Annotated in this window: 47 protein-coding genes, 1 tRNA gene and 1 pseudogene (1 of these 49 only partly in view); 24 read left to right on the plus strand and 25 right to left on the minus strand. The window is 63.3% G+C overall.

The features are described 5' to 3' along the window. Positions 1 to 98: 98 nt before the first annotated feature. From JOH52_RS08555 to JOH52_RS08565, 3 genes are all read left to right on the plus strand, one after another. Entirely contained in the window at positions 99 to 602 is a 504-nt protein-coding gene (locus tag JOH52_RS08555) for a MarR family winged helix-turn-helix transcriptional regulator (RefSeq protein WP_003528917.1), read from the plus strand. Between the two features lie 108 nt (positions 603 to 710). Next, positions 711 to 1,733, plus strand: coding sequence for a LacI family DNA-binding transcriptional regulator (locus JOH52_RS08560; protein WP_003528919.1), 1,023 nt, complete (start codon positions 711 to 713; stop codon positions 1,731 to 1,733). Between the two features lie 73 nt (positions 1,734 to 1,806). After that, positions 1,807 to 2,775 (plus strand): 2-hydroxyacid dehydrogenase, encoded by a 969-nt coding sequence (locus JOH52_RS08565; protein WP_010970252.1) that lies wholly within the window; start codon positions 1,807 to 1,809, stop codon positions 2,773 to 2,775. Here the strand turns inward: JOH52_RS08565 and JOH52_RS08570 are convergent. Next, positions 2,772 to 3,527, minus strand: a complete 756-nt coding sequence (locus JOH52_RS08570; RefSeq protein ID WP_010970251.1) for a gamma-glutamyl-gamma-aminobutyrate hydrolase family protein — start codon at positions 3,525 to 3,527, stop codon at positions 2,772 to 2,774. The genes JOH52_RS08565 and JOH52_RS08570 overlap by 4 nt on opposite strands. A gap of 221 nt (positions 3,528 to 3,748) precedes the next feature. On the opposite strand from JOH52_RS08570, the gene JOH52_RS08575 reads away from it, so the two are divergent. The 5 genes from JOH52_RS08575 to JOH52_RS08595 all read left to right on the plus strand — a co-directional run bounded on the left by JOH52_RS08575 (position 3,749) and on the right by JOH52_RS08595 (position 9,785). Then, entirely contained in the window at positions 3,749 to 6,070 is a 2,322-nt protein-coding gene (locus tag JOH52_RS08575; RefSeq protein ID WP_010970250.1) for a putative bifunctional diguanylate cyclase/phosphodiesterase, read from the plus strand. A gap of 202 nt (positions 6,071 to 6,272) precedes the next feature. After that, positions 6,273 to 6,497, plus strand: coding sequence for an aa3-type cytochrome c oxidase subunit IV (locus JOH52_RS08580; RefSeq protein ID WP_003528928.1), 225 nt, complete (start codon positions 6,273 to 6,275; stop codon positions 6,495 to 6,497). A 317-nt stretch (positions 6,498 to 6,814) separates the two neighbouring features. Further along, positions 6,815 to 7,963, plus strand: a complete 1,149-nt coding sequence (locus JOH52_RS08585) for a Re/Si-specific NAD(P)(+) transhydrogenase subunit alpha (RefSeq protein WP_010970249.1) — start codon at positions 6,815 to 6,817, stop codon at positions 7,961 to 7,963. Between the two features lies 1 nt (position 7,964). Beyond that, positions 7,965 to 8,375, plus strand: a complete 411-nt coding sequence (locus tag JOH52_RS08590) for an NAD(P) transhydrogenase subunit alpha part 2 (protein ID WP_003528932.1) — start codon at positions 7,965 to 7,967, stop codon at positions 8,373 to 8,375. Between the two features lie 9 nt (positions 8,376 to 8,384). Continuing rightward, a complete protein-coding gene (locus JOH52_RS08595; RefSeq protein ID WP_003528935.1) occupies positions 8,385 to 9,785 on the plus strand; it encodes an NAD(P)(+) transhydrogenase (Re/Si-specific) subunit beta in 1,401 nt (466 codons plus the stop codon). A 207-nt stretch (positions 9,786 to 9,992) separates the two neighbouring features. Here the strand turns inward: JOH52_RS08595 and JOH52_RS08600 are convergent, their stop codons facing one another. The 4 genes from JOH52_RS08600 to rpsU form a co-directional block, all read right to left on the minus strand. Further along, positions 9,993 to 11,264: an adenylate/guanylate cyclase domain-containing protein gene (locus tag JOH52_RS08600; protein ID WP_010970248.1), complete on the minus strand. Its 1,272-nt coding sequence runs from the start codon at positions 11,262 to 11,264 to the stop codon at positions 9,993 to 9,995. Between the two features lie 107 nt (positions 11,265 to 11,371). Further along, positions 11,372 to 11,845, minus strand: coding sequence for a DUF992 domain-containing protein (locus tag JOH52_RS08605; protein ID WP_013844855.1), 474 nt, complete (start codon positions 11,843 to 11,845; stop codon positions 11,372 to 11,374). A 239-nt stretch (positions 11,846 to 12,084) separates the two neighbouring features. Continuing rightward, the gene (locus JOH52_RS08610) at positions 12,085 to 13,008 is read right to left on the minus strand and encodes a tetratricopeptide repeat protein (protein WP_013844854.1); all 924 of its coding nucleotides are present in this window, start codon (positions 13,006 to 13,008) and stop codon (positions 12,085 to 12,087) included. A gap of 151 nt (positions 13,009 to 13,159) precedes the next feature. Continuing rightward, on the minus strand, positions 13,160 to 13,372 hold the full coding sequence (gene rpsU / locus JOH52_RS08615) for a 30S ribosomal protein S21 (RefSeq protein WP_003533884.1): 213 nt from the start codon (positions 13,370 to 13,372) through the stop codon (positions 13,160 to 13,162). Between the two features lie 305 nt (positions 13,373 to 13,677). On the opposite strand from rpsU, the gene JOH52_RS08620 reads away from it, so the two are divergent. The 5 genes and pseudogenes from JOH52_RS08620 to JOH52_RS08640 all read left to right on the plus strand — a co-directional run bounded on the left by JOH52_RS08620 (position 13,678) and on the right by JOH52_RS08640 (position 20,294). Next, positions 13,678 to 14,931, plus strand: a complete 1,254-nt coding sequence (locus JOH52_RS08620; protein ID WP_010970244.1) for a sarcosine oxidase subunit beta family protein — start codon at positions 13,678 to 13,680, stop codon at positions 14,929 to 14,931. Between the two features lie 114 nt (positions 14,932 to 15,045). Beyond that, on the plus strand, positions 15,046 to 15,387 hold the full coding sequence (locus JOH52_RS08625; protein ID WP_010970243.1) for a sarcosine oxidase subunit delta: 342 nt from the start codon (positions 15,046 to 15,048) through the stop codon (positions 15,385 to 15,387). Next, positions 15,384 to 18,377, plus strand: a complete 2,994-nt coding sequence (locus JOH52_RS08630) for a sarcosine oxidase subunit alpha (RefSeq protein ID WP_010970242.1) — start codon at positions 15,384 to 15,386, stop codon at positions 18,375 to 18,377. The genes JOH52_RS08625 and JOH52_RS08630 overlap by 4 nt, the downstream gene beginning before the upstream one ends. Continuing rightward, entirely contained in the window at positions 18,370 to 18,924 is a 555-nt protein-coding gene (locus JOH52_RS08635; protein WP_010970241.1) for a sarcosine oxidase subunit gamma, read from the plus strand. The genes JOH52_RS08630 and JOH52_RS08635 overlap by 8 nt, the downstream gene beginning before the upstream one ends. A 246-nt stretch (positions 18,925 to 19,170) precedes the next feature. Beyond that, a pseudogene (locus JOH52_RS08640) lies at positions 19,171 to 20,294 on the plus strand (zinc-dependent alcohol dehydrogenase family protein). A 16-nt stretch (positions 20,295 to 20,310) separates the two neighbouring features. Here JOH52_RS08640 and JOH52_RS08645 read toward each other — a convergent pair. The 12 genes from JOH52_RS08645 to JOH52_RS08700 all read right to left on the minus strand — a co-directional run bounded on the left by JOH52_RS08645 (position 20,311) and on the right by JOH52_RS08700 (position 39,558). Then, positions 20,311 to 21,387, minus strand: a complete 1,077-nt coding sequence (locus JOH52_RS08645; protein ID WP_010970239.1) for a DUF2332 domain-containing protein — start codon at positions 21,385 to 21,387, stop codon at positions 20,311 to 20,313. Next, positions 21,380 to 21,868, minus strand: coding sequence for a MaoC family dehydratase (locus tag JOH52_RS08650; protein ID WP_003533898.1), 489 nt, complete (start codon positions 21,866 to 21,868; stop codon positions 21,380 to 21,382). Before JOH52_RS08650 ends, JOH52_RS08645 begins: the two co-directional genes overlap by 8 nt. 152 nt (positions 21,869 to 22,020) lie before the next feature. Continuing rightward, positions 22,021 to 24,009 (minus strand): glycogen debranching protein GlgX, encoded by a 1,989-nt coding sequence (glgX, locus tag JOH52_RS08655; RefSeq protein WP_107010534.1) that lies wholly within the window; start codon positions 24,007 to 24,009, stop codon positions 22,021 to 22,023. Between the two features lie 229 nt (positions 24,010 to 24,238). After that, positions 24,239 to 25,867 (minus strand): alpha-D-glucose phosphate-specific phosphoglucomutase, encoded by a 1,629-nt coding sequence (locus JOH52_RS08660; RefSeq protein WP_010970236.1) that lies wholly within the window; start codon positions 25,865 to 25,867, stop codon positions 24,239 to 24,241. 4 nt (positions 25,868 to 25,871) lie between these two features. Beyond that, positions 25,872 to 27,314, minus strand: a complete 1,443-nt coding sequence (gene glgA, locus JOH52_RS08665) for a glycogen synthase GlgA (RefSeq protein WP_010970235.1) — start codon at positions 27,312 to 27,314, stop codon at positions 25,872 to 25,874. A gap of 6 nt (positions 27,315 to 27,320) precedes the next feature. Then, positions 27,321 to 28,583, minus strand: a complete 1,263-nt coding sequence (glgC, locus tag JOH52_RS08670) for a glucose-1-phosphate adenylyltransferase (protein ID WP_003533906.1) — start codon at positions 28,581 to 28,583, stop codon at positions 27,321 to 27,323. Positions 28,584 to 28,696: 113 nt separating this feature from the next. Next, complete coding sequence (gene glgB, locus JOH52_RS08675; RefSeq protein ID WP_306769081.1) at positions 28,697 to 30,862, minus strand: 1,4-alpha-glucan branching protein GlgB; 2,166 nt, start codon at positions 30,860 to 30,862, stop codon at positions 28,697 to 28,699. A gap of 41 nt (positions 30,863 to 30,903) precedes the next feature. Continuing rightward, on the minus strand, positions 30,904 to 33,381 hold the full coding sequence (locus tag JOH52_RS08680; protein ID WP_017263123.1) for a glycogen/starch/alpha-glucan phosphorylase: 2,478 nt from the start codon (positions 33,379 to 33,381) through the stop codon (positions 30,904 to 30,906). A 221-nt stretch (positions 33,382 to 33,602) separates the two neighbouring features. Continuing rightward, the gene (locus JOH52_RS08685) at positions 33,603 to 34,835 is read right to left on the minus strand and encodes a vWA domain-containing protein (protein ID WP_010970233.1); all 1,233 of its coding nucleotides are present in this window, start codon (positions 34,833 to 34,835) and stop codon (positions 33,603 to 33,605) included. 210 nt (positions 34,836 to 35,045) lie between these two features. Next, entirely contained in the window at positions 35,046 to 35,933 is an 888-nt protein-coding gene (locus tag JOH52_RS08690) for a transglutaminase family protein (RefSeq protein WP_017263124.1), read from the minus strand. A gap of 5 nt (positions 35,934 to 35,938) precedes the next feature. Then, positions 35,939 to 38,347, minus strand: a complete 2,409-nt coding sequence (locus JOH52_RS08695) for a circularly permuted type 2 ATP-grasp protein (RefSeq protein WP_010970231.1) — start codon at positions 38,345 to 38,347, stop codon at positions 35,939 to 35,941. A gap of 176 nt (positions 38,348 to 38,523) precedes the next feature. Then, on the minus strand, positions 38,524 to 39,558 hold the full coding sequence (locus tag JOH52_RS08700; RefSeq protein WP_010970230.1) for an aldo/keto reductase: 1,035 nt from the start codon (positions 39,556 to 39,558) through the stop codon (positions 38,524 to 38,526). A gap of 105 nt (positions 39,559 to 39,663) precedes the next feature. Between JOH52_RS08700 and JOH52_RS08705 the strand changes: the two genes are divergently transcribed. Then, positions 39,664 to 40,620 carry a LysR family transcriptional regulator gene (locus JOH52_RS08705; protein ID WP_003533921.1) on the plus strand — a complete coding sequence of 319 codons (957 nt, stop codon included), beginning with the start codon at positions 39,664 to 39,666 and terminating at the stop codon, positions 40,618 to 40,620. Between the two features lie 66 nt (positions 40,621 to 40,686). Here the strand turns inward: JOH52_RS08705 and JOH52_RS08710 are convergent, their stop codons facing one another. Beyond that, positions 40,687 to 41,448: a VOC family protein gene (locus JOH52_RS08710; protein WP_010970229.1), complete on the minus strand. Its 762-nt coding sequence runs from the start codon at positions 41,446 to 41,448 to the stop codon at positions 40,687 to 40,689. A gap of 205 nt (positions 41,449 to 41,653) precedes the next feature. Next, complete coding sequence (locus JOH52_RS08715; protein ID WP_013844850.1) at positions 41,654 to 42,127, minus strand: DUF1579 domain-containing protein; 474 nt, start codon at positions 42,125 to 42,127, stop codon at positions 41,654 to 41,656. A gap of 152 nt (positions 42,128 to 42,279) precedes the next feature. On the opposite strand from JOH52_RS08715, the gene JOH52_RS08720 reads away from it, so the two are divergent. From JOH52_RS08720 to JOH52_RS08745, 6 genes are all read left to right on the plus strand, one after another. Continuing rightward, positions 42,280 to 42,726, plus strand: coding sequence for a MarR family winged helix-turn-helix transcriptional regulator (locus JOH52_RS08720; RefSeq protein WP_003533927.1), 447 nt, complete (start codon positions 42,280 to 42,282; stop codon positions 42,724 to 42,726). Positions 42,727 to 42,875: 149 nt separating this feature from the next. Further along, positions 42,876 to 43,412 (plus strand): RNA polymerase sigma factor, encoded by a 537-nt coding sequence (locus tag JOH52_RS08725; protein WP_010970227.1) that lies wholly within the window; start codon positions 42,876 to 42,878, stop codon positions 43,410 to 43,412. Further along, positions 43,409 to 44,182 (plus strand): anti-sigma factor family protein, encoded by a 774-nt coding sequence (locus tag JOH52_RS08730; RefSeq protein ID WP_010970226.1) that lies wholly within the window; start codon positions 43,409 to 43,411, stop codon positions 44,180 to 44,182. The genes JOH52_RS08725 and JOH52_RS08730 overlap by 4 nt, the downstream gene beginning before the upstream one ends. Positions 44,183 to 44,326: 144 nt before the next feature. Then, positions 44,327 to 45,526 (plus strand): SorT family sulfite dehydrogenase catalytic subunit, encoded by a 1,200-nt coding sequence (gene sorT, locus JOH52_RS08735; protein ID WP_010970225.1) that lies wholly within the window; start codon positions 44,327 to 44,329, stop codon positions 45,524 to 45,526. A 72-nt stretch (positions 45,527 to 45,598) separates the two neighbouring features. Next, a complete protein-coding gene (gene sorU, locus JOH52_RS08740; protein WP_010970224.1) occupies positions 45,599 to 45,940 on the plus strand; it encodes a SorU family sulfite dehydrogenase c-type cytochrome subunit in 342 nt (113 codons plus the stop codon). A 46-nt stretch (positions 45,941 to 45,986) separates the two neighbouring features. Further along, a complete protein-coding gene (locus tag JOH52_RS08745) occupies positions 45,987 to 46,430 on the plus strand; it encodes a pseudoazurin (protein ID WP_010970223.1) in 444 nt (147 codons plus the stop codon). Between the two features lie 361 nt (positions 46,431 to 46,791). On the opposite strand, the gene JOH52_RS08750 is transcribed toward JOH52_RS08745, so the two are convergent. Continuing rightward, on the minus strand, positions 46,792 to 47,868 hold the full coding sequence (locus JOH52_RS08750) for an ISAs1-like element ISRm21 family transposase (protein WP_010969728.1): 1,077 nt from the start codon (positions 47,866 to 47,868) through the stop codon (positions 46,792 to 46,794). Positions 47,869 to 48,317: 449 nt separating this feature from the next. On the opposite strand from JOH52_RS08750, the gene JOH52_RS08755 reads away from it, so the two are divergent. Continuing rightward, positions 48,318 to 48,722 (plus strand): GFA family protein, encoded by a 405-nt coding sequence (locus tag JOH52_RS08755; RefSeq protein ID WP_010970222.1) that lies wholly within the window; start codon positions 48,318 to 48,320, stop codon positions 48,720 to 48,722. 172 nt (positions 48,723 to 48,894) lie between these two features. On the opposite strand, the gene ilvD is transcribed toward JOH52_RS08755, so the two are convergent. The 3 genes from ilvD to cpdR1 all read right to left on the minus strand — a co-directional run bounded on the left by ilvD (position 48,895) and on the right by cpdR1 (position 51,887). After that, positions 48,895 to 50,733: a dihydroxy-acid dehydratase gene (ilvD, locus tag JOH52_RS08760; protein ID WP_010970221.1), complete on the minus strand. Its 1,839-nt coding sequence runs from the start codon at positions 50,731 to 50,733 to the stop codon at positions 48,895 to 48,897. Positions 50,734 to 51,165: 432 nt separating this feature from the next. Continuing rightward, positions 51,166 to 51,240, minus strand: a tRNA-Val gene (locus JOH52_RS08765). Positions 51,241 to 51,524: 284 nt separating this feature from the next. Further along, positions 51,525 to 51,887, minus strand: coding sequence for a response regulator CpdR1 (gene cpdR1, locus JOH52_RS08770; protein ID WP_003531148.1), 363 nt, complete (start codon positions 51,885 to 51,887; stop codon positions 51,525 to 51,527). Between the two features lie 190 nt (positions 51,888 to 52,077). Between cpdR1 and JOH52_RS08775 the strand changes: the two genes are divergently transcribed. Continuing rightward, positions 52,078 to 52,959 (plus strand): N-formylglutamate amidohydrolase, encoded by an 882-nt coding sequence (locus JOH52_RS08775; protein WP_010970220.1) that lies wholly within the window; start codon positions 52,078 to 52,080, stop codon positions 52,957 to 52,959. A gap of 301 nt (positions 52,960 to 53,260) precedes the next feature. After that, the gene (hisN, locus tag JOH52_RS08780; RefSeq protein WP_010970219.1) at positions 53,261 to 54,040 is read left to right on the plus strand and encodes a histidinol-phosphatase; all 780 of its coding nucleotides are present in this window, start codon (positions 53,261 to 53,263) and stop codon (positions 54,038 to 54,040) included. Here the strand turns inward: hisN and JOH52_RS08785 are convergent. Further along, complete coding sequence (locus JOH52_RS08785) at positions 54,037 to 55,020, minus strand: alpha/beta fold hydrolase (protein WP_003531142.1); 984 nt, start codon at positions 55,018 to 55,020, stop codon at positions 54,037 to 54,039. The two genes, hisN and JOH52_RS08785, sit on opposite strands and share 4 nt — an antisense overlap. Positions 55,021 to 55,391: 371 nt before the next feature. On the opposite strand from JOH52_RS08785, the gene JOH52_RS08790 reads away from it, so the two are divergent. After that, positions 55,392 to 55,853: an Hsp20 family protein gene (locus tag JOH52_RS08790; RefSeq protein WP_003531141.1), complete on the plus strand. Its 462-nt coding sequence runs from the start codon at positions 55,392 to 55,394 to the stop codon at positions 55,851 to 55,853. Positions 55,854 to 55,960: 107 nt separating this feature from the next. Here the strand turns inward: JOH52_RS08790 and JOH52_RS08795 are convergent, their stop codons facing one another. Beyond that, on the minus strand, positions 55,961 to 57,173 hold the 3' portion of the coding sequence (locus JOH52_RS08795; RefSeq protein ID WP_010970216.1) for an ABC transporter substrate-binding protein. 302 nt of this gene lie beyond the right edge of the window; the window shows 1,213 of its 1,515 coding nt (coding positions 303-1,515); the start codon falls outside the window, past its right edge; it ends in the stop codon at positions 55,961 to 55,963.

Below are 57,173 nucleotides of genomic sequence, written 5' to 3' on the forward strand. Positions count from 1 at the left end.
GGCGTGGTTTGTCGTAAAATCGTTATTTGAGTCATACAGTTCGTAAACTCAAGCCTTATTGCTATAAGTGTAGTGTAGGGGATTCGGCGGGAGGTCCAATGGGCAAGAAGAGCAAAGCCGAAAGGAAGGGCAAGAACGGCAAGAAGAAGGACGAGATCGTCGCCGAGGCGAACGATCACGATCTTGCTTCGGTTCTCGTCCAGGCGGCCCGCTCGATGCGCACGGTGCTCTCTCGCAATCTCGTCGCAAGCGGCCTTTATGCCGGGCAGGACGGCGTCATGCTCGCCCTTGCCGAAACCGACGGGCTCACGGCCGGCGCGCTGGCGGGCAAGCTCGGGGTTAAGGCACCGACGATGACGCGCACGATCGGCCGCATGGAAGCGCAGGGCTTCCTCGAACGCCGGCCGGACAGGGACGATGCCCGGCTGACCAAGGTCTATCTGACAGAGCTCGGCCGTGATCGTCTGCAGATCATCGCGGAAGCGGGCCAGCATTCCGAGAAGCTCGCAACACGCGGTCTGACCGACAAGCAGGTGCGCACCCTCATGAAGCTCCTGCGCGCCGTCGACAGCAATCTGCAGGCCGCCAGAGCTGCGGATTGAGCCGGGGTTTGAGAACCGGGCGGCTTGAACTTCCCGATTGCAGCGATAATTTAAACAGTTTAAAGGAATTTAAACTGGCTGACGGCAGCGACTGCAACGGGGGATATGGTGGCGCAAAAGGTCAAGCTTTCTACAATCGCGGAAACACTCGGCCTTTCGACGGCGACGGTATCCCTGGCATTGCGCGACAGCCCGCTGGTGGCGGCGGTCACACGCGACAAGATCAAGGAACAGGCGCGCGCACTCGGCTACATCTACAACCGCCGTGCCGCAAGTCTCAGGACGTCGCGCTCGGGCATCATCGGTGTCGTCGTGCACGACATCATGAACCCGTTCTACGGTGAGATCCTCAAGGCGATCGAGGCTGAGCTCGATCGCGACAAGCAGACCTTCATTCTGTCCAACCACTACGATTCCGTCGAGAAGCAGCGCGATTTCATCGAGACGCTGCTGCAGCTCGGTGGCGACGGCGTGATCATGTCGCCCGCTATCGGCACGCCGCCGCAGGACATTCAGCTTGCCGAGGACAACGGCATGCCGGCGATCCTGATCGCCCGCTCGATCGAGGGGCTCGACGTCCCCATCTTCCGCGGCGACGACGCCTATGGCATTTCGCTGGCGACCAATCATCTCATCGGGCTCGGCCATCGCTGCATCGCGATGGTCGGGGGAACGGACCAGACCTCGACCGGCCGCGACCGCTACCAGGGCTACGTCAACGCGCTGCGCAAGGCGAATATCGAGGTCGACCCGGACCTGCGCATCCCGGGGCCGCGCTCCAAGCAGGGCGGTTTCGAGGCCGCGGTGCATCTCCTTTCGCTGCCGCAGAAGCCCACCGCGGTCGTCTGCTGGAACGATCTCGTCGCCATCGGCATGATGAACGGCATTGCACGCGCAGGCCTCGTGCCGGGCGTCGACATCTCCGTCACCGGCTACGACGATCTCGAGGAAGCGTCGATCGCGACGCCGGCGCTGACGACCGTCTGGAACGGCCAGGCGGAGGTGGGGCGCAGTGCGGCGCGCGCGCTCCTGGACAAGCTTTCCGGCAGCCATGAACCCGACGGCATCCATCTGATCAAGCCGGAAATGCGCATCCGCCAGTCGACCGGCCCGCTGCGCGTAACGGCTTGATCGATCCCTCCGAGTCTGAACAGGATGCGTGAGTGTTCGTCCGCATTCCCGCCATGTCCGGAAAGGAAACCCGATGAGTCGTCCTAGAATTCTCGTGCCCGGGAAGATCAACCCGAGGGTCCTCGAACGATTGCCGGAAATGTTCGAGACCGTGCGCATCGAGCGCGCCGATGCGGCCCTCGTGACAGCCGACATGCGCGACGTTTCCGGCATTGCCGTTTCGGGCAAGCTGCCGGTGCCGCTGATGGATGCATTCCCCAGCCTCGAGATCGTTGCGAATTTCGGCGTCGGCTACGACGGCGTCGATGTCTCGCGTGCAGCAGCCCGAGGGATTGTCGTCACCAATACGCCTGATGTCCTGACCGAGGAAGTCGCCGACACGGCCATCGGCCTCCTCCTCAACACGCTGCGCCTCCTGCCGCAGGCCGAGCAATGGCTGCGCCAAGGCCGCTGGGTGCGCGAGGGGGCCTTCCCGCTATCCCCGCTTTCGCTCCGCGGCCGTACGGTCGGGCTGTTCGGCCTCGGCCGGATCGGCCTCGCGATCGCACGGCGGCTCGAAGCCTTCGGCGTCTCGATCGCCTACCACACGCGCACGCCGCGCGAAGGCCTCGGCTTCACCTATCATCCGACCCTCGTGGGTATGGCCGAGGCCGTCGACACGCTCATTGTCATCGTGCCCGGAACAGCGAGCACGCTGAAAGCGGTCAATGCCGATGTTCTTTCGGCGCTCGGCCCGAAGGGCGTGCTGATCAATGTGGGTCGCGGCTCGACGGTGGACGAGGCGGCGCTTGTCACCGCACTTCAGAACGGCACCATTGCCGGCGCCGGCCTCGACGTCTTCGAGAACGAGCCCAATGTTCCCGAGGCGCTGCTTTCGTTTCCGAACGTCTCTCTGCTGCCGCATGTGGCGTCGGCCTCTGTCGTCACCCGCAACGCCATGTCCGATCTCGTCGTCGACAACCTGAAGGCATGGTTCTCGACCGGTGAAGCTTTGACACCGGTGGCCGAGACGCCGTTCCGGCGTAGAGCGATCCAAAACTAACTGGCCTTGCTCTCACAATAGGCGCGCGCGGCATCGCCGAAGGCCTTGAAGAGCGCGGCCGACGGGGCGTCGGTCCGGACCCAGTATTCGGGATGCCACTGCACGCCGACGGCGAAGGCCTTGGCGCCGATGACCGAGACCGCCTCGATGGTCCCGTCGTCGGCCACGGCTTCGACCGCAAGGCGCGGAGCGGCGGCACCAATCGCCTGGCGATGCAGCGAATTGACCCTTACGCGGCCGGTGCCGAGGACCGGGGCCAGACAGCTTCCTTCCTTCACGACCACATCCTGGCGAATGCCATAGGCGACATCGAGATCCGGAACCTCCGGCTTGCGATGGTCCCAGATGCCGGGCTGCTCCTGGATCTCGCTCGCAAGCGTGCCGCCAAGCGCGACATTGAGCTCCTGTATGCCGCGGCAGATCGCGAACAGGGGGACGCCGCGGTCGAGTGCGCGGCGGATCAGCGGCAGGCTGGTCGCATCGCGGCCCGGGTCGAAAGGCCCGTCCGCTTCGCTCGCCTCCCTGCCATAGAGCGAAGGGTGGACGTTGGAGCGGGCGCCGCTGGCGAGCACGCCGTCGACGCGGTCGAGAATCTCGTCCACATCGTTCCCGGCCTCCAGAGCGGGAACGAGAAACACCATCAGCCCGGCGCCCTCGACCGCCGCGCGGACATATTGGTGGGCGGCAACATGCCAGACATTGCCGTCGAATTCGCGGAAATCGCAGGGGATGGCAACGACAGGTTTCGACATCGTCAGACTCCGGTTATTATCCGCTAAAGCCTTGCCGCCAGAACCCTCAAAAAGTCAACTGGGGGGAGCTCGGACACCGTCGCCAGTCGGCGACTGTAACGTCGCGCATAGCACGGGGACACATATCCGAAACGCTGATACCGACAGGGGCCAATATCTGCCGGGGCAATCTTTCGTTAAGTCCTCGACCCTAACAATCCGGCAAACCGGAGCTTAGGTTCATGACCCGCAATGAACGGGGCGCTCTTCCGGCAGACATCTATCTGTCGTTCGTAAGCTCGCTCTACCAGAATCGAGGGACGTTGGTGATCGGCATGCTATCGCATGTCGTGACCTTTCTGCTTGTCTTTCTGAAGACCTCCGACACGCTCTATCTCGGCTGCACCGTCGCGATCGTCGTCCTGTGGATCGTGCGCAATCTCGACATGATGCGCTTCGACCAGCTGGATCTGTCCGGGGCGGACTACGCGGCCATCAGAATGTGGGAGAACCGCTACATCGTCGGCGGCGTCGCCGTTACGCTGACCTGCGGCATCGCCTGCGGATATGCGATAGCGGTCACCCGGGACGTGTTTTCCCAGGTTGCATGCGTGTCGGTGACGCTTGCCTCGATGATCTCACTGGTGGGCCGCAACTACGGTTCCGAGCGGGCGGTACTGCTTCTGTCGTCTTCGGCCTGCCTGCCGATGATGATCGGCGCCCTGTCGCTGGGCGATCCCTTCATGGCCGTCCTCGCGGTTCTGATCGTGCCCTTCATCCTGACGACCTGGATGATGGCGAATAATGTGCGCGGCTATCTTTTCGAAAAAATCCTCGCAGCCCGGGACGAGAACGTCCTTGCGGCACTGGAAACGAAGACGATCGCGGGGCAGTTCGACGCGGCACTCAACAACATGACTCACGGTCTTTTCATGCTGGACGACCGGCATCGCATCGTGGTGGCGAACGAGCGTGCCTGCGAACTTCTGCACCTAGGCGACAAGGCGCAACTCAAAGGTTGGCTGCTCGGTGATGTCCTCGAGCGCGGGAGCGATGCGCTGGCGCTCGACCCGGAAAGAAGCGACAGCATAGCGCGGCAGCTGGACCTGCTGATCGAGGGAAAGCGTTCGCGCGCGCTCGTCACCATATCGGAGGAGCTTCTTCTCGAATTCTCGGCGAACCGCCGCGAGAACGGCGAAATCGTTCTTATATTCGAAGACGTGACGGCGCGCGTTCAGGCAGAAAGGCAGGTTCTGCAGATGGTGCGCTTCGACACGCTCACCGGTCTGCCGAGCCGGGACTATTTCGCCGAGCTCACCCACAATGCGGTTGCGGCCGGCACGGCGCATGATCGCGACATCGGCCTCCTGCTCGTAGACATCGCCGAATTCAAGCACGTCAATGACACGAGAGGCCACGTCGCCGGCGACAAGCTTCTTCAGGCCATCGCCGATCGTCTCAAGGGTCTCGCAGGCAGTGAGGCGATCGCCGCCCGGCTGATGGGCGACGAGTTCGTCGTGTTCTTTCATAACAGGGTGGGCCGTTCCGGTCTGGAGGAACGGATTCGCGCCGTCCATGCGAAGCTGCACGGCACCTATATGGCCGACGGTTTCACCTTCAACATGGCGATGAATGCCGGATTCGTCATTGTGAGGAAGAGCGAATTCCGGTTAGAGGAACTACAGATCAAGGCCGATCTGGCGCTATCCGAGGCCAAGGCCCGAAACAACGGCGGCTGCACCGCCTTCGAGGCCGAGATGGAAGGGCGCTACCTCGACCGCCAGAAGCTCAAGAGCGACCTGCGCGAAGCGATTGGGAGAGGCGATCTCAGCCTTGCCTACCAGCCGATGTTCACGCCGGATGGATCGCGTGTCGTAAGCTGCGAAGCGCTGGCGCGCTGGACTCATCCGGAGCGCGGCCCAGTCCCGCCCGACATTTTCATCCAGCTTGCCGAAGAGATGGGGCTTGTCACGGACATAACGCGCTTCGTTGTGCGGCATGCCTGCCGCGATTGTCTGACTTGGCCGGCCGAGGTGGCGGTTTCGGTCAATCTCTCCGTTCTCGACCTTCACGGGGACGAGATCGTCGCGATCGTGGCGGAAGCACTTGCAGAGAGCGGCCTCAACCCCGCCCGCTTGCATCTCGAAGTCACCGAAAGCTGCCTGATGGACGAGCCCGTCAAGGTCCAGGCCGTGCTTCGGGAGCTGCGCGAGCGCGGCATGGCGATCGCGATAGACGATTTCGGAACCGGTTATTCGAGCCTCAGCTACCTCGATGCGCTTCCGGTCAGCATCATCAAGGTCGACCGGTCCTTCGTGCGCGACATCCATGTGAATTCCCGGCGCTTCAAACTCCTGCTCGGCACGGTCAATCTTGCCCGCGCCCTGGAGCTCAAGGCGGTCGTCGAGGGGGTCGAGACGGCCGAACAGCTGCAGCTCATAAACGAGCACAATTGCGCCGATCTGATCCAGGGCTTTGTCTTCGCTGCCCCAATGCCCGCCTCTGCCGTGGCCGTCCTGTGCGGGCATGGCATGCCGGAACCGGTTGCGGAGCGGACCGCCTGACGCCTTTCGGCGCAATGTCGCCCCTGCGCCGGCCGCACTAACGATTATGCCGCAGGGCTCGCGGGGCGGTTTTCGTTGCGAAGGGGCGGCGCATTGTGTATGCGGAGCCAAAGGAACCGATTGCGCCCCGCGGGCAAGCGGTCATGGGTGGATAAGACAGGGCCGCCATCGGCGGTGCCGCAGAATTTTGGAGAATTGGACGATGGCAGAGCATCATTCGGGACCGGTCGAAACGGGCGCTCCGATGGACTATTCCGAGCATGAGAAGACATATGATTTCTTCATCAGCGCCACGAAATACGGCACTCTGTTTTGCGTCGCGCTGCTGATTGCGATGGCTGCTGCTTTCTTCACGACGATGGGCTTTTTCAGCTCGCTCGTTCTTTTCATTCTCATCAACGTTGCCGGTTACTTCTTTCTTCGCTGACCGGCGTCGCTGATCCGTCCCGCCGAAGATGGGGAGGGGGTCCCCATCTTTGTCGCGGGCCGATCGAGTTTTCCCGCACCACGTGGGAGTATCGTCTCGGCGGCGGATGTTTCCGCCCCGCAGGAGGAGTTCTGTCGCTACGACGATGCGCCCAGGGTGCACTAAGGTCGCTGTAGCGCATTGAGGTGCCGCATGGTTCTCTCCCGAAATCGGCTCGATTCGGGGACCGTGTGAGTGAAGAGGCGGCGTGCAATGCTGTCGCCTGGAGGACAACGTCCGCAACCCGGCCAGCCGGGGCGGACCGGGGAGGGGGATTTGTGAGCGAGATCGTCTTTATCGCCAAGGAATCGGATCCGAACGAGGGACGTGTTGCCGGTTCCGTCGAAAGCGTGAAAAAACTGAAGTCGCTTGGCTTCGACGTGGTTGTCGAAGCGGGTGCCGGCCTCGGTTCACGCATACCCGATCAGGAATACGAGAAGGCCGGTGCGCGTGTCGGTACGGCGGCGGATGCGAAAACCGCCGACGTGATCCTCAAGGTCCGTCGGCCGAGTGCGCAGGAGATTTCCGGCTACCGGTCCGGCGCTGTCGTCATCGCCATCATGGACCCTTACGGTAACGAGGAAGCGATATCGGCCATGGCCGGCGCGGGCCTCACAACCTTCGCCATGGAGCTGATGCCGCGCATCACCCGCGCCCAATCCATGGACGTGCTTTCCAGCCAGGCAAACCTTGCCGGTTATCAGGCGGTGATCGACGCCGCCTACGAATATGACCGCGCGCTGCCGATGATGATGACCGCTGCCGGCACCGTGCCGGCGGCCAAGATCTTCGTCATGGGCGCGGGCGTTGCCGGCCTGCAGGCGATCGCTACCGCCCGCCGCCTGGGCGCGGTCGTCTCGGCGACGGACGTTCGCCCCGCCGCAAAGGAGCAGGTAGCCTCTCTCGGCGCCAAGTTCATCGCCGTCGAGGACGAGGAGTTCAAGGCGGCCGAGACCGCCGGCGGCTATGCCAAGGAAATGTCCGGGGAGTATCAGGTCAAGCAGGCGGCGCTCGTCGCCGAGCACATTGCCAAGCAGGACATCGTCATCACCACGGCGCTGATCCCCGGCCGTCCGGCGCCGCGGCTCGTGACCCGCGAAATGCTCGATTCCATGAAGCCCGGATCGGTCGTCGTCGACCTCGCGGTCGAGCGCGGCGGCAATATCGAGGGGGCCGAAGCCGGCAAGGTGACGGAGGTCGGGGGCGTCAGGATCGTCGGCCATCTGAACGTGGCGGGCCGCATCGCCGCTTCCGCCTCGCTGCTCTACGCCAAGAACCTCGTGACCTTCCTGGAGACGATGGTCTCGAAGGAGACGAAGGCGCTGGCATTGAACATGGAGGATGAACTCGTCAAGGCCACGGCGCTGACCCATGGCGGGGCAGTCGTGCACCCGGCCTTCGGTGGTGCCATGAGGGGGGAGAAGTAAGATGGCAAACGAACTTCTGGACAAGGCACTGACCGATCTCGAGCGGGCGGTCGAGGCGGTGAAGACCGCCGCCGAATACGTGCCCGATGCGGCCGGAGCGGTGGCGCATGGCGCGACCGGCGGCGCGATCGATCCCTTCGTCTTCCGCCTCGCGATCTTCGTGCTGGCCATCTTCGTCGGCTACTACGTCGTCTGGTCGGTGACGCCGGCGCTGCATACGCCCCTGATGGCGGTGACCAATGCGATCTCGTCGGTGATCGTCGTCGGCGCCTTGCTCGCGGTCGGGATCTCCGCCTCGGGGCTTGCCACCGGCTTCGGCTTCGTCGCACTGGTACTTGCTTCGGTGAACATCTTCGGCGGTTTCCTGGTCACCCAGCGCATGCTCGCCATGTACAAGAAAAAAGAAAAGTGAGGCGGGCCGATGAACGCTAATTTCGCTGCCTTCCTCTATCTCGTCTCGGGCGTGCTCTTCATCATGGCACTGCGCGGCCTGTCGCATCCGACCACCAGCCGCAAGGGCAATACCTACGGCATGGTCGGCATGGGCATCGCGATCGTTACGACGCTGTTCCTGGCACAGCCGTCGATCGGCGGGTTTCTCCTGATCGTCGCCGGTCTTGCGGTCGGCGGCGGTGCCGGCGCCTATATCGCAAAGCGCATCCCGATGACGGCGATGCCGCAGCTCGTGGCAGGCTTTCACTCGCTCGTCGGTCTCGCAGCCGTTCTGGTGGCGGCCGCCGCACTCTATGCCCCGTCCTCCTTCGGCATCGGCGAGGTCGGCTCGATCCCCGCGCAGGCGCTGGTCGAAATGGCGCTCGGCGTGGCGATCGGCGCCATCACCTTCACGGGCTCGATCATCGCCTTCCTGAAGCTGGACGGTCGCATGTCCGGGAAGCCTATCCTTCTGCCCTACCGCCACGCGATCAATCTCGCGCTTGCCGCGCTCGTCGTCTTCTTCATCATCGGGCTGGCGCTCAGCGAAAGCCATTTCGACTTCTGGGCGATCGTCGCGCTGTCGCTGGCGCTCGGCGTGCTGATCATCGTTCCGATCGGCGGCGCGGACATGCCGGTCGTCGTGTCGATGCTGAACTCCTATTCCGGCTGGGCGGCGGCCGGCATCGGCTTCACGCTCGGCAACCTGGCGCTCATCATAACCGGGGCGCTCGTCGGCTCGTCGGGTGCGATCCTCTCCTACATCATGTGCAAGGGCATGAACCGGTCCTTCATCTCGGTGATCCTGGGCGGCTTCGGCGGCGAGACGGCGGCTGCCGGCGGCGACGACGGAGTCCAGAGGACGGTGAAACAGGGCTCGGCCGACGACGCCGCCTTCCTGATGCAGAACGCCTCGAAAGTGATCATCGTGCCGGGCTACGGCATGGCGGTCGCCCAGGCACAGCACGCGCTCCGGGAGCTTGCCGACAAGCTCAAGGAGAACGGCGTCGAGGTGAAATACGCGATCCACCCGGTCGCCGGCCGCATGCCCGGTCATATGAACGTGCTGCTCGCCGAAGCGAACGTCCCCTATGACGAGGTGTTCGAACTGGAGGACATCAATTCGGAATTCGCCCAGGCCGACGTCGCCTATGTCATAGGCGCCAACGACGTCACCAATCCGGCGGCCCGCGACGACAAGTCCTCGCCGATCTACGGCATGCCGATCCTCGACGTCGACAAGGCCAAGACCTGCCTCTTCGTCAAACGTTCGCTCGGCTCCGGCTATGCCGGCATCGACAACACGCTGTTCTACAAGGACGGCACGATGATGCTGCTCGGCGACGCCAAGAAGATGACCGAAGAGATCGTCAAGGCGATCAATCACTGAGGGGAGCGAGGCCGGCCCCTCATCCGGCTGCCGCCACCTTCTCCCCGCAGGCGGGGAGAAGGGATATGCCGCGCCCGCTGGGCATTCCCGTCCCGGATGGGAACCGAAACACCCAATGGCGTCCCCTCTCCCCGCCTGCGGGGAGAGGGTTAGGGTGAGGGGCTTTCGTGCCGTGAACCGGCTATCGTCACCGTATCTCGGCTCCGCTCAGCCGCCCGCGATCTCCGGATCCCAGGTGAAGAGTTCCTTCGCTTTGGCAATGCCGCGGAGCGCAAACCGGCCGAGCGAAACGGCATTCGCGCGATGCTCGACCGGGCAGGCCGCGATGAATTCCGAGGACATGATCACATGCCGCTCGACTGAGCGGCACATGGCGGAGATGCGGCTCACCTCGTTGACGGCTGGTCCGACGACGGTGAAATCCAGCCGGTCCTGGCTGCCGATATTGCCATAGAAGACTTCGCCGATGTGCAGCCCGAGATAAACGTCGGTGGTCGGCTTTCCTTCATCGAGCCGCCGCGCGTTCAACTCCGAAAGCATGACCCGCAGTTGACGCTCGGCCGCGATGGCGGCGCCGCAGGCCTCGGCCGGTTTGCGGCCGTTGAAGATGGCAAGCACTCCGTCGCCGATAAGCTTCAATACGCTGCCGCCATGATCGTGGACGGCGGTGATCACCATGCCGGAATAGTCGTTCAGAAAGGGGATGACATCCTCCGGCGCGACGCTGTCGGCTATGCGCGTGTAGTTGCGCAGATCGGAGAACCACATGACCGCTTCGATCCGCTCGGCCGAGCCCCTTTCGATGCTGCCCTCGACGACGCGGCGGCCGGCATCCCGGCCGAGATAGACATCCGCAAGCGTCCCGATGATGCGCATGCACGAGGCTGTCTTCACGGCGAGCGCGAGGGTGGGCAACAGCACTCTCAGTGCCGCGATGTCCTCCTCACGGAAGCCGGCTTGCCTTTTTGTGGTCCAATAGGAGTACAGGCAGTCCATCTGCCCTATGCGGCCGCGATCGGTGAAGTGATGTATCATGCTGACGCAGTCGGTGTGGCCCTCTGCCTTGAGCGTGTCGAGCACGGTGAAGGGAATATGCTTCTCCCCGGCAAGGCGGGTGCGGCGCTCGGTTTCATTGTCCCTTAGCATATGGAAGAAGACGGAGCGCTGCCAGTTGGCCTGAGCCTCGCCGCCGCTGGTCGAGCCGTATTGCACGACCTCGGGAACCTCGTCGCTTTCGCTGTTCCACTGGAAGGCGCGCCCTTCGAACTCCGGGTGCAGCGTGTCGATGATGCCGAGCGCGCGATCTATGGGCAGGCCCGCAGCGTGGCACCGGTCACAGAAGCCGGCAAGAAGGTCCTGCTCCTTCAGGCCTCGAATTCCCTCTTCCGACATCCACTGAACGATGTCGCGGATCAGCTGTTCCTTCATCCTGCATCCCGTCGTGCCGGCGTTACCGCGTCCGGCAACGATCATCACCATCACAGTGCCGCGCCTTGCAGCGGCGCGCAAGGTGGGCCGTACGGATCACGCAATGTGCCGCGGACGGGAGGAGGGGAGAGGAGCCGGCTTCATCGCTCGCGAAGCGGTCAGCCGGCCGGCACCAGGACCAGGTGATCCACGCCGAGGGCGACATTCAGGCCTTCCTGCACCTGGACATTGACCGGTTGCAGCATGAAGGCCTTGTTCGTGCCGCCGGCAATGACCTTGGCGCCGCCACCGACTGCGAAGCTCGCATCGGCGCCGACACCGACATATTCGCCAGCCAGCGCAAATTCGTTCAGCGGAGTGCCGGTTTTCGCCAGCACGTCCCAGATCATGACGGTTTTGCCGGTGGAGCCGATATCCAGGCCGATCTTGGTGATCTTGCCCGCATAGACCCCTCCAGGCGAGCCATCCGCCGGCGAGAAGGTGCACATCAGGTTCTTGGTCGAGGTGACGATAAGCCCGGTGCCGCCTTCCGAGCCGCATGTGAGACGCCCGAGCGTGACGTAATTCTGGGCGGCGGCAGCTCCGGAGAGCGCCGCAAAGGCGATTGCGGTAATGAGGGTCTGTCGAATCATGGCTCGGATCTCCGTGCTGAAGCGTTTCACTGCTCATTCAAACTGTGAAACGCTCGAACCCCTTTGAAACTGCGCGCTTCCGGACGGAAAACCGCTACGCTTTTCCTGGAAGTGCTCTAGGCCATGGTCAAACGGATTGAATTCAGGATGGTTCCGCAACCCTGATCGGCGCAGATGAAACGACGACGCCCGCGACAGGGCCGCGGGCGTATGATGTCCGACGGAGGGTGGGCGAAGTTTCAGGACATCGCCTTGGCGCGGGCAAGGCCGGCACGCGCCGGCTCGTATTTGGGATCGAGCGACAAAGCATGCGAATAGGACTTCGCCGCCTTGGCCTTGTCGCCGCGGCGCTCGTAGATCAGCGCCTGGTTCGCCCAGGACTCGGCCAGCTTGCCATTCAGGTTGATGGCAGTGTTGAAGTCGGAGAAGGCGTTGTCGTCGTCGCCCTGCGCCACATAGGAGATGCCGCGGCCGTTATAGGGTTCGGGTGAGCTCGGCGAGAGCGAGATTGCCTTGGAGAAATCTTCGATAGCCTGCGCGTGCTGATTGCGCGCCTGATAGATCAGGCCACGATTGTGGTAGGCGCGGGGGTCTGCCGTATCGAGTTCGATCGCCTTGTTGAAGTCGTTGAAGGCGGCGTCGAGCTGGTTCGCCTGACGGTAGAGATTGCCGCGGCCGATATAGGCGACATCGTAATTCGGATTGATCTGCAGTGCCGCATTGTAATCCGCAAGAGCGGCCTGCTGGTTGCCCAGGTTGCGCTGAACCAGCGCCCGATTGGCATAGGCCTGATAGAAGCGCGGGTTGAGCTGGATCGCCTGGTCGAAATCGGCGACCGCCCGGCGAAATTCGCCGGCGCGCCCGTAGGCCGAGCCGCGCACATTGTAGCCCTCGGGGTCGCTCGGATTGGAGGCAATGACGCTCGAGAGCGAGGCGATGTTTTCTTCCGAGCCCTGAGCCCGTTCGACGCGGAACATCGATTCGGGCTTGTCGGTCTGGCATCCTGCGATGAGCAGGGCCGAGCCGAGCACGAGAAAGGCGGCAAGCTTCGGCTTGCGCTGGTGGCGGCGGTTCGCCTCCTCGGTGATGAGGCCGGAGACGTCCGCAGTCATGGCAGCAAGTGTCAAAGTCGATCCCTCAATGCGACAAGGCCCGAAAGCCATCGGCTTTCCGTTTACGGAGCACGCGAGTGCGGCGGCTGACCGTCGCCAGCTGTCACGCTAGACTGTCGACGGACTGGGTGTCCATACCAAAATGGCGGCGGCGATCCCTCGCCTCCGCCACTTGCATTGGAAAGCGTCGAAAAAAAGACGATCAGCGGGCCACGATGCCTTCGCGCTGCGCCCGCTTGCGGGCCAGCTTGCGAACGCGGCGGACGGCTTCTGCCTTTTCGCGCGCACGCTTCTGGGACGGCTTTTCGTAGAAGTCACGCATCTTCATTTCGCGGAAAATGCCTTCGCGCTGCATCTTTTTCTTAAGAGCGCGGAGCGCCTGATCGACATTGTTATCGCGGACAAGTACCTGCACGTGAATCCCGTTCCTTTGCTTCGAGTTGGTAAGCCTCACCATCAGGTTTGGAGAGGCAATAAATTTGCGTTCGCTGGGCGAGAACCCTACGATTAGAAGAGCGGATAACAGATCGCGTGCCGAAAGTCCAGCGGCGAGAGAGCGCGCGTGGGGAAAAAGCGCCGATGGCTCTGCGGCGGCGGCCGTCGATGTCGCAAGACCGCGCAAGTCCGCCGGATCGCGTCGCAAAAGAAACGTTGCGTGGTCCTCGGATTTGCGATTTCTAACGCCAACGAACGTTACCGGGTTCATGGAGTAGCAGGCGGATGCGCAAATATTCTGTTTTTGCCGTGGCGCGCGAGGCGCTGCGCGGCCACAAGGGGTGGGGCCCGCACTGGGCTTCGCCGGAGCCGCGCAAGCAATATGACGCAATCATCATAGGCGGCGGCGGTCATGGCCTCGGCGCCGCCTATTATCTCGCCAAAGAGCACGGCATCACCAATGTCGCCGTGCTCGAGAAGGGCTGGATCGGCGGCGGCAACACCGGCCGCAACACGACGATCATCCGGTCCAACTATCTCTATGAAGAGAGCATGGACATCTACGAGCATTCGCTGAAGCTCTGGGAAAACCTGTCGCAGGACCTGAACTACAACGTCATGTATTCGCCGCGCGGCGTGATGATGCTGTCGCACAACATCCATGACCAGCAGTCCTTCAAGCGTCACATCAATGCCAACCGGCTCTACGGCATCGACAATGAATGGCTGACGCCGGAACAGGCCAAGGCCTACTGCCCGCCGCTCGACATATCGAAGACTGCCCGCTACCCGATCAACGGCGCGGCACTGCAGCGCCGCGGCGGCACTGCGCGCCATGATGCGGTCGCCTGGGGCTATGCGCGCGCGGCTTCGGATCGCGGCGTCCACATCATCCAGAATTGCGAAGTGACCGGCATCCGCCGCGACGAAACCGGCCGCGTGACCGGCGTCGATACCAATCGCGGCTTCATCGGCGCGAAGAAGGTCGGCATCTCTGCTGCGGGCCACTCGTCGGTCCTGATGCAGATGGCGGATGTGCGCGTGCCGCTGCAGAGCCAGCCGCTGCAGGCGCTCGTCTCCGAGCCCTTGAAGCCGATCTTCCCCTGCGTTGTCATGTCGAACTCCGTGCATGCCTATATCTCGCAGTCGGACAAGGGCGAGTTCGTCATCGGCGCCGGCACCGACCAGTACAATTCCTACTCGCAGACCGGCGGCCTGCAGATCATCACGCATACGCTGGATGCGATCTGCGAGCTTTTCCCGATGTTCCGCCGCGTCAAGATGATGCGGCAATGGGGCGGCATCGTCGACGTCACTCAGGATCGTTCGCCGATCCAGGGCGTGACGCCGGTGCCCGGGCTCTACCTCAATGCCGGCTGGGGAACGGGCGGCTTCAAGGCGACGCCGGGTTCGGCCAATCTCTTTGCCCATCTCATCGCGCGCGGCGAGCCGCACCGGCTTGCCGCGGGGCTCACGCTCGAGCGCTTCCGCACCGGGCGGCTCATCGACGAGGCAGCCGCGGCCGCCGTTGCGCACTAAAGCATGATCCGACGGAGCGAAGCGAAGATCGATGATTACGCTTCAGAGAAAAGAACGTAGAGCGGCCTTGCGCCTTCCAAGAAAGGTGCGGCGCTCTGATCGAGGACATTCCAGATGCTTCTGATTTACTGCCCCTATTGCGAGGAAGAGCGCTCGGAGCTCGAATTCCGCAATGCCGGCGATGCCCATATCGTCAGACCGGCCAACATCGCCGAGATCAGCGACGAGGAGTTCGAGGAATACTTCTTCCTCCGTCAGAATCCGAAAGGGCTGATCTATGAAAGGTGGCGGCATATCCACGGCTGCGGTCGCTTCTTCAATGCGGCCCGCGATACCGTGAGCGACCGCTTCCACGTGACCTACAAGGCCGGTGAGCCGAGGCCGGATCTTAACGCCGAGCCGAAGACGAGCGAAACGGTCGAGACCTACGAGGCGCTGGAAGGAGTGGCAGAATGACCGGGGTCAACCGAATTTCGGGCGCCGGGCGCCTGACGCCGGCGCGCACCGCCCGCTTCACCTTCGACGGCCGGACGCTGACGGCGCTCGAGGGCGACACGATCGCCTCGGCGCTCATCGCCAACGACATCCATCTCGTCGGCCGCTCGTTCAAATATCACCGCCCGCGCGGCATTCTTTCAGCAGGCGCCGAAGAGCCGAATGCGCTGCTCGACGTTTCGCGCGATGCCGCGCGCCGGCAGCCGAACGTCCGCGCCACCGTGCAGGAAGTCTTCGACGGCATGAAGGTGTTGTCGCAGAACCGTTGGCCGTCGCTCGCCTTCGACGTCGGCGGCTTCAACGATCTCCTGTCGCCCTTCTTCGCCGCGGGCTTCTACTACAAGACCTTCATGTGGCCGAAGGCCGCCTGGCACAAGCTCTACGAGCCTTTCATCCGCCGCGCCGCCGGTCTCGGCGTCGCGCCCGCGGAGCCCGATCCGGATCATTATTCAAGCCGCTACGTCCATTGCGACGTGCTGGTGGTCGGCGCCGGCGCTGCGGGACTTTCGGCCGCACTTGCGGCCGCGAATGCCGGTGCGAAGGTGATCCTGTGCGACGAGCAGCCGGCTGTCGGCGGCGCCCTGCATTACGACAGCGGCACCATGATCGACGGCAAGCCAGGCTATGACTGGGCGCTGGCGACGGGCAGGGCGCTTGTGGCGATGGACAATGTCACGCTGCTGACCCGCACGACGGCCTTCGGTTACTACAACCACAATTTCGTCGGCCTCGTCGAGCGAGTGACGGACCACCTCCCGGCTCCCGATAAGGGGCTTCCGCGCGAGCGTCTGTGGCAGGTGCGCGCGAAGAAGGTCATTCTCGCCAATGGCGCGATCGAGCGCCACATGGTCTTCGCCAACAACGACCGCCCTGGAATCATGCTGGCCTCGGCCGGCCGCACCTATCTCAACCATTTCGGCGTCGCAGTCGGCAAGAAGGTGGGCATCTATACGGCCCATGATTCCGCCTATGAGGCGGCCTTCGACCTGAGGAAGGCCGGCATCGATGTCCCCGTGATCGTCGACTGCCGCGACAAGCCGGGCGACATGGTGCTCGCGGAAGCCCGCAGCCTCGGCATCGAGGTGCTGAGCGGCCACTCGGTCGTCAATACCGCCGGCAAGCTCAGGATCGCATCCATGAGTGTCGCTCGCAACGGCGGCGGAGCATCCCGCAAGATCGCGGTCGACGCACTGCTCGTCTCGGCCGGATGGACCCCCTCGGTGCATCTCTTCTCGCAGTCTCGCGGCAAGGTGACATTCGACGCGGCGACGGAGCGGTTCCTGCCGGGAACCTATGCACAGGAATGCCTGTCCGTCGGCGCCTGCAACGGCACGGACGACCTGCAGGCGACGATCGACGAGGCGCTTGCCGCCGGTGAACTGGCGGCCCGTGCCGCGGGTGCGGAAGGCGGCGCGCAGGTCGCGCTCTCCGGCCGCAACGCCTTCGAATGGACGGGCGGCATGATCGGCGCGGCGGAAGGCGCGGGTGCGGATAAGACGGTCAAGGCCTTCATCGACTTCCAGCACGACGTCTGCGCCAAGGACATCCGTCTCGCGGTGCGCGAAGGAATGCATTCGATCGAGCACATCAAGCGCTTCACCACCAACGGCATGGCTTCCGACCAGGGCAAGCTTTCCAACATGCACGGTCTCGCGATCGCGGCGGAAGCGCTCGGCAAGGAAATCCCCCAGGTGGGGCTCACGACCTTCCGCCAGCCCTATACGCCGGTGACCTTCGGGACGATCGTCAGCCACTCGCGCGGAAGCCTCTTCGATCCGGCGCGCAAGACGCCCATCCATGCCTGGGAGGAGGCGCATGGCGCCGAGTTCGAGGATGTCGGCAACTGGAAGCGCGCCTGGTTCTATCCGAAGGCGGGCGAGAATATGCATGAGGCGGTCGCGCGCGAGTGCAAGACCGTTCGCGAAGCGGCCGGCGTCTTCGACGCATCGACCCTCGGCAAGATCGAGGTGGTCGGCCCGGATGCCGCCGAGTTCCTGAACCTCATGTACACCAACGCCTGGGACAATCTGAAGCCCGGCCGCTGCCGCTACGGCATCATGCTGCGCGACGACGGCTTCGTCTACGACGACGGTGTCGTCGGCCGGCTTGCGGAAGATCGCTTCCATGTGACGACGACGACCGGCGGCGCGCCGCGCGTCCTCCACCACATGGAGGACTATCTCCAGACGGAGTTCCCGCATCTGAAGGTGTGGCTGACCTCGACGACCGAGCAATGGGCGGTCATCGCGGTGCAGGGTCCGAAGGCACGCGAGATCATCGCGCCGCTCGTCGAGGGCATCGATCTCTCGAACGAAGCCTTCCCCCATATGAGCGTTGCCGAAGGCCGCATTTGCGGTGTGCCGACCAGGCTCTTCCGCATGTCGTTCACCGGCGAGCTCGGCTTCGAGGTCAACGTACCGGCCGATTACGGCCAGGCCGTGTGGGAGGCGATCTGGGCACGGGCCGAGCCGATGGGCGCCTGCGCCTACGGCACCGAGACCATGCACGTGCTGCGCGCCGAAAAAGGCTACATCATCGTCGGCCAGGATACGGACGGAACCCTCACGCCGGACGATGCCGGCCTCTCCTGGGCGGTATCGAAGAAGAAGCAGGACTTCGTCGGCATTCGCGGCATGAAGCGCCCCGACCTCGTCAAGGAAGGCCGCAAGCAGCTCGTCGGCCTCCTCACGAAGGACCCGCAGGTGGTGCTGGAGGAGGGGGCGCAGATCGTTGCCGATCCGAACGAACCGAAGCCGATGACCATGCTCGGTCATGTGACCTCGTCCTACTGGTCGCCGAACTGCGGCCGCTCGATCGCGCTCGCGGTCGTCGCCGGCGGCCGCGCGCGCCTCGGCCAGACGCTCTACGTGCCGATGGCCGACCGGACGATCGCCGTCGAGGTGAGCGACATGGTGTTCTTTGACAAGGAAGGAGGTCGCCTCCATGGCTGACCAGGCAATCGCTACCCGCAAAGCCCCGCTTGCCGGCCGCCGTGGCGGCTCGCCGGCGGCAATCCTGACGCCGGCGGAGCCGGCCTCGCGCGTATCGCTGCGCGCCGGGGCCGACGCGGTTCCCGCACTCTCGGCCGCGCTCGGCGTGACCATTCCCGTGCGGCCCAAGACGTCCGCCTCGACCGGCCGGCGTCATGTTCTCTGGCTCGGTCCCGATGAGTGGCTGGTGATCGACGAGGACGGTGCCGACCTGATGGCGGCGGCGGCCTCGAGCGGGACGGTGCACGCGGCCGTCGACGTTTCGCACCGGAACACGGCCGTCATCGTCAGCGGGCCGGGCGCGGAAGCGGCAATCAACAGCGGCTGCCCGCAGGACCTTTCGCTCTCCATTTTCCCCGTCGGAGCCTGCTCGCGCACGATCTTCGGCAAGGCGGAAATCGTTCTCTTCCGAACCGCCGAGGATACGTTCCGTGTCGAGTGCTGGCGGTCGTTCTCGCCCTTCGTGTTCGGGCTGCTGGCCGAAGGCGCGGAAGAAGCGGGGCACTGACGGGCAAATTCCGGCCCCTCATCCGGCCTGCCGGCCACCTTCTCCCCGCAAGCGGGGCGAAGGAGACTCGTAGCAAGCTCCAATTCCTTTCTCACCCGTAGTAAGGGGACGAGGCGGTGCAGCATCTCCCTTCTCCCGTAAAGCGGGGAGAAGGTGGCGGCAGCCGGATGAGGGGCATTCCATCCTCACGAACGGATGGCTAAGTTCTGCCGGTCGAACCGGGATTCGGAAACGGGAGGAGCGAGCTTGAAGACGCCTGCGGCGGTGCTGAGGAAGTCACCGGTCGAGAGACCCTATGCCCATACGAGACCGCTCTCGATCGAAACGATCGATCTCGCCCCGCCGGGACCGGACGAGTTGCTCGTCAAGATCGGTGCGGCCGGGCTTTGCCACTCGGACCTGTCGGTCATAAACGGCGACCGGCCGCGGCCGGTGCCGATGGCGCTCGGTCACGAAGCCGCCGGAACGGTGGAGGCGGTCGGGAGCGGCGTGCGCGACATCTCCCCGGGAGACCGGGTGGTGATGAGCTTCATGCCGAGCTGCGGCCATTGCCTTCCCTGCGCTGAAGGCCGGCCGGCACTGTGCGTACCGGGAGCGGAAGCGAACGGCAAGGGTACGCTGCTTTCCGGCGAGCGCAGGCTCTCTTGCGGGGAAGTCCCGTCAATCACCATCTCGGCGTCTCCGGATTCGCCGATTATGCGGTGGTTTCCCGCCACTCCGCGGTCAGGATCGAGGCGGATCTGCCGATGGTGGAGGCGGCTCTGTTCGGCTGTGCGGTGCTGACCGGCGTCGGTGCGGTCGTCAATACGTGCCGGGTGCGGCCGGGTGAATCCATTGCCGTGGTCGGGTTGGGCGGGGTCGGGCTGGCAGCCCTTCTCGGGGCCATCGCCGCCGGCGCCGAGCGTATCGTCGCCATCGATCTCGCGGAGGACAAGCTGAAGCTCGCCCGCGCGCTCGGTGCGACCGACACCTTCCTCGCAGCCGATCCGGATGCGGCCGAGAATATCCGCCAGGCGACCCGCGGCGGCGTCGATCACGCGATCGAGGCGGCGGGCTCCGTCAGGGCCTTCGACCTTGCCTATCGCATCACGCGGCGAGGCGGGCTCACGGTTTCCGCGGGCCTTGCCCATCCATCGAGCCAGATCTCCATCCCCGCGGTGAGCCTCGTGGCCGAAGAGCGCAGCGTGCGCGGCAGTTACATGGGAAGCTGCGTTCCGGCTCGGGACATACCGCGCTTCATCGCCCTCTACGAGCGCGGCAGGCTCCCGGTCGACCGGCTGCTGTCGAGCACCGGGCCGCTGGAAGAAATCAACGAGGCCTTCGACCTTCTCGATCAGGGCCGCGTGATCCGCCACGTGATCACCTTCTGACGGCTCACATGAGCGATCAATTGCGGCTTTCCGGCCATCCTTTCCAATCGACCCACCGGCCGTGGAAATCCGCACGGCCGACGGCATGCGTCTCGCCGGCAGGCCATATCTGAAGCGATAGGGCTGCTCCGGGTGTCTGTCCGTCCGCCTCCATTTGCAGCCGGGCAAGCGGCGCCTCCTGCGTCGCCGCCGCGCCGGCGGCAGCAATCAAGGCGTCTCCTTCTTTCCGGGCGGCTTCCGGCAGATACTGCCAGGCAATCGAATGGTAGACGACGTGGGCAGCGCCCGGATAGATGCGCGCCAGCCGCGTTTTCAGCCAGTCGATGGCATCCGCCCGTTCAACCGGATTGCTCCGTGATGCGGCAATTTTCAGCGCTTGCCTGGTGCGATCGATCCGATCCTGCTGGTCTGCCCAGATGTAGGAGAGAAGCCGCAGCCGATCGCCGCCGTCCGCCGGATTGAGCGGATGGAGGTCGCAGCCGGCTCGGTCGATGATTTCGACGGGCCGGGGGGGAGGAGGCCCGCCAGCCCATTCAGGGGCAATGACCACAGCAGCGGCTTCATCGCCCCAGCGGCCACTTGCCAGATCGTAACGATAACGGTCCCAGTGCAGGTTCAAACCGGCGCTGGCGCCGATCTCCGAGATGACAAGCGGCTTCCCGAAAAGCTGCGCTACCGTAAGGAATCCGGGAAGCAGGGCGCCGGAGCGCCGCACTTCGTTCGTCTGCGGCGCTGAGGTGAGCCGGTCGAGGAGGAAGCGGGATTCCTGCCGGATGGCCTGATCGATCGCCCGCCAGAGGGTTTCGTCATCGGCGGAGTTCGGCGGGTAACTTGCTCCGAGGCTTTCGCTGCGGCCCGAGAGAACCAGGGCATGCAGGGCGCCGGCAAGGCGAAGGGCGACAGAATCGCCCTTGGAGGTCGGATCGCCGCGCCAGCCGAGAATCCGCTCCCCGACCGCCGAGCTCGCATCCAGCCGGTCGGCCACCAGACGGCAGAGCCGGGCGGTAAAAGGCGAACCCAGTTCGTCGCAGGACTTCGCCTGACCGCGGAAGGCGTTGCGTACGCACGTCTCGCCCGCCACCGCTTCAGACATCGGCCGGACGGTCCTTCGGGTCGAACTGGATGATCGTCTGCCAGGTGGCGGTCAAGGCCGGTTTTCTTTCGCCCTCGATTTCGACCGTGACGTCATAGGTGATCATCAGCATTCCGGCCCCGCGGAAGCGTGCATCTGCCATGGTGAAGCGGCCGCGCACGCGCGCGCCGCTCTTGACCGGCGCCACGAAGCGCACCTTCTCGAATCCGTAATTGATGCCCATCGTCTGCTCGCGGATCTTGGGCAGGCAATTGTAGTTCATCGCCGAAAGCAGCGACAGCGAGAGGAAACCATGCGCAATGGTGCCGCCGAAAGGCGTCTCCGCCGCGGCGCGCACCGGGTCGGTATGGATGAACTGGAAGTCACTCGTCGCCTCGGCAAAACGATCGATCGTCTGCTGCGTCACGGTGATCCAGTCGGAGACGCCGAGCTCCTTGCCGATCAGATCCTTGATATCGGAAAGTGAAATATCCTGCGGCATATGATTTTCCTGAAATGGGCCTCCCCGCTGATCTATAGGCCGGCTCGGCAAGGTCTAGCAAGTGGTCCTAAGTCTTGAGATGGTTTCACTGTTTTCATGAAACAGCGAAACCATCCAACTCTATGGAACTGGGCACTTCCGGACAGAAACCGTTAGATGCGTTTCCTGGAAATGCTCTCGAAAACCTCGACGAGAAAGGTGACCGAACGGGCCGGTGCGAAGGATGGAACGGTAAGGTCCGAGAGTGCGTCGCGCCATTCGGCCTCGAGGCTCAAAGGCAGGCGGAACGGGTGCGGAGCGTGGCTGCGGTTGATGACCACCGCAAGTCGGGTCGGGCGCTTCTGACGGCGATCTTCGGTCGCGAGCATCACGACGAGATTGTCGGTTGCTGGGTGCTCCCAATCCTCCACCGTCAGCGGCTCCCCGTCGAGGCGCAGCCAGGCGACGTCGCCGTTGCCCGTGAAGAAACCGGTGTCGCCGAAGACCGAGAAGCGCCGGCGCATGGCGGAAAGCCTGGCGGTGTGCTCGACGAGCTTACCGTCGAGTTTGCTCCAGTCGAGCCAGGTCACGGCATTGTCCTGCGCATAGGCATTGTTGTTGCCGCCCTGGCTGCGCCCGCCCTCGTCGCCGGCCGTCAGCATGATTGCGCCGCGCGAGGTAAAGAGCGTGCCGAGGAGCGCCATGACGTCGCGTTGCCGGAAGGCGGCGATCTCCGGATCTCCGGTCGCGCCCTCGGCGCCGTTGTTCCAGGAAAAGTTCTCGTCGTGGCCGTCACGATTGCCTTCGCCGTTCGCCTCATTGTGCTTGCGGGCGTAGGAAACGAGATCCATCAGCGTGAAGCCGTCATGGGCGGCGATGAAGTTGACGCTGCGCGTGGCCGTCTCGCCCCAGCGGGAAAAGCTGTCCGAGGAGCCGGCAAGCGCGGTCGCAAGGACGCCGATCGCGTGCCGGTCGCCGCGCCAGTAGCGGCGGATGTCGTCGCGGGCCCGGTCGTTCCATTCGAGGAAGGAATGAGGGAAATTGCCGAGCTGGTAGCCGCCGGGGCCGGTGTCCCAGGGCTCGGCGATGAGCACGCGGCCGCAAAGGATGGGGTCGGCGGAGATGGCCGAGAAAAGCGCGGCATCGCGGCGGAAGCCGCCCATGTCGCGGCCGAGGATCGATGCGAGGTCGAAGCGGAAGCCGTCGACGCCGGCAGCAAGAACGAAATGGCGCAGGCTGTCGAGGATCAGACGCTGGACGACAGGATGGTCGCAGGCGATCGTGTTGCCGCAGCCGGTGTCGTTGATGAGCTCGCCCGGGCGGCCCGCCGCGTGGCGATAATAGGTCAGGTTGTCGAGCCCGCGCATCGAAAGCGTTGCACCGAAGCGGTCGCTCTCCCCGGAGTGGTTGAAAACGAGATCGAGGACGACGCCGATACCGGCCTGGTGCAGGACCTCCACGGTCCTGCGCAGTTCCTCGATGCCGCCGGGCACCAGGCGTGGATCGAGCGCCATAGGCGCGATCGGATTGTAACCCCAGCCGTTGTGGAGACCGAGCGGAGGCAAGTGCCGCTCATCGATCCAGGCCACGACCGGCATGAGTTCGACCGCGGAAACGCCGAGGCTTGTGAGGTGATCGATGATGACGGGTTCGGCGAGAGCAGCCACCGTGCCACGCTTCCTTTCGGGCACGCCCGGATGAAGGATGGTGAACGGCTTGACTGCAATCTCGTAGATCAGCCCCCCGGCCTGAAATAGCGGCGGCCTCGGCTCTAGCGGTTTCACCTCGGTCAGGATGGCCTTCGGCACGAGGTCCGCCGTCTCCTCGCCGAAGACCGTCAGCCGCTGGTCGTGACGAAAGGGCCGGTCGAGTTGCGCCGCATAAGGGTCGACCAGAAGTTTCGACGGATCGAACCAAAGCCCGTGGTCCGGCGAGTAGACCCCCTCGGCGCGCAAGCCGTAGCGGGTGCCGGCAGCTATGTCGGGCAGCGCGATGCTGTGGACATCGCCGTCGCGCTGCATCGGCAGGCGGCTGAGTTCGGTGTTGCCCGCTTCGTCGAACAGGCAGAGATCGATGCGGGCGGCATTGTGCGACCAGACCGTAAAGCGCGTCCCGTCGGGTGTGCGCGTCACGCCGAGAGGTGGAATTCCGGTCGTCGGCATGGGGGTGCTTCCCTTCTTGACACTGAGTTGAAGACAGTGGCCCGCTTACCCCCTCTGGCCTGCCGGCCATCTCCCCCACAAGGGGGAGAATACACGCGGCTGCCTCGCGCTCGACAGACAGGTCGCTGAAGGCGGAATGCTTGGTCAGAGCGAGAAGCGTGCCGCATCCTTTCTCCCCCTTGTGGGGGAGATGGCCGGCAGGCCAGAGGGGGTAAAGCGGCGTGCACCCTCAGGTGATGACGCTCGGTTCATCGCGGCCGGTGTTCGCCTTGATCTCGGCGATCTCGTCGGCAACGGCGATCAGATCGGCAAGCGCTTCCTGGGTGTCGAGATCGTGGCGGGTCGGATCCGGCTCGTAGCGCTCGATATAGACGCGCAGCGTCGCACCCGACGTCCCCGTGCCCGACAGGCGGAAGACGACGCGGGATCCGCCCTTGAAGAGGATGCGGACGCCCTGGTTCTTGCTGACCGATTTGTCGACCGGATCGTGGTAGGAGAAATCGTCGGCCGTCTCGACCGTGAGCGCGCCGAAGCTCTTGCCGGGCAGCGCGGCGAGCTTGTCGCGGAGCGCGGCAATCAGGCCGTTCGCCGCATCGGTGTCGACCTCTTCGTAGTCGTGGCGGGAATAATAGTTGCGGCCGTAGGTCGCCCAGTGCTTGCGGGCGATTTCGAGTGCGCTTTCCTTGCGCGCGGCGAGGATGTTGAGCCAGAGCAGCACGGCCCAGAGCCCGTCCTTCTCGCGTACATGGTTCGATCCGGTGCCGGCGCTTTCCTCGCCACAGATCGTCGCCAAGCCCTCGTCGAGCAGGTTGCCGAAGAACTTCCACCCGGTCGGCGTTTCATAGATGCCGACGCCGAGCTTTTCGGCGACACGGTCGGCCGCGCCGCTCGTCGGCATGGAGCGAGCGATCCCGGCAAGTCCCTTGGCATAGCCCGGCGCCAGATGCGCATTGGCGGCAAGCATGGCGAGGCTGTCGGACGGCGTGACGAAGATTCCCTTGCCGATGATCAGATTCCGGTCGCCGTCGCCATCGGAGGCGGCGCCGAAATCGGGCGCATCCGGCGCCATCATCGTCTCGTAGAGTGCTCGGGCGTGGACGAGATTCGGGTCCGGATGATGGCCGCCGAAGTCGGGCAGCGGTATGAAGTTCATGACCGAGCCCTTCGGCGCGCCGAGCCGTTTTTCGATGATCTCCTTGGCATAGGGCCCGGTGACCGCGCTCATCGCGTCGAACACGACTCGGAAGCCGCCGGCGATCAGCTTGCGGATCGCGTCGAAGTCGAACAGGCTCTCCATCAGTTCCGCATAGTCGGCGACGGGATCGATGACCGTCACCGTCATATCCTCGACCTGCTGGCTGCCTTCGACGTCGAGATTGACGTCGGGCGCGTCGGCGATCTTGTAGCTGTCGATCGCCTTGCTGCGGGAGTAGATCGCGTCCGTGACCTTTTCGGGAGCCGGGCCGCCGTTGCCGACATTGTACTTGATGCCGAAGTCCTCGGTCGGTCCGCCGGGATTGTGGCTCGCCGAGAGCACGATGCCGCCGAAGGCCTTGTATTTGCGGATGACATTGGAGGCGGCAGGCGTCGAGAGGATGCCGCCGCGGCCGACGAGCACGCGGCCGAAGCCGTTCGCCGCCGCCATCTTGACGGCTTTCTGGATCACCTCGCGGTTGTAGTAGCGGCCGTCGCCGCCGATCACCAGCGTCTGGCCTTCGAAGCCCTCGAGCGAGTCGAAAATCGACTGGATGAAGTTCTCGGCATAGTTCTTCTGCTGGAAGACCGGGACTTTCTTGCGCAGGCCCGAGGTGCCGGGTTTCTGGTCCCCATAGGGGTTGGTCGAGACGGTTCTTATCATCTGTTTAGCCTTTCGCGAGAAGAGCGGAGTAAAGCGAGACGTAGCGTTCCGCGCTTTTGGCCCAGGAAACGTCGGATTTCATGCCCTGGTACTGCAGGCGTGCCCAGAGCTTGGGTTCATTGTATGCGCGCAGGACGCGCCGGATCGCAAGCCTTAGCCCGTCGGTCGTCACCGGCAGGAAATGAAAGCCGGTGGCGCACTTCGCCGACAGCGCCGCCTCGTTGGCGTCGATGATGGTGTCGGTGAGACCGCCGGTGCGGGCCACGACCGGAACGCAACCATAGCGCAGGCCATAGAGCTGCGTCAGGCCGCAGGGTTCGAAACGCGACGGAATGAGGATCGCATCGGCGCCTGCCTGCATGAGGTGCGACAGCGGCTCGTCATAACCGGTCACCATGCCGATATGCCCGCGGTTGCGCGACGCGGCCGCCATAAGCGCGCTTTCGAGCGCCGGATCGCCCGAGCCGAGCACGACGAGCTTGCCGCCGAGTGCCACGATATCGTCGGCGGCTTCGGCGACGAGGTCCATGCCTTTCTGCCAGGTGAGGCGGCTGATGACGCAGAAGATCGGCCCCGGACCTTTTTCGAGGCCGAAACGCTCTTCCAGCGCCTTGCGGTTGCCGGCGCGCCGTTTGAGCGTTCCCGGCCCGTAATGCGCCGGAATGTGCGGGTCCGTCTGCGGGTCCCACGTCTCTCCGTCGATGCCGTTGACGATGCCCGTCAGGTCCGCGACACGGCTCGACAGGAGCCCATCAAGGCCCATGCCGAATTCGGGCGTCAGGATTTCCTGCGCATATGAAGGGCTGACCGTGGTGATTGCGCTTGCCGTCTGCAGGCCGCCTTTGAGGAAGCCGACATCTCCATAATATTCGACGAATTGCGTGGAGAAGGCATCCGGCGGCAGCGCCAGTTCCGGGAACACCGAGGCGCCGAACTGACCCTGGAAGGCGATGTTGTGGATCGTCATGACCGTCGGCAGGTCCGGCGCCGGGCCGAAGCGCATATAGACGGGGGTGAGCGCCGTCTGCCAGTCGTGGACGTGAACGATGTCCGGCTTCCAGTTGGGGATGATGCCGTTCCCCGCGATCTCCGCAGCTGCCAGCGAGAGTGCGGCGAAGCGCCGGAAATTATCGGGATAATCGCGCCCGGTCGAATCGAGATAAGGGCCGCCGTCCCGTGCATAGAGTGCGGGCTGGTCGAGGACGAGCAGGTCCACTCCGTTGACCTCGGCGGCAAGCACCGTGGCTGGATGGCCGAAGAGATTGTCGAATCGGCCGACCGGTTTTTTCTTCTTCAGCTTCTTCAGCACCGAGGGATAGCCGGGCACCAGCGTGCGCGTCCGCACACCATGCGGGAGAAGTGCGGAGGGCAGCGCGCCGACGACATCGGCGAGGCCCCCCGTCTTCACCAGCGGGTAGACTTCGGACGCAACTGACAGGATGTTCATACTCGGCTACATTCCCAGCTTGTCGATCATCGTTTGCGTGATCAGGCAAACGCCGCTCTCCGTGCGGCGGAAGCGTTTCGCGTCGAGCTCCGGATCGTCACCGACGACCAGGCCCTCCGGAATGACGACGCGGCTGTCGATGACGACATTGCGCAGAATCGAATGCCGCCCGATCGTCACGTCGGGGAGAACTACGGCATTTTCGAGTCTGGAGTATGAATTCACCCGGACCCCGGTGAAGAGCAGGCTCCTGTTGAGCGCGGCACCCGAGATGATGCAATCGCCCGAGACGAGCGAGGACGTGGCCGAGCCGCGGCGGTTCTCGTCGTCATGGACGAATTTGGCCGGCGGCTTGATTTCAGAGAAGGTCCAGATCGGCCAGGTGCTGTCGTAGATGTCGAGCTCGGGCGTGATATGGGTGAGATCGATATTGGCCTGCCAGTAGGCGTCGATGGTGCCGACGTCGCGCCAATAGGCCTCGCGCTCGAAGTCGGACCGGACGCAGGAATGGGTGAAGCGGTGGGCCACCGCTTTGCCGTGTTCGACGATATAGGGAATGATGTCCTTGCCGAAGTCGCGGCTCGATTTGGGATCAGCGGCATCCCGACGCAACATGTCCATCAGGAATTTCGTGTGGAACACGTAGATGCCCATGGACGCGAGTGCCATGTCCGGATTGCCGGGGATGCCCGGCGGATCCGCCGGCTTTTCGACGAAGGCGATGATGCGGTCCGCGTTGTCCACATGCATGACGCCGAAGCCCGTCGCCTCCATGCGCGGCACTTCCAGGCAGCCGACGGTTACGTCGGCGCCCGAATCGACGTGCTGCTGCAGCATCAGTTCGTAGTCCATCTTGTAGACGTGATCGCCGGCGAGAATCACCATGTATTCGACGCCATGGTCCTCGATGATATCGATGTTCTGATAGACCGCGTCGGCGGTGCCCTCGTACCACTGCGTTTCGGAAACGCGCTGGCTCGCCGGCAGGATATCGAAGCTCTCGTTACGCTCCGGCCGGAAGAAGTTCCAGCCGCGCTGGAGATGCCGGATCAGCGAGTGGGCCTTGTACTGCGTGGCGACGCCGATTCGACGGATGCCGGAATTCAGCGCATTGGAAAGCGCGAAATCGATGATCCGCGCCTTTCCGCCGAAGTAGACGGCAGGTTTCGCACGCCGGTCGGTGAGTTCCTTGAGCCGGCTGCCGCGGCCGCCGGCGAGCACATAGGCCATGGCATCACGGGCCAGGGGTTGCGTACGTTTTTCCACCATTTATCCTCCCCAAAATCATTTCGGGGGACTGCTTGGCGCCTCTTCGGCGCCTCGAGCCCAAACGATTTCCTCCTGTTCCGCCCGTCGAGCCAGTCCCCGTCGGGCGGGACGCTCTAATCCTGCTCCAGCATCAGCGTCGCCAGAGGCGGCAGCGTGATGGTGGCGATCGTCTCTCCGTTCGCTCTCTTCTCTGCATGGACGGCGCCGCCGTTGCCCTTGCCACTTCCTCCATAGATTTCCGCGTCGGTATTGAGGACTTCCTTCCAGCGCCCTGCCACCGGAAGCGGTATGTCGTAATGCTCCCGGTAAACCGGAGTGAAGTTGGTGACGACCGCGACCAGCTTCTCTCCGGGCGCTTTCCTCAGCCAGGCGAAGACGGAATTCTCACGATCGTCGGCAATCAGCCATTCGAAACCGTCGCCCTCGCAGTCGCGCGCATGCAGCGCCGGCTTCGAGCGATAGGTGCCGTTCAGGTCGCGCACCAGACGGCGCATCCCCTCATGCAGATTGTATTCGAGCAGGTTCCAGTCGAGACCGCGGTCCTCCGACCATTCGCGCCATTGGGCGAATTCCTGTCCCATGAAAAGGAGCTTCTTGCCGGGATAGCCCCACATGAAGCCGTAATAGGCGCGGAGATTGGCGAACTTCTGCCAGTCGTCGCCGGCCATCTTGGCGATCAGCGACCCCTTGCCGTGGACGACCTCGTCATGGGACAGCGGCAGCACGAAATTCTCGCTGAAGGCGTAGAGCAGCCCGAAGGTCATATCGTTGTGGTGGAACTTTCGGTGCACGGGCTCGCGCGAGAGATATTGCAGCGTGTCGTGCATGAAGCCCATGTTCCACTTGAAGCCGAAGCCGAGCCCGCCGGCATGCACCGGGTGCGAGACCTTCGGCCAGGACGTCGATTCCTCGGCGATGGTCAGCACGCCCTGGTGGATGCCGTAGATGCGGGTGTTCATCGTCTGCAGGAAACGCACGGCCTCGAGATTTTCGTTGCCGCCATATTCGTTCGGCACCCATTCGCCATGCTTGCGCGAATAGTCGAGATAGAGCATCGAGGCGACCGCATCGACGCGCAGGCCGTCGACATGGAATTTCTCCGCCCAGTAGAGAGCGTTGTTGACCAGAAAGGCGACGACCTCCTGACGGCCGAAATTGTAGATCGCCGTGTTCCAGTCGGGATGGAACCCCTGGCGCGGATCCGCATGCTCGTAAAGCGCGGTGCCGTCGAACCAGCGAAGCCCGTGTTCGTCGGTCGGAAAATGCGCCGGCACCCAGTCGAGGATGACGCCGATGCCCACCTTATGGCAGCCGTTGACGAAACGGGCAAAGCCCTCTGGCTCGCCGAAGCGTGCGGTCGGCGCATAGAGGCCGGTGGTCTGATAGCCCCAGGACGGATCATAGGGATATTCCGAAATGGGCAGGAACTCGATGTGCGTGAAGCCCATATCGACGCAATAGGGGATCAGCCTTTCCGCCAGTTCGTCCCAGGTGAGCATGTCGCCATTGTCGCGGCGCTGCCATGAGGCCGCATGGACCTCGTAGATCGAGATCGGCTGCCGGCGCGGATCGATCTCGGCCCAGTGACGCCGATGCGCCTCGTCCTCCCAGTTCTGGGCGATCTCGTCCGCGGTCATCGAAGCGGTGTCGGGCCTGAGCTCCGAGCGCCGGGCAAAGGGGTCGGCCTTCAACGGCAGCAGCGTGCCGTTGCTGTCGACGATTTCGTATTTATAGGGCGTACCCACGGGCACGCCGGGGATGAAGATCTCCCAGATACCGGTGTCGACACGCAGGCGCATGACATGCCGGCGTCCGTCCCAGTCGTTGAAACTCCCGACCACGGACACACGGCGGGCGTTCGGCGCCCAGACGGCGAAGTGAAAACCCTCGGCGCCGTCATGCCGGATCGGATGCGCGCCCATCTTGTCGAAGAGGCGAAGGTGCGAGCCCTCGCGGATATAGTAGTCGTCCATCGGCCCGAGCACGGGGCCGAAGCTGTAGGGATCGATGACGGTCCACTCGCCGCCGTCGTTGCGGGCGCGGTAGCGGATGGGCTGCTCTTTGCGGAGCGCCACCGGCCCCTCGAAGAAGCCGGCCTCGTCGCGCCGCTCGAGCGTGCCGAGTTCCTTGCCGCTGAGCGTTTCGGCAATCACCGTTTCCGCACCCGGCACGAAGCACCGGGCGACATAGGTCTTGCCCGCGGCATGCACTCCAAGGACGGCGAAGGGGTTGCTGTGGGTACCGGAAAGTATTGCCGCGATTTCCGGCGCTGGCAGCATGCCTGGCGGGGCGGGGGCTGGATCCTTGCCGGGCGGAACCGTCATCCGGCTCTCCAGATCTCTCCGGCATATTGCCGGATCGTGCGATCGGACGAGAACCAGCCCATCCGGGCGGTGTTGCGGACCGCCTTCGAATACCAGGCGGACGGGGTGGTCCAGAGCTGGTCGATCTCGCGCTGCGCCTTGGCATAGGCCTCGAAATCGGCTGCAACCATGAACCAGTCGTGGTTGTAAAGCCCGTCCACGAGGCCGGAAAAGCGATTGCGGTCGTCGGGCGAGAAGACGCCGGAAGCGATCGCATCGAGCGCCTGCGAGAGTTCGCGCGAATTTTCGATGACGGCGCGCGGATTGTGTCCTTCCGCTCGCGCCTTGCCCACCTCCTCGGCGGTCATGCCGAAGATCTTGATGTTTTCCTCGCCGACCCAGTCGCGCATCTCGACATTGGCGCCATCGAGCGTGCCGATGGTCAGCGCTCCGTTGAGCGCGAACTTCATGTTGCCGGTACCCGAGGCTTCCATGCCCGCCGTCGAGATCTGCTCGGAGAGATCGGCCGCCGGTACCATCACTTCCGCAAGCGACACATTGTAGTTGGGGACGAAGACGACCTTCAGAAGGCCGCGGACGGCCGGATCGTTGTTGATGACGCGGGCGATGTCATTGGCAAGTTTAATGATCAGCTTGGCGTTATGATAGCTCGGTGCCGCCTTGCCGGCGAAGAGCTTGACGCGCGGTACCCAGTCGAGCTCGGGATGGGAGCGGATCTGGTCGTAAAGCGCCACCGCTTCGATGAGGTTCAGCAACTGCCGCTTATATTCGTGGATTCGCTTGATCTGGATGTCGAACATCGCCGACGGATCGATCCGGATGCCGAGATTCGCCTGGACCAGCTTTGCCAGCCGCACCTTGTTGGCGCGCTTTACGGCTGCGAAGTGCTCCTGGAAATCCGCCTTGTCGGCAAAGGCGTCGAGGGCCTGAAGCGCCTCGGTATTGTCCATGAACTCGTCGCCGATCGCCTCCCGGATCAGGCCGAAAAGACCCGGATTGCACTGCATCAGCCACCGGCGCGGCGTTATGCCGTTGGTCTTGTTGTTGATGCGGTCCGGATAAAGCGCGTGAAGGTCGGCGAAGACCGTTTCCTTCATCAGCTCGGTATGGAGAGCCGATACGCCGTTGATCGAGTGCGAGCCGACGAAGGCGAGATTGCCCATGCGCACGCGCCGGTCGCCGGTTTCGTCGATCAGCGAGATGTTGCGGATCGCCTCGTCCGTCGCGTGCCTCTCCCGGCGTGCCTCGATCAGGATCTTGGCGTTGATGGCGTAGACGATCTGCATGTGGCGCGGCAGCAGCCGCTCGAAGAGCGGAACCGGCCAGCTCTCGAGCGCTTCCGGCAGCAGGGTGTGGTTCGTATAGGAGAAGGTCCGCCGCGAAATGTCCCAGGCCTGTTCGAAATCGAGCCCGTGCACATCGGTCAAGAGACGCACCAGCTCGGCGACGGAGACCGCCGGATGCGTATCGTTAAGCTGGATGGCGACGGCGTCCGGCAGCGACGTGAAGTCGGGATACTGCTGCAGATGCCGGCGCAGGATGTCCTGGAGCGAGGCGGAGGAGAAGAAATATTCCTGCCTGAGCCTGAGTTCCTGGCCGGCCGGCGTGGCGTCGGCCGGATAGAGCACGCGCGTCAGGCTTTCCGCCTTGTTGCTTTCGCGCAGCGCCCCGATATGGTCGCCGGCATTGAAGGCGTCGAGCAGGATCGGGTCGATCGGCTGCGCGGCCCAGAGGCGAAGCGTGTTGACGCGCGTTGCCCGCCAGCCGACGGCCGGTGTGTCGAAGGCGGTGGCGATAACGCGCTCGGCCGGCTTCCACACGTAACGCTGCACTTCCTCGTCGATATTGACCGTTTCGACGCTGCCGCCGAAGCCGATCTCGTAGGAGCTTTCGCGGCGCTCGAATTCCCAGGGGTTGCCATGAGCGAGCCAGGTCTCCGGCAGTTCCACCTGCCAGCCGTCGGCCATCTGCTGGCGGAAAAGACCGTGCATGTAGCGTATGCCATAGCCGTAGGCAGGCACGTCGACGGTCGCCATGGATTCCATGAAACAGGCGGCGAGGCGGCCGAGACCGCCATTGCCGAGCGCCGCATCCGGCTCGAGAGCGGCAACGACGTCGATATCGACGCCGAGCGAGGCAAGCGCATCGCGCATCTCGTCCATGAGGCCGAGATTCGTCATGGCGTCGCGCATCATACGGCCGATGAGGAACTCGAGCGACATGTAATAGACGCGCTTGGCGCCGGTCGAATAGGTCTTGCGGGTGGAGTCCATCCATTTGTCGGTGATGCGGTCACGCGCCACGAGGATGGCGGCCGTCAACCAGTCGTGCGGCTTGGCGACTTTCGGGTCCTTGCCGATGCGGTATTTCAGACGCTCGAGAATCTCGACTGCAAGCTGGCTGGGTTCCGAGGATCTGAGGGCGGGTTGCGGCAGTTCGGTGGTTGAGAGCCGAGTCATCATGAGAACTGTCATACCCTTATTGCATTTCGGAAAGCCCCAGGTCGGAACCGACCAGGTACAAGGGCAATTTATGCATCGATCCGAAGCGCTTGCAACAGGTGTTTTTAAAAGGATTAAAACAGCAGATGCTTGACGGTCGGCCCCGATGCCGCAGACATTTCAGGATTGGCGAATAAAGCAAAGCGCCGCCCGGAGAGGCCGGGCGGCGTTCGACACGGGCTGAAACTTGGCGCTTATTTCGTCAGGCGCGCAATCATCGCGGCAGCTTTTTGGCCGATCTTCTCGAATTCCGAAACGAGCGCCGCCGCGTCGTCGGCTTCCTTGTAATGATCCGGCGAAGTAGCGCAGGCCTTCAAAAGATCCTTGCCCCGTTGCGGCGCCATGAAGGCCACGGTGAAGATCGCGATGCCGTTGTTTTTGGCCGTCGTGCAAGCCGCCTTGGTGACGGAGTCCGCCTTTTCCAGGTCACGGGGCGAGGTCTTGCCGTTGTAGCTCGTGTTTTCGCCGTCGGTCATGAACACGATGTACTTTTCCGGAGTTTGCCCGTTCTTGGCCAGATGTGCCTCATTCTCACCGTCCAGCAGCAATTCCTCCACGGCTGCAGCAAAGGCCGAGCTGGAATCGGTCCCTCCGGTCGCGTCGAGGCCCTGAACGTGAGCTGACGCATTCTTCGTGCCCCAGGTCAATTTCGAGGCCCTGTCCTGCCTGTCGTTGTAGGACGCCGCGCCCGCGCGGAGGTACTCGTTGCCAGGATCCATTTTTGCCAGGGGCGTGAACAGTTTATCAACAGCCGACTTCAGGGTGGTGATCTTGTCGACGTAGCATGGGCTGGTCGCCCTCACGTTCGACTCTCCCCAGTTCGACGCCGTCCAGTTGATGCATCTGGGGCGGCTCGTATCGACGGTGTCGGTTTTCCATGCCATCGAGCCCGAGCGATCGAGTACGAGGTACATCGAAATGGCGTTCTTGCTCTCGGTTGCGCTGTCTGCCGTCGACCGGGTCTCAAGCTCAATGGATTCCTTGCCCAATAGGCGCGTCATGGCGTTGAACTGCAGCAGGTGCTTGTTCGCCACGGAAACCTGGAACGATTTCCCCTTCGTGCCATTCGGCGTTTCGACGATAACCACTTCCGACGTATTGACGTCGTCCCAACTCGGTGCGGTCGATCCTGCGGCGGCCATGGTCCCCACGGCCTCCCCCGGAACGTCTGCCGAACTGGTGGCAGCCATCTGCGTCTTCAGGAACTTGCGTGCGATCGCCTTCGCTTCTTCGATGTCCGGTCTCGCATCGGAAACGAGCGCGGAAGCCGCCGCGAGCGCTGCCGCGTCGGTTGCGTCCTGAAGTTGGTTCTTGGTCATCAGCATGTTGGCGACATCGACGGACACTCCGCCGACGGCCAGGAGCAGCGGCGCGATCAGCGCCGTCATCATTCCGAAATTGCCGCCCCGATCCCGCAGCATCGCCAAGAAGGATCGGCCTATGGTTGATCGTCTTCGCATCTGTGAACACCCCAGCAAATACATTGCAAGCCCGGGGCGACAATTAGCGGCGATACCTTGCTCTCATGTTCAGGAAATCGGTTCAATTTTAGCGAAGTTCCTGAAAAACCCGTGGCTTCTAATGGGAATTTCGCCCGGTGCGCACGTGCAGAAGCGGGACATACGTGCCGTTTCGGATCAACCGACGGGGACGACGTCGACGGCCTGTTCCGTCGTGTGACGGCCGTAGCCTTTCAGCACGCCGATCACGGGCGCGACATCGCCGTAGTCGCGGCCATGGCCGACGACGATGTGGTCGGTGCCGGCCGGAATATTGTTGGTTGGATCGAGCTCCATCCAGCCGCCCGTGGTGCCGCACCAGAAGCGGACCCAGGCATGCATCGCGTCGGCGCCCTCCAGCCGCTCCTGACCCGGCGGCGGCAGGGTTCTCAGGAACCCGCTGACATAGCCGGCGGGAATCCCGAGACTGCGCAACGCCACGATCATCACATGGGCGAAGTCCTGGCAGACGCCGCGCTTCAGATCGAAGGCCTCGGCGGGGGTGGTGTTCACGGTGGTCGCTTCGGAGTCGTAGGCAAAGTCGCGGTGGATGCGATCGCAGACGGCGGCTCCGATCTGCTCGACCGTCATGGTATTGCGGGCGATCGCGCGGGCATAGGCGGCGATCTCCGGGACGGCGGGAAGGAGCGGGCTCGGACCGAGGAAATGATGCGGGGATTCGGCGTCGACCGACCAGCAGGCGGCAAGCTCGGGCGCAAGACCGCCGAGCGGAGGCGAAAGGTCGGCCGTGAGCGCCGGCGCCTCAGCCTGGACACGCGCCTGCATCCGGATGACGAGATGATCATGCACGGAGCGGAACAGGATGGACGTCGTGGGGTTGGCGAAGAAATCCCTGCCTTCCCGGCGTTCGAAGGGCACCGGCTGGCAGGTCACCGATCCGGCCACAAGACGTTGCCGTCCGGGAATGGACACCGGCAGCACACGTACGAGATGTCTTCCGCCGCTTACCGGGGCCTCGTAACCGTAGGTGATCTTCAGGCTGATGTCGTAGAGCACGGCAACCATCTCCTTCAGCCGAGATAGGTCTGCGCCAGCAGTTCGGACAGGTGTTCGAGATCCTGCATCAGGCGCCTGTAGACGGCCCTGTCCATCTGCTCCGGCGTCATGATCGCAAGGCCGGAATGGAGCCGCATCGTTTCCCGGTAGAAGGGTGACATCTGCCCGTTGACGAAGGCGTTCGGCAGGAGCTCGACCTCTTTCTTGATCTCGTTGAGCTGATAAAGGACCGAGCGCGGATTGAGCGGATCGAGCGCCAGAAGGTCGGTGACCGTCGGTGCCGCCGTGTTGACGTTGTAGCGCCGGCGGTGCGTCATGACGCTGTCGCCGATCTCCAGCAGCATGTCATAGGCGCCGTCTGGAGCCTCTGGTCCGGACATGTGGCCGAGCAGTCCCGTCATATGCAGGCCGCGTTCGAGATAGCGTCCGATCGACAGGAACCGCCATCCGGTGAAGCGGTACATGTTTTCGTGTACCAGGCCCGCGAAGCCGGCGAGCTTTCGCAGGAGGATCGTCATCGCGTGCGTGGCGTCGTCGCCCGCCTGAACGGTCGCGTGGAACTTCCGCGCCGTTCTGGAGAGGTCGTTGAGCGCGAGCCACCCGTCCGGCGAGAAGCGGTCGCGGATGTTTCCGGCGCTGAAAAGGGCGCTGTCGATACTGGAAAGCAGGCTATCCGGTACCGGCTCCCCGGTGCTGATGCCGAGCACGGCGAGGTAGTCGCTCACATCTTTCAGGAGCGGCATGTTCGGATCGGCGGATTCAGCGAAACGCCCGTGCCAGGCGCGCAGAACCCGAAGGGCGCCTTCCGCCCTTTCTATGTAGCGGCCGAGCCAGAAGAGGTTGTCCGCTGCCCGGCTGGGCAGGCTGCCGGGCAGGTTACGGGTGAAGCTCTCCTCCGCCGGCAGCAAGGTCGTGCGGTCGACGGGCTTGGCGCTGACGATCCAGACGTCGGCGGCAGTGCCGCCGGCCTGCATTGCTATCGCCGCCACGTCGTCGCCGGAGCCGATGCGGGCGAAGCCGCCGGGCATGATCTGCCATCCGTCGCGCGTGCGCGCGGCAAACACCCGGAGGCTCATCGGTCGAGGTGTGAGCCGGCCATGCACCCAGGCCGGCGTCGTCGACAGCGTAACGACCTCCTGGCCCACCAGCTTGCCGCCGTCCGCAGCGAGCCATTCGCCGATGGAGGTCCCGGCGCTTTCGCGGAAGGAGGCGCCGAGTACCGATTGGCCTTCGTCGTCGAAGAAGGGCCGCGTCGAATAGGCCGGGCCGATGACCATGCGCTCGATATTGCCGGCGACATGCCGTCGTTCGGCTTCCTGTCCGCACCACCAGGTGGCGATCGACGGCAGCTTCTGCTCCTCGCCGAGTATATAACGGCAGATCGCCGGCAGGAAAGCCAGGAAGGCGCGCGTTTCCAGAATACCGGAGCCGAGTGCATTGACGATCGAGACGGAGCCGGCCCTCAGCGCCTCGACGATACCCGGGGTGCCGATATGCGAGGATTGGTTGAGCTCCAGCGGATCGGCAAAGGATGCGTCGAGGCGCCGCCAGAGCACGCCGACGGGTTTCAGGCCGGCCACCGTGCGCACCATGACCCGTCCGTCGACGACGGTCAGATCTTCGCCCTCGAGCAGCATGAAGCCGAGATAGCGGGCGATATAGGCATGCTCGAAATAGGTCTCGTTGGCGATGCCCGGTGAGAGCACGGCAATGCGGTCGTCCGCATGCTGCTTGTGCCCCTGCAGCGTGTCGCGGAAAGCACCGAAGAATCCCGCCAGCCGATGGACATGGCTTTCGGCATAGAGGTCGGAAAAGGCCCGCGTCGTCGCCACCCGGTTCTCGAGCGCAAAGCCTGCGCCGGAGGGGGCTTCGGTCCGGTCGGAGAGCACCCACCAGTTTCCGTCGGGGCCGCGTCCGATCTCGAAGGAGCAGAAGTGCAGGAAATGTCCGTTCGCCGGTTCGAGCCCGACGATCGGGCGCAGGAACTCCGGATTGGAAGCGATGAGGGCGGGGGGCAGCAGGCCGGCCTTGACCAGCCGGTTCTTGCCATAGACGTCGGCAAGCACCCGCTCGAGCAGTTCGGCCCGCTGGACGAGGCCGGCGGAAACCGTGGCCCATTCCGCCTCGTCGATCAGCACGGGAATGTGCGAAAGCGGCCAGCTGCGCTCGGAATTCTCCTTGCCGTAGGCGCGATAGAAGACCCCGGCATCGCGCAGATACCGGTCTGCGCGTGCGAAGCGGTTGGCAAGATCCGTCTCGTCCATGCGGCCGAGCGTCGCAAGCAGCCGCTGCCATACCGGCCGAACGTTGCCGCGCGCGTCGAGCATTTCGTCGGCGACGCCCGGCAAGGCGCGATAGCCAAAGGCCGGGCCGCCCTCGATTCGGCTCATCTGTTCCGGCCCTGCGGCCTGCTTCTTCGCCATTCCAATCCCTGCCGGACGCCCCGCTCGCGCAACATCATCGGCTGAGCCGCCGATCCCGATTCGACCATGTATCACAAATCTGGAGTGTTTCGCTGGCGAAGCTTTAGGCAGACGGCCGGCAGCCCCGTTTTCGATGGAGCTGCCGGCTTCGTCGCTTGCGTGCACGTCTCGTTTCTTCAGACGACCGGCGGGTTGATCCGCGCGAAGCCTTCCTGCCGGTAATAGGGGAAGTATGGGTAGGGGGCGGTCGTCGCACTCGCCGCGTCGAGCCGGGCGACCTCCTCGGGGGTGAGCGACCAGCCGGCGGCACCGAGGTTCTGTCTGAGCTGCTCTTCATTGCGCGCACCGATGATGACACTCGAAACGGTCGGGCGCCGGAGAAGCCAGTTGATGGCGATCTGCGGAACGGTCTTGCCGGTTTCCTGCGCGATGGCGTCGAGGACTTCGACGACGTCGTAGAGCTTTTCCTCGTCGACCGGCGGCCCGAAGGCGGCGGTGTCGTGCAGGCGGCTGCCCTCGGGCCAGGGCTCGCCGCGGCGGATCTTGCCGGTGAGCCGCCCCCAGCCGAGCGGGCTCCAGACGAGTGCGCCGACGCCCTGATCGAGACCGAGCGGCATCAGTTCCCATTCGTAATCGCGGCCGACAAGCGAATAATAGACCTGGTTGGCGACGTAGCGCGGATATCCCTGGCGGTCGGCGGCGGCGAGGGATTTCATCAGCTGCCAGCCGGAAAAGTTGGAAACGCCGACATAGCGCAGCTTGCCCGAGCGCACGAGCGTGTCGAGGGTCGACAGGACCTCTTCGACGGGCGTTCCGGCATCGAAGGCGTGCAGTTGCAGCAGGTCGATATAGTCGGTTCCGAGCCGTTTCAGCGCCTTTTCCACACCGCTGATCAGGCGCGAGCGCGACGATCCGGCGGCGTTCGGTCCTTCGCCCACAGGAAGCGACAGTTTCGTCGACAGCATGACGTCGTCGCGCCGGCCCTTGATCGCGGCACCAAGGACCTCTTCCGAAGCGCCGTCTGAATAGACATCCGCGGTGTCGAAAAGATTGACGCCCGCCTCGAGGCAGATGTCGACGAGGCGGCGCGCCTCGGCCGCATCCGTGCTGCCCCAGGCGCCGAAGAGCGGCCCCTTGCCGCCGAAGGTGCCCGCTCCGAAGCTGAGGACCGGTACTTTCAGTCCCGAGGAACCAAGCCGTCTATATTCCATAGCTGCAACTCCACTCTTGCTCATGAATCGGTAATATGAAGATGGAGCTGTACTCGCTTTGGATATAGACTGTCTCCGGGAATATTATCTGTGAGCTGAATTCATATGTCGAGACCCTCGGTCAACCGCTCGGGCGAAATGGAGATCTTTGCGAAGGCGGTGGAGCTGGGCGGATTTTCGGCTGCTGCCCGCCATTACCGCATGACGCCTTCGGCCGTCAGCAAGCTCGTGCTGCGTCTTGAGGAGCGGCTCGGCGTGAGGCTGGTGAACCGCTCGACGCGCAAGCTTCAGCTGACGCCGGAGGGACATGCATTCTACGAGCGTACGGTGCGCATCCTCGCCGATATCGACGAGGCGGAGCGCTCTGCATCGGCCGGCGAGAGCCCGGTCGGCCGGGTCCGGCTGAACGTCAACGCCTCGTTCGGCACCCACGTCCTGATGCCGCTGGTGCCCGAGTTCCGGGCGCATTTTCCTGCCGTCAGCCTCGACATCGTCATGACCGACGCCGTCGTGGACCTGATGGAGGCGCGCGCCGATGTGGCTATCCGCGCTGGACCGCTGAAGAGCTCGACGCTGATTGCGCGCAAGCTCGGGGCGACGCGGATGATGATCGTGGCGGCACCGTCCTACATAGAACGGTACGGAATGCCCTCGTCGCTCGAGGAGCTCAAGGGGCATGAGCGGCTCGGCTTCTGCTACGCGCGCGCCGTCGACGGCTGGCCGTTGAGGACGGATGGGGAAACGGTCGTGCTGCCGGCCTCGGGAGCGGTACAGGTGAGCGATGGCGAGGGGTTGCGCCAATTGGCGCTTGCCGGCGCCGGGCTGGCACGGCTTGCGGAGTTCACCGTAAGGGAAGACGTCAGCGCCCGGCGCCTCGTGCCGGTTCTGGAAGACCTCAATCCGGGCGATCTCGAGGAGGTTCACGCCGTCTATCTCGGCCAGGGCGGCGCGCTTCCCGCGCGCGTGCGCGCCGTCCTCGATTTCCTCGCCCGCCATGCCCGCATCACGCCGGGGCAGGACGCGGGCAGGCGCCGGACTTCACCCATACCGGCTCCGGCATGAGGATGATCGCCGAAGCAGGACAGCGGCGGAGATGTCCGCCGCGTTCCCGTTGAGAGGCGCCAACCCTCAGCGTTTCGGCGCGACCAGCGCGAAGAGCGCCCCTTGAGGGTCGATGAACTGCGCGATCCACGCTCCGCCGGGCACTTCCATCGGACCCATCAACAGCTTCGCGCCGCCGGATTGCGCCCGATCGATTGCCGCGTCGATCGCCTCGACATTGAAGTAATAGAGCCAGAAAGGATTGGGAACCTCTCTCGGCCTGGTCATCATCCCGCCGATCGGCTGACCATTATGGGCGAAGATCTGGTAGACGCCCATCTCGCCCATATCCATCGCCTGGTCCTTGGTCCAGCCGAACAGCTTCGAATAGAAGCTGAAGGCCGTGTCGAGGTCGCCGGCCATCAGTTCGTGCCAGCCGATGTTGCCGGCAGCCATTTGCTCCATTGCCGGTGGCGGTTCGCCGTCGCCCCTGAAGAGGGCGAAGGCGGCGCCGTGCGGGTCGGTCACGATTGCGAAGCGGCCGATATTCGGAATGTCCTCCGGCGCGCGATGGACCGTTCCGCCCTCGGCGGCAAGCTTGGCGGCGGACTCGTCGACATCGTCGACCGCGATATAGCCGAGCCATGCCGGCGGTATCTGCATGTCGAGCGCGCCTTCCGGCATCGTCATGAGACCCGCTACCTGGTGGTCTCCGGCGGAAAGGAGCGTGTAGTTCATGCCGGGCATTCCCGCGTCACGCGCGCTCCAGCCAACGATGTCCTTGTAGAAGGCTTCCGCCGCCTTCATGTCCGTCGTCATCAGTTCGTACCAGACGAATTTCCCATGCATTGTCGGTCCTCCGGTTGTTCTGGATGTGTCGTTGCGGTCGGCGACGGACGGTCGCGTGGGGGAACGCGAACGCAATCGAAGGCTGCTTTCCGGTCCGTCCGCACGCGCTTCATATCGTTGGGTCGACCTAAAATCGTGAACGTGATCGAATATAAGTTAAAGCTGAATGCGGGCGGAAACCGCACGCACTTTTCTTAATCCCGCGCTAGCGGCGGCGGTATTCCGCGCTCATCATTTCTTTCCAGTCGCCGTTTTCGGTCTGGACGCGGGCCGTAAGGGTCCGGCGGTTCGCGTCGATGAGGGTTATTCTATCCTGATATCGGGCGGTCCTGCCGGGATTTTCGAAGTCGGGGCCTTCACAATTGAGGGCAAGCGTCTTCCCGTCGTCCTCTATAACGCCGTCATAGACCCACATATGCGTCATCATGGAGCCGACCCACGTACCGAGATAACGCTTTGTCTCGGGATTGTAGCCGAGCGTCATCAAAGTCTGGCCGGGGCTGCCCCCCGGCATGATGCCCTCTCCCTCGCACACGACCCAGAGACCGTGCATCGAGCGGACGTTTTCGATCCAGGGCTGGCTGTCCTCGCCGCTTCCCGTCGAATCCTCGGACGTGATCGTCCACTCGCCGAGCAGCTGTTCCAGCCATCGGTGTTCTTCCTGCGGCTCTACTTTCATTGATTTCCCTCCCGCGGTCGTGCACAGCCATCCCGTCGGGCGGGTGCGGCGCTGAAACGCCGCTCAGCGTCCGAAGGTTCCTGCCACGCTTCCTTTGCGCTCGCCTCATGCCGGCGCTTGACTAATTATGTTGATATCAACATTACTATTTTATGTCAAAGCCGCTGCCGATACCTTTTTCCACCACGCTCTTCGTCAGGGACACCTGCCTGTGCCTGCATGTCCAGCGCGCCGCCCGGGCGCTCGCCCGTCGGTTCGACGAGGCGCTGAGACCGCTCGAGATTACCAATGGTCAGTTCTCGCTGATGATGTCGCTCAACCGGCCGGACCCGCCGAGCATGAGCGCGGTGGCCGCCGTGCTCGCCATGGATCGCACCACGTTGACGGCGGCGCTGAAGCCGCTGGAGCGACGAGGCATTGTCGAGTCGTTCGCCGACCCTGGCGACAGGCGTCTGAAACGCGTGCGGCTGACGACGGAGGGCGGCCGGCTGCTCGCCGAGGCGCTGCCGATCTGGAAGGCAACCCATGAAGCGCTCGACGAACGTCTGGGGGAGGGCGGCGCGGAACGTCTGCGGGCGGATCTGATCGCACTGACCTGATGGGACCGGCAAGCGCGCCGAGAAATCGCCAGCGGACGTAGCGCATCATGGAATAAGCGAGGCAGCTCGCTCGTCTCTACGCCGCGGAGGAAAAATGGAACGAACCGGAAGCTTCGAGGCGGGAACGCGTGCAGCCCTGATCGGGTGTCATGTCGGGTATCATGCGCTCGCGCGTTGAACGGAGACTGGAACCGCATTATGCGCGGCTTTTCGCTTATGCCGTCGCGCTTTCGCGCGATCGCGACGGAGCACAGGATATTTTCCAGGAGTGCATCGCCCGCGCCTTGGATGCGCGAAGCGTGCCCGAAACGGAGCCCGCATTTCGTGCATGGCTCTTCGCGATCCTTCGGAACATCTGGATCGACCAGTCGCGCCTGCGCCGCCGGCGTTCCGACCTGGAACAGGAGTTCGTCACGGACCTGGTGCCCGCGCCGGTCGCCCCGGAAACCGTGCTGGTCGATGCATTTTCGGTCCGCCAGGCGTTTACCCGCCTCAGCACCGAGCATCGCGAAATCCTCGCGCTGGTCGACATATCCGGTTTCAGCTACGAGGAGGTGGCAATGATGATCGCAGTGCCCAAGGGTACCGTCATGAGCCGGGTCAGCCGTGCAAGGCGGGCGCTGGCGTCTTACCTCGGCGATGCCAATGTCGTCGAACTCGCGCGGCATCGAGAAGGCCGAAAATGACAGAAAACGACCTGAATCCCGATATTTTGAGTGCCTATGTCGACGGCGAACTCGAGCCGGAGGAGGCGTCGCGCGTCGCCCGTCTGATTGCTTCCGACGAGGCGGTGGCGCGGCGCGCGGCCAAACTGTCCGAGATGAAGGCGGCAGTTGCGGGAATGGCTCCGGAGATCGTGGTGGTGACGGTGCCGCGTCCGCGGCCGGCCAGCCGATGGATGCTGTCGTTTGCTGCGGGTGCGTGTGCCAGCCTGCTGGTCTTTGCGGTGGCCTGGTTCGGCCTGGCAAGGGCTCCGGTGGGGGTGCCGGCGGGACTGCCGGGGGACGCGGCGGTTCGCGATGCCGTGCTGGAGCATGCGGCCTGGGTCGGAGGTTCTTTCACGCCGCCAATGCTTCCGGCCTCCGCACCCGCTGATGTGTTTGTGCCGGCGATGAACGCGGCCGGATTGACGCCCGTCTTTGCGCGCGAAACCTCCGTGAATGGCGAAGCCGCGTTGCATACAGGCTACGTCGGCAGTTCCGGCTGTCGGCTGAGCCTGTTCCGGATCGCTCGCCCGGACGTTGAGCACGGTTTCGACATGTCAAGCGACGACGGCCTGCTTCATGCCTCCTGGTCGGGCGACGCCGCAAGCTTCCTGCTTGTAGCCCGGGGGATGGACGAAGCCCGCTTCGCCCTTCTCGCCGGCGCTCTGAAGCTGGCGAGCGAAGAGAATGGCCGGGGAAAGCAGAAAATAATCGCAAGCCTCGGCGCGATGCGTCAGCCGTGCATCGGCTGACGCATCGCCGGATCGGACGCGCGATGCTGCCGGTTCACAAAAATGATTGGCGCGAGGGAATTTTCCGGGGCGTCAGTCGTCTCTTCCAGTCATTTCGAGGACGATCGGATCGGCATGCTGCCATCCGGGAAAAGGAGACGCGACTTGACTGAGATGCTGACCATGAAACGGCGGAGTTTTCTGACCGGGAGCGCCGGAGCTGTCGTTGCTGCCGGAACCGGTGGGCTTGCTGAGGCCAAGGAGACGAAGCCTCTGCCCGACTACGTGGCCTGGAAGGACGCCGATGCGCTGATCGTCCATAGCGACAAGACGCTGGAGACGAAGCGAAGCGAATTCGGCACCAGTATCATTACGCCGGAAGAGAAGCTTTACATCCGCAACAACGTCAACACGCCTCCGGAATCGATTCTCGCCGACCGCGACGGATGGAAGGTGGAGATATCAGGCGTAAAGGAGCCCCGGACGCTCACTGTCGCCGAACTGAAGACTCTGGGTCTGGTGACGGCGGCGACTGTACTGCAATGTTCGGGCAATGGCCGCAAATACTTCAAGGATCAGCTGACGGGTGACCAGAAAATGAGCGGCACGCCCTGGACCGTCGGCGCTGCGGGTTGCGTCATCTGGAGCGGCGTGCCTCTCAAAGCGGTGGTCGATGCCCTGGGTGGGCCTGCCGAAGGGGCTCGGTTCATCACGGGAACGGGCGGTGAGGAGCTTCCGGCCGGGCTCGACCCCAAGCTTCTGGTGGTCGAGCGCTCGGTCCCGATCTCGAACCTCGACAATGTGATTCTTGCCTGGGAAATGAACGGGAGGCCTCTTTCCCTTGCCCATGGGGGCCCGCTGCGCATGGTCGTCCCCGGCTATTCCGGCGTCAACAATATCAAATATGTCAAGGCCGTCGCCATGACCGAGGTCGAGACGGACGCGAAGATCCAGAAGACCAGCTATCGCGTGCACGCGCTCGGAGAAAAAGGCTCTCCCGACCAGCCATCGGTATGGGAACAGCCCGTCAAGTCGTGGATCACCACGCCGCACGAGGCTGCAAAGGCGGGACAGGTGCAGATTGCCGGCGTCGCCTTCGGCGGCATGAATGCTTGCAAGAGCGTAGAGGTCTCGGTGGACGGCGGTCAGACGTGGCAGGAAGCCGAGTTCATCGGGCCCGATCTCGGCCGTTTCGCCTGGCGCGTTTTTGCCCTGTCGGCCGATCTGGCGCGGGGGACCTACACGCTCGTCAGCCGCGCGACCGATACCGAGGGTAACGTGCAGCCCGAGGAGACCGAGATGAATGGAGCCGGCTACGGCCACAACGGCTGGCGTGCGCCCGCCGTCAAACTCACCGTTGCCTGACCGCAACCGAAGGGTTCCGCATGTTGCGGAACCCTGTTTCACGATCTTCTCCTATCAATTTCGGATCAGAACATGACCCATGCTTCAAGCCGCCGGATCGCGGCCGTGCTCACCTGTGTAACCATCGGCCTGTCGCCGCGCATGGCATCCGCCGAAGAAGACAAGCTTGCGCTCGGCAGAGAGATATTCCTCGAACGGTCGGAACCGCAATGCGCGCTCTGTCATACGCTGGCGGATGCCGAGGCCGTCGGGGAGGTTGGACCCAATCTCGACGAACTCAAACCCGACGCGGAAAGGGTCAATACGGCTGTCACCAACGGCATCGGGCCGATGCCGGCCAACGAGATCCTTACGGACGAAGAAATCGAGGCCGTCGCGCTTTATGTCTCGACGGTCGCCGGAAAAGCCAAGTGATCGGCGTCATGCGGGCGTTGACGCCCGCCAAGGAGAGGAAAGTACGTTGAAGACAAAGATGATGCTTTTGGCGATGTTGTGCGCGACCTCTGCAGGCCAGGCAAACGCCGAGGAATATCGTGTCGAAATGCTGAACAAAGCCGCTGACGGCCGCGTGATGGCATTCGAGCCCGCCGTCATCCGCGCCCAGCCCGGAGACACCGTCACCTTCGTCGCAAAAGACAAGGGGCACAACTCCGCGCTGATGAAGGGCGGCGCACCGGAAGGTGCGGAGACCTGGAAGGGCAAGATCAACGAGGAAATCACCGTGACCCTGAGCAAGCCCGGCGTCTACATGTATCAATGCGCCCCGCATGTCGGCATGGGCATGATCGGCGCAATCGTGGTTGGAGAACCGGCGAACCTCGAAGCCGTCAAGGGCATCAAGTATCCCGGAAAATCGAAGGCGGCCGCGGAGAAGATCTTCGCGGAAATCGAGAGCGGCGGCTGACGGACCGGTTGCTGCTGCTCCTTCCTCACCCCTGTGCTCGTCACTAGGGCATATACATATCTGCTCCTCTGGTGGGAGCCGTTGCCATGGCGAGAAACCGGCTGGCTCCCAGTTATGCGGTCTGCTGCCGGATAGGTGAAGGTCAAGCCGCTTGTCGTCTCCCCGCTTGTGGGGGAGATGGCCGGCAGGCCAGAGGGGGTTAAACGCCAAACCCTGCATGCTGCCGAAGACGATTTGCCGCGAGGATACCCTGCGGCATTCCGAAGACGCGGTCATACGACTGCGTCGTGTAGTCCTGATGGGCGAGCGGGAGAGCAGACCCCCTCTGGCCTGCCGGCCATCTCCCCCACAAGGGGCAGGGCTATCGCATATGAGCGATAAGAGAAGTGAGGAATTGGTCATCCCAGCCCGCCTTTTTGATTTTCCGGCGGATGGAGGCCTTGTCGGGGTGAGATCGCAAGAGGTTGAGAGCGATCTTGCGCAAGAAGGCAATGTTCTGAGGGCCGTTGTCCTTGCGGTTTCTGGCGGCGTCCTCGCGGAAGTGGACATCCAGAACCCAATGCAGTTTGTTTTCGATTTGCCAATGGGTTCTTACAACCTCGATCAGCGCGCTCGGCGACATGGTGGTGGAGAGCAGGAAGTAGCGGACATGGCTGGTCAAATGGCCGTTGGTATGACGGCTTGTGGTCTCGACGCAGCCGATGGCCTGCAGGCCCGGAAAGTTGATATCGTCGACAGCCACAACGCTGGCGCGGCGTGTCTCGGTGCGGTCATGGGCAGTCTCGGCTGCAATCTGGATGCTCTCGACGTGGTCGGCGTCCTCGATGCGGGCGAGCGCCTGGGCCAAGAGGCCGGGCTGGTTGGCCTTCAGTGCCAGAGCATAATCGCCGCCGGCAGCGAGGATGGCGCGGGCGGTGTCGGGCCGGCAATGCAGGGCATCGGCGGTGACGATAGAGCCCTCCAGTGCCAGCAGCGCGAGCGCATCGAGAGCCCCTTGCACCTCATTGCGGCCCGGCGCGAGCTTTTGGCCGATGACCAGACCGGGACCGGCAGCCCAGACATTGACGAAGTGGAGTGGCGTGGCCTTGGCGGCGCGCCGGTAGGCACCGCGCACCGCCTTGCCATCGATCGCTACCACCCCTTCGAGACCCTGCGCAAAGCTCGCCGTGAGACGGCGAAAGGCCGCGTCAAAGGCATCCGGATCGAGATGGCGGAAGACGGTGGAGAAGGTGTCATGGCTGGGAATGCCATAGGGCAGCGGCACGATTGTCTTCAGCCATTTCTTCTTGGCAACGCCGAAATCGGCCATATCGGTACAGCTTTCCGCACCGCAGACAATCGCCGCAACGGCAATGAACAGGATCGACGTCAACGGATGGCGCGCATTGCGACCGCGCGGATCGGGCAAATCTTCAAAGCAAGCGGCAAATCTACTCATCGAGACCTCCAAGTCAGCGGAGAACTCCAAGAATCGATTTGCCGCAACAAAACAACCGCTTATTTGCTAAATGCGATTCCCCTGCCACAAGGGGGGAGAATATATGCGGCGGGCTCTCGCTTCCGCTTCTGCGTTCTGTCCGTGGCATCGTTTTGGCATGTGAAGTCAAAACCGCTTATCCGCCCCAAGGCAATTGTCCTGCGAGAGGATCAGATGTGTAAATGCCCTAGTGTGCTCGTCACAGGGATGAGGAGTGCAAACAAGCCGCTGCGGGTTGCCCGAATCTCAACGGGCCTTGGAGCGGAATGAGGAAAAGTGTGTGCGGTTTTCCGCCCGCATCCCGCTCTTACTTATTAGAATGGATCACCTTCATGATTTACGTTGACCGACCTAAATCATGAAGGTGATCCAGATCTCGAAAATCTAGATTCAAGCGGGGAGAAACGAGGATGAAAAAGACCCATAAGGGTAGCTGCCACTGTGGACGGATCCGCTTCGAGGTCGATATCGATCTCGAAGCGGGAACCAGCCGCTGCAATTGCTCATACTGCTCGAAGCTGCGTTATTGGGGCGCAAGCGTGAAACCGGAGGATTTCCGGCTCATGTGCGAGGAGGCAGGCATCGGCGATTACCAGTTCGGCACGATGAGCGGCCATCATCGGTTCTGCACGGCGTGCGGTGTGACGCCCTATGGCCACGGCTATGTCGAAGAGATCGGCGGTGCCTTCGTCTCCATCAATGTCGCATGCCTCGACGGTGTCGATCCGGCCGAGTTTGCGGCCCTGCCGATCCAATATATGGACGGGCTCCACAACAATTGGTGGAACGCACCGGCCGAGACGCGGCACATGTGAATTCACAGCTCCGAAACGAAAAGGCTCCCGTCGCTGCGGGAGCCTTTTGGGACAGCTGCAATGCTGTTGAAAGCACTTCCAGGAAAAGTGTGTAACGGTTTTCCGTCCGGAAGTGCGTTGGGTCAAACGGTAGAGCATTTCAGTGTTTCCATGAAACAGTGAAATGCTCGACTTAACGGTCGCCCAGATCTCTCACGGCGCCGCGGTCGGCCGATGTCGCGAAGGCCGCATAGGCCTTGAGCGCGGTCGTCACCCGGCGCTTGCGCTGCTCGACCGGCTTCCAGCCCTTGGCATCCTGTTCGGTGCGGCGTGCGGCAAGCTCGGCCTCGTCCACCCGCAGACTGATGGTGCGGTTCGGAATGTCGATATCGATCATGTCGCCTTCGCGCACCAGCCCGATCGTTCCGCCATTCGCCGCTTCGGGAGAGACGTGGCCGATCGAAAGACCGGAGGTGCCGCCGGAGAAGCGTCCGTCGGTGATCAGCGCACAGGCTTTGCCGAGACCCTTCGACTTCAGATAGCTCGTCGGGTAGAGCATTTCCTGCATGCCCGGTCCGCCCTTCGGCCCCTCGTAGCGGATGACGACGACGTCGCCGGCCTTGATCTCGTTGGCGAGGATGCCCTTCACGGCTGCGTCCTGGCTCTCGAAGACGCGCGCCGGGCCGGAGAATTTCAGGATGCTCTCGTCCACGCCCGCGGTTTTCACGATGCAGCCGTCGAGCGCGATGTTGCCCTTGAGTACTGCGAGGCCGCCATCCTTGGAGAAGGGATGTTCGACCGAGCGGATGACACCGTTTTCGCGGTCTGTATCGAGCTCGTCCCAGCGTGCCTCCTGGCTGAAGGCGACCTGCGTCGGAATGCCTCCGGGAGCGGCGCGGAAGAATTTTCGGACAGTGTCGCTCGACGTGCGGGTGATGTCCCAGCGGTCGATCGCGTCGCCGAGCGTCTCGGCGTGGACTGTCGGGCAGTCGCGGTTGATGAGGCCGCCCTTGTCCAGCTCGCCGAGGATCGACATGATGCCGCCGGCCCTGTGTACGTCTTCCATGTGCACGTCGGCTTTCGCCGGAGCGACCTTCGACAGGCACGGGACCTTGCGCGACAGCCGGTCGATATCGTCCATGGTGAAGTCGATCTCGCCCTCATAGGCGGCGGCAAGGATGTGGAGCACCGTATTCGTCGAGCCGCCCATGGCGATGTCGAGCGCCATGGCGTTCTCGAAGGCCTGCTTGGTGGCGATGTTGCGGGGCAGCACCCGCTCGTCCTCCTGCTCGTAATAGCGGCGCGCCAGGTCGACGATGAGGTGGCCGGCCTCGACGAACAGGCGTTTGCGGTCGGCATGGGTCGCGAGCGTCGAGCCGTTGCCGGGCAGCGACAGACCGAGCGCCTCGGTCAGACAGTTCATCGAATTGGCCGTGAACATGCCGGAGCAGGAGCCGCAGGTCGGGCAGGCGGAGCGCTCGATGATCTGGACGTCCTCGTCGGAGACTTTGTCGTCGGCGGCCGCGACCATAGCGTCGACGAGGTCGAGCGCATGCGTCTTGCCGTGCAGCACCACCTTGCCGGCCTCCATCGGCCCGCCGGAGACGAAGACGGCCGGAATGTTGAGGCGCAATGCCGCCATCAGCATGCCGGGGGTGATCTTGTCGCAATTGGAGATGCAGACCATGGCGTCGGCGCAATGGGCGTTCACCATATATTCGACGCTGTCGGCGATGATCTCGCGCGAGGGCAGCGAATAGAGCATGCCGTCATGGCCCATGGCGATGCCGTCGTCGACGGCGATCGTATTGAATTCCTTGGCGACGCCGCCGGCCGCCTCGATCTCGCGCGCGACGAGCTGGCCGAGGTCCTTCAGATGCACATGGCCCGGCACGAACTGCGTGAACGAGTTCACCACCGCGATAATAGGCTTGCCGAAGTCGCTGTCCTTCATGCCCGTCGCGCGCCAGAGGCCGCGGGCGCCGGCCATGTTGCGGCCGTGGGTGGTGGTGCGGGAGCGATAGGCAGGCATGAACGTGTTCCTTCACGGACGAATGTCATTAGGCGGATGTGGCGATCGCAGAGCGCCGTTGCAGGGGGTAGTAGCGCAAAATTGCGCGCGCGTCATCTTCCGCGCCAGATTATTTCCGGGCGGCGCGCGCCAGCGCCGGCGCGGCTCCGCGCAAGAAAAAAGGCCGGGCTGAACCCGACCTTCCTCAACACCTTCAGCCAATGCCAGTACATCCGTGGTCAATGGCGAGGTAGGTATCTCTTAACAGGCGAACATGAAGAACGCGTGACAACGCTTCGGAAAACCCGAGCGCTTTCGACAGGCTAGCAGAATCGCCGCCGTTCAAAGTTCCGGTCTCGGCTTCAGTTGCTTGTGTCGGCCGGCGCGTGCAGTGGAAGTTGGGGGAATTGAAAAAGGGCTTGCGGTTTCCCGTAAGCCCTTTTGAAACTTGGATGGTGGGCGTGACAAGGATCGAACTTGTGACCCCTACGATGTCAACGTAGTGCTCTCCCGCTGAGCTACACGCCCATCCGATGCGGCGCATAGACCACAGAACCGGCGCCCGCGTCAATAGGCTTTTCGAAGGTTTTTTGACAGAAATTGCGCAGGGTCTGAGCGGCGTGATTTCAGGGGTATCGGCGTTCTTTTCGGACATCCCGAAGTTCCGTCGAGCGCGCTAAGGCGTTGAAATAACGAAGCCGCCATCGATGCTGATGATCGAGGGCGGCTTCGAGGCAATGCTTGCGCGGAAGGAGCCTTTGGCCTTCGGCGAAGGGTGCGCGGGAAAGCTGCGGCGCACATATGTTCGCTGCTCAGGCGGCCAGCATCTTGTTGACCTCGTTGACGAGGTCGCGCAGGTGGAAGGGCTTGGAAAGGACCTTGGCGTCTTTCGGCGCCTTGGAATCCGGGTTCAGCGCAACGGCGGCGAAGCCGGTGATGAACATCACTTTCAGGTCGGGGTCGAGTTCGGTCGCGCGGCGCGCGAGTTCGATGCCGTCCATCTCCGGCATGACGATGTCGGTCAGGAGAAGCGAAAAGGGTTCTTCGCGAAGCCGGTCATAGGCGCTGGCGCCGTTGTCATAGGAAAGAACCTTGTAGCCGGCTTTTTCCAGCGCCTTCACAAGAAACCGGCGCATGTCGTTGTCGTCTTCGGCAAGGAGGATTTTCGCAGTCATATCTGGCCGTGGCTACTTCTTCTGGGTGCTGGTGGATTGCGGCAGCTCAGCAAACCGCAACATGGTAAATATCTGGTGAACGGGCGCGATCAAGTCCCTTGAACCAGCGGGCGGCCACTATGGACACAGAGGCGACCAACTGGCAACATGATCTGAATAGCAAGAACCGGACATGGTAAAAAGGGTTCCGATGGGGGAAGCGGTTGAGTGGGAGTTTTTCGAGGTTCTGGAACCCGCAAGCCAGAGGATACCTTTCGTTTTCAACTCCCCGCACAGCGGCCGGCATTATCCCCAGTTCTTTCTCGACCAGTCGCGCCTCGATCCGCATTCCATTCGCCGTTCCGAAGACCATTTCGTCGATGAACTGTTCCGCAGCGCCACGTTTCTGGGGGCGCCCTTGCTCCGGGCGCATTTCCCGCGTGCCTTCCTGGACGTAAACCGCGAACCCTACGAACTCGACCCGCGCATGTTCGACGGCGCCTTGCCGCCGCACGCCAATATCAGTTCGATGCGCGTCGCCGGCGGCCTCGGCACCGTGCCGCGCCTCGTCGCCGAGAATATGGAAATATATCGTGGCCGTTTTCCGGTCGAGCAGGCGCTCGAGCGCATCGAGACGATCTACAAGCCCTATCATGCGACGCTCAGAAAGCTGATCGCCCGCACCCATGTCGAGTTCGGGATGTCGATCCTCATCGACTGCCACTCGATGCCGGGCAACGTGCATCTGCCGGGAAGCGGCCATCGCCCGGACTTCATTATCGGCGACCGCTACGGAACGAGCGCGGCGGCGGAACTGTCCCGGGTGGCGGTGGAGCTTCTGGAGCAACTCGGCTATGCGGTCGCGCGCAACAAGCCCTATGCCGGCGGCTTCATCACGGAACATTATGGCCGTCCGACGCGCGGACTGCATGCGTTGCAGATCGAAATCAACCGCGGCCTCTATGTCGACGAGGCAACCCTGATCAAAAAGCCGGGATTCGCAGCTCTCGAGGCCGACCTCGCAACCTTCATCGCGGCGCTCGCGCGGCACGTCGAGGATTTCGGCGCCTATCTGCCGCTGGCCGCGGAATAACAATTCGAAAAGGCTTTTGAGCGCCCGGCGGCGGAACGCTGCTCAAAAAGAACCGCGCCAGCGGCGCGGTCAAGTCTAGGGAGGAAACACCCAAGGAGGGTATTTGCAGCCACGAGTGACTGCAGAAAAACTGTAATGCTGCGGTGCACAATTGTCAAGATTCGAAGACGCAGACTTTCGTATCGGTGCAGGGTGCGCTCTTCCGACATGCCCATTCAGCGACTGCCGGCGCCGGTCCGGTCGTTGCCTTTCCCTGAATTTCGTCTATTCAGATCGAACCTCCTCCCTCGCAGAGAGCGACATGCTGCCCGACCGTACTTTCTTCGACCGTCTCGCCGACGCCGCCAAGGCCGAAACCATGCCGCGCTTCCGGGTTGGCACGAGTGTTCTCAACAAGCTCGAAGGCGGCTTCGACCCGGTGACGGAAGCCGACAGGTCGGCTGAGGCGTCGATCCGCGCGCTGATCGAGAGCAGCTTTCCGGAACACGGCATTCTCGGCGAAGAGCACGGCAATATCGGTCTCGACCGCGAACTCGTCTGGGTCATCGACCCGATCGACGGGACCCGTGCATTCATCTCCGGCCTGCCGGTGTGGGGCACGCTGATCGGCCTCTACCGGAACGGCAAGGCCGTCATGGGGCTGATGGACCAGCCCTTCACCGGCGAGCGTTTTTTCGCCGACGGCGAGAAGGCGCTCTATCGGGGACCTGACGGAGAGAGGGTGCTCGCCACGCGGCCCTGCCATGCGCTTTCGGATGCCGTTCTGTTCACGACATCCCCGCACCTCTACACGGGCGAGCTCAAGGAGCGCTTCGAGGCATTGCAGGAGAAGGTGCGGCTCTTCCGCTACGGCTGCGACTGCTATGCCTTCGCGCTGCTTGCAGCCGGCCATGTCGATCTCGTCGTCGAATGCGGCCTGAAGCCCTACGACGTCGGCGGGCTCATTCCGCTGATCGAGCAGGCGGGCGGAATCATCACCGACTGGCAGGGCGGGCCGGCGGAAATGGGCGGCGAAATCATCGCTGCCGGCAGCCGCGAATTGCATGCGCAGGCGCTTGAGGCGCTCAAGGGCCGGGTTTAAGCCTCTTCCAACTGTCGCGGCAGGGACGCGGGGTCCTCCGCATCGGCGCCCGGCAGAAAGGCCAGGATCGCGGCCATCGCCTGGGCGCGATAGCGGTCGGCCTCCTGCAGGAGTTCGTGCCGCGCGCCGTCGATCGGGATCAGATGCCCCGCACGGAAATTGCTGGCCAACCGCTCGACCGGGAGATACGGCACGAGCTTATCGGCCGTCGGGGCGAGTATGACGGCCGGTATGGTGATCCTCGTCAGATGTTCGTGCTTGAGGACGCGCCGGATCGTTCGGAAGGCCTCGCTCAGCCAGCGGGCCGTGGGCGGTCCGACCCGCAGTTGCGGACGCGCATCGATGAGCGCCAGGTTGCGGGCGTAGCGCCGGTCGTCCGCGGTCAGAACATTGCCCCTAAAAGGGGTACCGTTGCCTTTGTCGGAACTCAGCGCCAGCCTCCCGAGGCCGATCCAGCGCATGACCGTCGCGATCGCTGCGATACCCCGTTCGCCGATCGCCTGGCCCCCCAGACCGACGAAGGGGGCAAGCAGCACCATCCGGTCGATGCGGCTTGCGAGCATGGGAGCGAGCGACAGGGCGACGAGCGCCCCCATCGAATGGGCGACGATCGAGAAGGGCAGGCGGGTGTCGGGAAGGACGATCTCATCGAGAAAAATCGTCAGGTCGCGCTCGTAATCGGTGAAATCCTCCACATGGCCGTGGGTCCATTGCGGCGACAGCCGCTCGGAGCCGCCCTGTCCGCGCCAGTCGAAGGTCGCGACCCAGAAACCGGCCGCCATGAGATCGCCGATCGTTTCGAAGTATTTCTCGATCGACTCGTTGCGACCCTGCAGCAGGACGATGGTGCCGCGAATGACCGGGGCCTTCGACCTGAACACCGCGTAGCGGATCTTGCGGTTGCGGGCTCCGTCGAAAAAGCCAACCACCGGATCGCCCGGCATCGGATTTTCCGGCATCGAGTGAAGGAGCGTGGTCATGGGGCGTGGGCCAGAAGGAACATGCAAGTAGGGATAGGCGGCGGCCCGCCACCCGTCAAAGAAAAAAGCCGGAAACGGTGGATGAAATCCGGACGATCACCGTTTCCGGCCGCTGAAGGGAGAAGGGACATGTCACTTCAGCCCTGGGAAGACCCAGTGTCTCCTTTCTAGCCCACGGCGGCTGAACGGCGGCCGAACCCCTCGTTCATCTATTGTTCAGGCGCTGGCGGCATTCCTCTTGAACTCGTGCGCGGGCATTCCCATGTCTTCTCCGCGGGCGCCGAAGAAGGGTCCGTTCACCGGTCGAGCCACAGCCGGAACGGGGTGGCAGGCCAGATATCGCAACCGTTGCTCTTATGGAGGACGACATCATGCGTCATTTTGATTTTTCTCCCCTCTACCGCTCCACTGTCGGCTTCGACCGCCTGTTCACCATGCTCGATAGCCTTGGTCAGCCGGATCAGTCGCAGACCTATCCGCCCTACAACATCGAACGCACCGGCGAAAACGCCTATCGCATCACCATGGCCGTTGCCGGTTTCGACGAAAGCGAGCTTTCGGTCGAAGCGCGCGAAAACACGCTGACGATCAAGGGCGAAAAGAGCGAAGAGAAGGGTGAGGAAACCCAGTTTCTCCATCGCGGCATAGCCAAGCGCGCCTTCGAGCGCCGCTTCCAGCTTGCCGACCACGTCGAGATCAAGTCCGCTTCGCTGAAGAACGGCCTGCTCCACGTCGATCTTCTGCGCAATATCCCGGAAACGGCCAAGCCGCGCCGGATCGAGATCACCGCGGCGGCTTCGCAGCCGAAGCAGATCGAGGCGCAGACCGCCTGAGTCCGGAAACAGGATCGAATAAAAGACGGCGCCCGAAAGGGCGCCGTTTTTGCTGCAGGAAAACCCCTGACGTTTTCCGGGAATGCCTGTGACCGGCTAGCTAACCGTCAGTTCTTCACCGTGTCTTCCAGGAAGAATCGGCCGAGCGGGTTCTGGTAGAAGTTCTCGATGTTCTTGCGCGATACGTTCAGATAAGGGCTGTAGTATAGGTCGATCCAGTGGACGTCATCCTTCGCCGTCTTCTGAATATCGACGTACATGGCCTCACGCTTTGCCGGATCGAGTTCCAGACGTGCCGCTGCGACAAGCTCCTTCACCTTTTCGCTGTTGTAGCGGGTCATGTAGTTCATATTGGTGTCATGGCCGAGCACGAAGGTGGTCTTCTGGTCCGGATCGAGGACGTCGTTTGTCCAGTACATGACCGAGATATCGTAGTCGCCGGCGACCAGCATGTCCCAGCTCTGGCTCGCGTCGACCTTCTGCAGATTGACCGTGACGCCCGCCTTGGCAAACTGCTGCTGCAGCAGCACCGCGATCTGCTCGTCGACCTCGTTGCCCGCGTTTACGACATAGTTGAGCGTCAGGTCGGATGCCCCCGCCTCGGCCAGCATCGCCTTGGCCTTCTCCGGATCGTAAGGATACTGGTAGTTGGCGTCGTAGTGATAGAGCGAGCCCTTTGGGATGTAGGAATTTGCGACCGTGCCGATGCCGAACGTGACCGTGTCGACGATCGCCTTCTTGTCGATCGCCATATCCAGGGCCTGGCGCACTTCCTTTTTGGCAAGCATGCCGTGCTCATGGTTGATGAGCAGATGGTCTTCGCGGGTCGAGGTGTCGATGTGGACCGTGAGGTTCGGGTCCTTCTTCAGCTCCTCGACGCGCGAGAACGGGACGAAGATCGCTGTGTCGAGCTGGCCGGCCTGCACGTTCAGCATGCGCGTGTTGTCGTCCGGAACGGAAATCCATTCGACGCCGTCTAGTTTCACACGATCCGCCTGCCAGAAGTTCGGATTCTTTTCGAGGATTACCCGATCGCCGCGCCGCCATTCCTTGACGGTGAACGCGCCGGACGATGCCGTCGGCAGTTCGGCGAAAGCGTCCTCGCCGGCCTCGACGGCTTTCTTGGAAAGCACCGAGACGTTCGGAAGGGCAAGCGTCGACAGGAAGGGTGCGGAGGGCGTCTTCAACTTGACGACCAGAGTCTTTGGATCGGCCGCCTCGGCGGTTTCGATGATCTTGTAGCTGTCGCTCCACAGAGAGCCTTCGTGGTCGCGTATGCGCAGCAAGCTGAAGGCGGCATCCTCGGCCGTTATCGGCGAG

Origin of the sequence: Sinorhizobium meliloti (assembly GCF_017876815.1) — a bacterium.
GTDB classification, from domain to species: domain Bacteria; phylum Pseudomonadota; class Alphaproteobacteria; order Rhizobiales; family Rhizobiaceae; genus Sinorhizobium; species Sinorhizobium meliloti.

Bases quoted from the DNA above. Each gene is read 5' to 3' on its own strand.
- JOH52_RS08555 (WP_003528917.1), top strand. From the start codon at position 99: ATGGGCAAGAAGAGCAAAGCCGAAAGGAAGGGCAAGAACGGCAAGAAG.
- JOH52_RS08565 (WP_010970252.1), top strand. From the start codon at position 1,807: ATGAGTCGTCCTAGAATTCTCGTGCCCGGGAAGATCAACCCGAGGGTC.
- JOH52_RS08570 (WP_010970251.1), bottom strand. From the start codon at position 3,527: ATGTCGAAACCTGTCGTTGCCATCCCCTGCGATTTCCGCGAATTCGAC.
- JOH52_RS08575 (WP_010970250.1), top strand. From the start codon at position 3,749: ATGACCCGCAATGAACGGGGCGCTCTTCCGGCAGACATCTATCTGTCG.
- JOH52_RS08580 (WP_003528928.1), top strand. From the start codon at position 6,273: ATGGCAGAGCATCATTCGGGACCGGTCGAAACGGGCGCTCCGATGGAC.
- JOH52_RS08590 (WP_003528932.1), top strand. From the start codon at position 7,965: ATGGCAAACGAACTTCTGGACAAGGCACTGACCGATCTCGAGCGGGCG.
- JOH52_RS08595 (WP_003528935.1), top strand. From the start codon at position 8,385: ATGAACGCTAATTTCGCTGCCTTCCTCTATCTCGTCTCGGGCGTGCTC.
- JOH52_RS08600 (WP_010970248.1), bottom strand. From the start codon at position 11,264: ATGGTGATGATCGTTGCCGGACGCGGTAACGCCGGCACGACGGGATGC.
- JOH52_RS08605 (WP_013844855.1), bottom strand. From the start codon at position 11,845: ATGATTCGACAGACCCTCATTACCGCAATCGCCTTTGCGGCGCTCTCC.
- JOH52_RS08610 (WP_013844854.1), bottom strand. From the start codon at position 13,008: ATGGCTTTCGGGCCTTGTCGCATTGAGGGATCGACTTTGACACTTGCT.
- JOH52_RS08620 (WP_010970244.1), top strand. From the start codon at position 13,678: ATGCGCAAATATTCTGTTTTTGCCGTGGCGCGCGAGGCGCTGCGCGGC.
- JOH52_RS08625 (WP_010970243.1), top strand. From the start codon at position 15,046: ATGCTTCTGATTTACTGCCCCTATTGCGAGGAAGAGCGCTCGGAGCTC.
- JOH52_RS08630 (WP_010970242.1), top strand. From the start codon at position 15,384: ATGACCGGGGTCAACCGAATTTCGGGCGCCGGGCGCCTGACGCCGGCG.
- JOH52_RS08635 (WP_010970241.1), top strand. From the start codon at position 18,370: ATGGCTGACCAGGCAATCGCTACCCGCAAAGCCCCGCTTGCCGGCCGC.
- JOH52_RS08645 (WP_010970239.1), bottom strand. From the start codon at position 21,387: ATGTCTGAAGCGGTGGCGGGCGAGACGTGCGTACGCAACGCCTTCCGC.
- JOH52_RS08650 (WP_003533898.1), bottom strand. From the start codon at position 21,868: ATGCCGCAGGATATTTCACTTTCCGATATCAAGGATCTGATCGGCAAG.
- glgX (WP_107010534.1), bottom strand. From the start codon at position 24,009: ATGCCGACGACCGGAATTCCACCTCTCGGCGTGACGCGCACACCCGAC.
- JOH52_RS08660 (WP_010970236.1), bottom strand. From the start codon at position 25,867: ATGATAAGAACCGTCTCGACCAACCCCTATGGGGACCAGAAACCCGGC.
- glgA (WP_010970235.1), bottom strand. From the start codon at position 27,314: ATGAACATCCTGTCAGTTGCGTCCGAAGTCTACCCGCTGGTGAAGACG.
- glgC (WP_003533906.1), bottom strand. From the start codon at position 28,583: ATGGTGGAAAAACGTACGCAACCCCTGGCCCGTGATGCCATGGCCTAT.
- glgB (WP_306769081.1), bottom strand. From the start codon at position 30,862: ATGCTGCCAGCGCCGGAAATCGCGGCAATACTTTCCGGTACCCACAGC.
- JOH52_RS08680 (WP_017263123.1), bottom strand. From the start codon at position 33,381: ATGACAGTTCTCATGATGACTCGGCTCTCAACCACCGAACTGCCGCAA.
- JOH52_RS08690 (WP_017263124.1), bottom strand. From the start codon at position 35,933: ATGGTTGCCGTGCTCTACGACATCAGCCTGAAGATCACCTACGGTTAC.
- JOH52_RS08695 (WP_010970231.1), bottom strand. From the start codon at position 38,347: ATGGCGAAGAAGCAGGCCGCAGGGCCGGAACAGATGAGCCGAATCGAG.
- JOH52_RS08700 (WP_010970230.1), bottom strand. From the start codon at position 39,558: ATGGAATATAGACGGCTTGGTTCCTCGGGACTGAAAGTACCGGTCCTC.
- JOH52_RS08705 (WP_003533921.1), top strand. From the start codon at position 39,664: ATGTCGAGACCCTCGGTCAACCGCTCGGGCGAAATGGAGATCTTTGCG.
- JOH52_RS08710 (WP_010970229.1), bottom strand. From the start codon at position 41,448: ATGCATGGGAAATTCGTCTGGTACGAACTGATGACGACGGACATGAAG.
- JOH52_RS08715 (WP_013844850.1), bottom strand. From the start codon at position 42,127: ATGAAAGTAGAGCCGCAGGAAGAACACCGATGGCTGGAACAGCTGCTC.
- JOH52_RS08720 (WP_003533927.1), top strand. From the start codon at position 42,280: ATGTCAAAGCCGCTGCCGATACCTTTTTCCACCACGCTCTTCGTCAGG.
- JOH52_RS08725 (WP_010970227.1), top strand. From the start codon at position 42,876: ATGTCGGGTATCATGCGCTCGCGCGTTGAACGGAGACTGGAACCGCAT.
- JOH52_RS08730 (WP_010970226.1), top strand. From the start codon at position 43,409: ATGACAGAAAACGACCTGAATCCCGATATTTTGAGTGCCTATGTCGAC.
- sorU (WP_010970224.1), top strand. From the start codon at position 45,599: ATGACCCATGCTTCAAGCCGCCGGATCGCGGCCGTGCTCACCTGTGTA.
- JOH52_RS08750 (WP_010969728.1), bottom strand. From the start codon at position 47,868: ATGAGTAGATTTGCCGCTTGCTTTGAAGATTTGCCCGATCCGCGCGGT.
- JOH52_RS08755 (WP_010970222.1), top strand. From the start codon at position 48,318: ATGAAAAAGACCCATAAGGGTAGCTGCCACTGTGGACGGATCCGCTTC.
- ilvD (WP_010970221.1), bottom strand. From the start codon at position 50,733: ATGCCTGCCTATCGCTCCCGCACCACCACCCACGGCCGCAACATGGCC.
- cpdR1 (WP_003531148.1), bottom strand. From the start codon at position 51,887: ATGACTGCGAAAATCCTCCTTGCCGAAGACGACAACGACATGCGCCGG.
- JOH52_RS08775 (WP_010970220.1), top strand. From the start codon at position 52,078: ATGGGGGAAGCGGTTGAGTGGGAGTTTTTCGAGGTTCTGGAACCCGCA.
- hisN (WP_010970219.1), top strand. From the start codon at position 53,261: ATGCTGCCCGACCGTACTTTCTTCGACCGTCTCGCCGACGCCGCCAAG.
- JOH52_RS08785 (WP_003531142.1), bottom strand. From the start codon at position 55,020: ATGACCACGCTCCTTCACTCGATGCCGGAAAATCCGATGCCGGGCGAT.
- JOH52_RS08790 (WP_003531141.1), top strand. From the start codon at position 55,392: ATGCGTCATTTTGATTTTTCTCCCCTCTACCGCTCCACTGTCGGCTTC.